Here is a 41,731-nt window from a genome sequence, read left to right on the forward strand (position 1 = left end):
CTGACCGAAGCGCAGAAGAGGATCAGCAAGGCTCGAGCCGAGGCCGAGGCCGTGCTCCAGAAGGCCGACGCGGACCACGGCCAGCAGGCCTCCGAGTTCATGGCCCGCGAGCTGGTTCTCCTCGGGTCACGCCCGATGGTCACGACTGGTGGCCACGCCCCCGCCCAGCTGGGTGGTCACACCGTGGTCACACAGGTCACGCCGGAAATCGCGCCCGTGACCCCCCGCGGCGTGACCGCCCCCGAAACGGGGCTCGGAGAGGACGACGAGCTGGTCCCGGCCGAGGGCGCGATGACCCTCCAGGAACTCGCCGAGGCGGCTCACATCGAACTGCCTCAGCCGGGCGTGACCCTTTCCGACGAACAGCTCGACGTCGTCCTGCGCTGGCTCCGGTACGCCATGGAGCCGCCCCGCTCCTACCGGCAGGCGCAGGAGGCCTTCCGGAAGGCCGGCTACAAGGCCCGCGAGGAGCGCGTCCGCCGGATCTGGGGAGCCATCGAAACCCTCGAAGCCGAAGTCGCGATCCCGTAGCGGCTCCTCCGGCACCACCTGTGAGGCCCAGCGGCCCGCCCGCTGCTGGACCTCGCGGCGACTGCCGGAAGTGCCAGACGGAGTCGACAGCAGAGCGCAGGTCATTGAGCAGGTGAGTGAACCGGGGAGCGGAACCGCCGCAGACCCGGCAAGCAGACCCGGCAGACCGCCTGGGCTAACAGAGGCACAGCCTGACCGTCCAAGGAGGAAGCAGCGTGAACCACGACCATGAACGCGACTACATCGACCAGCGGTTCACCACCCTGACCGCAGGCGCGGGGTGGGAGCAGCCCGCGCCCACCCCCTACGGCCCGCCCGCCAAGGCCCCCATGACGGGGCAGGCCAAGGCCCTGATCGCGATGGCCGGGCTGGTCATCGTCGGGGGGAGCGCGGTCGGCGTCGCTGCCTTCAGCGCGTCGTCCGGGCAGGCCGAGGTGCGGGCGCAGGAACTTGCGCTGCAGGCCCAGCAGCTCGAGGTGGAGAGGGCCAAGGTGAACGCCCCGGACGCGAAAGCGGAGGAGCGGCGCATGGTCGGTTTCCAGGCGTGCATCGAGAAGGCCGGGATGGCCAAGGACGTCTGCGCGCAGGCGTTCCCGGCACCCGGCGGAGCGAGCCTCAACGGTCCCATCGGCGCCGTCAACGCATCCTCCGCTTCGAACATCAACCAGGGCGGCGGGTCCAGCATCACCAGCGCCCTCGTCATCGCGGGGATCGCGGCCGCCGGGATCACCTACATGGTCCGCAGGGCCAACAAGGGCGGTAACCCCGCGTAGTTTCCTTCCTTCCCTCCCTCCTCCCCGAAAGGCCCGTTCCTGTTTCCGCAGGGGTCTTGAACGGGCCTTTCGTCAAGGAGGGAGGGAAGGAAGGAAGTCACCGAAAGTGAGGAAAGTGCAGTGACGACACCCCCCGCACCGCCTCCGATGCCCACCCAGCCGCCCACGGTCGGGGCCCCGTCCTCCGTACCGGCCCCGACTCCGACGCCGCCCCCCGTCTCTGGGCCGGCCGTACCGACCGGGGGCGGGCTGCTCGCTCCGGTTACGCTCGCGCGCCCCACCCGGGACGCCTCCGGAGGGTCCGCCGCCTACGCCTCGCAGGGCGACAGCGCAGACGCGGACGGCAAGCCCGGCAAGGGCTCGAAGAACACGGCCAGCCCCGGTATGTGGAAGGGGATCGCCGCCTACATTGCGAACCGGCCGCAGCAGCAGATCAAGGTGCAGCACACGATCAGCGAGATCCGCGGGTCGTCCACCGACCGCAAGGTCAACCACGGGATCACGGAGAAGAAGGGCGCCACCTCCGATAGCAAGTCGAACCGCTCGGCGACCACCGCCCACGCCAGCAAGAGCGACAAGTCCGCCAAGGACCACAACACTCGCGACGCCAAGACCTCGGCGGCCAGCACCAAGGCCGACAAGAACAGCAACACCCGGGACGCGAAGACGTCGGACACCCGCAGCTCGGCGGACAAGAACAGCCGCGACGCGAAGACGGCAGACACCCGCACCAAGGCGGACAAGAACAGCAACACCCGGGACGCGAAGACGTCGGACACGCGCAGCTCGGCGGACAAGAGCAGCCGGGACGCGAAGACGGCCTCGGACCACAAGGACCACAACACCCACCAGCAGGCGGGCAAGACGTCGTCGGACACGCAGGACCGCACAGCCCGCGACGACAAGACCATCCGCAAGACGGACACCGGGCCTCAGCCGCCGGAGAGCAAGCCCACCGCCACGCAGCCGCCGCCGAAGGCACCAACCCCCGGCTCGGCCACGGCGCCCACGCCGGCCACGGCTGGGGACAAGCCGACGGCGGTGAAGCCGGGCCCCGCCGCCAACCAGCCGGAGCCCCAGCCCAGGCCCGGACCGGCTGCGCCGACTGGCCCCACCCCGACCGGCAAGCAGGGCAAGGCCAAGCTCCGCAAAGGCCCGTACACCGCGCAGCCCGCCCGCGAGGAAGGCTTCAAGGCCGGGGCGCAGCAGGCCGCCGTCGAAGCGGACACGGCCGCGTGGAAGGACGGCTACGCGGACGGTGAGCAGGCCATCCGCGACAAGGCCGCCCGCGACAAGCAGCAGATGGACGCCGCCCGCGACCGCACCCGAGGAGTTCCCGTGCCCGCCAAGCCCACCGCTCCGCCAGCCCCGCCGACACCCCCCGTCCCCACGTCCGCGTCGGGGGTGGCGCCCCTCGGGGCGACGGTGTCCGGTGACACCGTCCAGCTGTCCAACGGCAGCACGAAGACCCGCGGGGAGATCCGCACCCTGCGCTCCTTCACCCGGTTCCTGGACGGCAAACAGCAGCAGACCCACCAGATCACCGACCAGTGCAAGCAGGCCAAGGAGGTTTCCGCGGCCCGAGTCCAACAGATTCAGACCCTGGTCGAGCGGTGCCAGGACCCGAAGATCAAGGGCGGCAAGCACCTGATCGCCGCTCTCCAGAAGCTCCACGAGGCCACCGAGCTGCAGGCCCGCGAGGCCGAGAAGATGCACGGCAACGCGCAGCGGGGCATTGAAGCGCTGCGCACCCTCAACCACAACGCGAAGGCCCGCCACGGCGGCGTCTACAAGGCGGTTGCCGACTCTCCCGAAACCAGCCCCGCCGAACGCGCCTTCTACGCCCGATAGGGAGACACGCCCATGGCAGACACCACCTACCGCCAGCTGCGCGCGGACGTACAGCAGTTGGCCCGCTCGGTCGCCACCGACGGCGAGACGATCCGGCGGATCGGCCAGCGCGCCGACCAGAACGCCCAGGCCGTGGCCCGCGTCGCCGACGGCCTCGCGAACCTCGAAGTCGACACCCACACGACCGGCGAAGCCAAGGACACGGCGCGGGTCATGCGCGGTCTGTCCCAGGCAGCCATCGCCGCCGCGTCCGCCGCCGACAACGTGGCCGGCGCCGCCCGCGCCGCCGACGCCCAGGCACGGAAGTCCCATGAGGGTATCGACGAGCAGGTCGGCGCGATGACCGTCCCCATGGCCAAGGCCGTTTTCTACGAGCAGGAGTAGTCCCCCATGTCCGAGATCACCGTGACCCGCCGCCCCCACGTCGCCGACCAGGTCCCCGCGCTCGTCTCGGTGATAGCCCCGCCCGCGCTCGGCGCTCTGACCCCGCTTCTCGAACCGGGGCTCGCGGCCCTCACCGCCGCCGCCACGGTGTGCGGGAGCGCGGCGTTCGCCGCGCACTACGTGGGCCGGATCCCCGCGAACATCGTCAACGCCACGGGGATCCCGGACGTCCTGGCCACCCAGCGCTCCACCCTGCTGGGCTCCAGCCTCCTGACGTCCATGGCCGTCGTACCGGGGGCGTTCCTCGGCCCCGCCTACGCGGACGCCCTCATGGCTGGCTTCCTTGACCCCGCCACGGTGTCCGGCCTCGTCTCCGCCGCCTGGTGGTCGATGTGGGCTGGCCTCACCTGGAAGCTCCGTCCGGCCCTGGCCGCCCGCAAGGTCCGCGTCCCGGCCCCCACGCCGGGCGCGGGCCCGTCAGCCCCCTCGGGACCCGGCGGCCTGTACAAGATCTGGGCAGATCACATCTCGTGCGAGGGCGGCGAACACCCCGGCCAGCACCTCGTGGGTGTGACCGACGCCGGCGACCTGTGGGAGGGCATCATCGAAGCCCCCCAGGGCAAGGCCGTCAGCGTGTCCGCCGAGTCCGTCGGCTCGGCCTACCGGGTCCCCGCCGCGTCCGTCTCCTTCGCCCCCGGCCACCACCCCGGCGAGCAGTACGTGACCGTGCGCCGGACTCCGCCGGCGGAGCTGGACCCGACCACCATGGAAGGGATGTGGGCCCGCCTGGTCCGGCCGAAGGTCATGCCCGGCACCCACCTGAAAGACGCCCAGGTCGACCCCGCGACCGGCGGATGGGTCGCGTGGGTCGTCGCCGACGACGACGTCCCCGCCCTCCCCGTCCCCGACCGCAAGCTCCTCGCCGGCGCGCTGCGTTCCTCCATGACGCTCGTCGACTACCAGCCCCACGCGTCCGACCCGCGCAGGGGAAAGATTCGGATCATGGACAAGAACCCGCTCGAGGAGGGGGTCCCCTTCCCCGGGCCGCAGGCCCTGGTCCCCTCCGCCGCCGGGTACATCTCCATCGGCCGCGGAATCTCCGGACGCGTCGCCCGGCTCCAGCTCTTCGACCCGAGGCTCGGCGCGCAGCACATCTTCATCGCCGGCGTCACCGGATCCGGCAAGGGCGGCGTCGTCCAGATCATCGCGCTCGCCGCGCACCTCGCGGGGATGGCGATCATCTACGCCGACCCGAAGGGCTCCAGCAACCCCAACGTCGAGACCATGGCCGCGTACTCGGCCACCGGCACCGACGCAATCAAGGCCCTGCGCGTCTCCTACGCGCTTCTCCAGCACCGGGTGTCGGAGTCGCAGCGCCTCGGCCGGAAGAACTTCAAGGCCACCGGAGGCTGCCCCTGGGTCATGACCATCGTGGACGAAACCCACATGATCACCGACTCCTCCACCCCGGAGGGCAAGGAGGCCGTCTTCATCCTGGACAAGATCGCGGCCCTCGGCCGATCCCTCGGCATGACGCTGCTGATCGTCAATCAAGCCGTGAACGCGGACAAATTGGGGGGCAGCACGGCCCTACGCACCAACGTGATCCAGGGCGGCGCGATGGTCATGCTCCGCACCGACTCTGCCCAGTCCAACCTCATCACCGTGGACGGCTTCGAGGGCATCGACCCCGGAGCGATCCCCGCCGCCTGGTCCACCGAGGACGAACCCCTCGTCTGGTCCGACGACATCCCCATCAACGACCCCGCCCGCACCTTCGGACTCGGATACGTCGGCTCACCCGGCGAACCCGTCCAGATGATGCGGACCTGGATCCTGGAATCTGCGGCCCCCCATATCCGCCACGACCTCATCACCTGGCCGAAGGACTGGCCGGGATGGGACGACCGGCACGACATTGCCGAGACATCCCTCATGCCCGGGGACGACGAAGGTTCCGCGGGCGATGGCCCGAGTTGGGCCGGCGGCGGGTACGCGCCCCCGCCCGGCGGGGGATTCACCAAGGCGCCGGCGGACCCCAGCGCGGATGCCGCGGTCCTGGCCTGTCTGGACGAGGCGGAGGGCCTGGAAGTTTCCAAGGACGAGATCCGCACCCTCACCGGACTCAACGAGAAGACCCTCTCCAACGTCCTGACCGCCCTGGTCAAGACGGGCGGCATCGAACGCGTCAAGCCCGGCATCTACCGCAAGACCCCGTAGAAGGGAGTCAGGAACCGTGACCAGAATCCTCGCGCGTCCCACGCACCGCACGGGACTCTCCGACCCGCACCCCCGAGCCGTACTGGACCTGATCGGGCAGGTCGAAGAGGTGTACGCCACCGGTCCGACCGGCTACCGGGACCCCAGCGTTCGCCACACCCTGCGCACCGCCCGCGAGCTGATCATGCGCTACGGCTGGACCCGCGGAACTCTCTGTGACCGGCACGGCCTGTGCCTCCTCGGATCGGTCCAGGCCGCCGCCCTTGCCTACGACCCGGCCCTGTGGGCGAGGGAGGTACGGGCCGCCGAACTTCAGCTCATGACCGCGCTCAACACCCGAGACCCCCACGACCTGCCCCGCTTCAACAACGCCCAGACCTGGGCCGGTCCGGTGCTCGACCTCCTGATCCGCGCCGCACGCTGAACCAGCAGGGCCCCGGCAACCCATGGGCGCACGGGGCCCGGCTGCGCTTACATGAGGCCATGGACTCGACCGACTTTCAGGCGCCTTGCAACTGCGGCGCCTTGGGCGACCACCCGCGCAACGTGAACTGCGACCACCTCCCGATCGTCGAGATCGAAGTGACGGGCCGTCGCTCGGCGTGCCTCCAGGCGATGGGGATCCTGCGCGCCAGCTACTACGTGGAGATCGAGCACGAGTGGCAAGACCCCGAGACCGAGCGCTGGGTGTTCAAGCTCAGCGCCGTCGAGAACCTGTGGAAGACCACCCCGCCGTACCCGGAGGACAAGGCCGTCTAGCCGCCCAGCGGACCGCCGGCTCCGGGTCATCACCCGACAAGATCAGGAGCCCAACAGATGCCCGCAACCGTGTTCGCCGCCGTCTTCATCGCTCTCTACATCGCCCACAGCGTCGGGGACCACTGGGTCCAGACCTCCTGCCAGGCCGCCACCAAGGGGCAGCCCGGTTGGACCGGCCGGGCCGCATGCGCCCGCCACGTGATGACCCTGACCCTCACCAAGGCCGCCGTCCTCGCCCCCCTCGTGCTGCTCCTGGACATGCCCATCACCGCAGCCGGACTTGCGCTTGGGCTCGGCCTGGATGCCGCCTCGCACTACTGGGCCGACCGGCGGACCACGCTCGCCCGACTCGCCCGAACCTGCGGACTGGCCGAGTTCTACAGCCTCGGCACCTCCAGCCACCCGGCCCACCCCGTCACCGCCGACGGCGGGTACGCACCCACGCTCGGGACCGGGGCCTATGCCCTCGACCAGAGCTGGCACGTCCTGTGGCTCGGGATCGCCTCGCTCGCCATCGCTGCCCTGTAGATCGTGGCCATGGCGTCCGCGCCCACGGCGAGAACCTCCAGGCCCTGCCCCAGGCAGGGCCTGGAGCCGCCCAAGAGAGGAACGCCTCTACCCCTCGACGGCCACGCGAACGACCGGGGCCGGCTCCGTCGGCACGGCGCGGGCGACCCACCGGGAACCGCCGACCTGGGCAGGCGGCTGTGAGACCTCGACCTTCACTCCCAGTTCCGCGAGCCGGGCCAGCAAGGCCAGCCCCTCGGCGCAGGCCTCCGCCGAATCCGCGAGCACACCGAAGCGAAAGGACACCGGACCAGTCTGCCCGCAAGACGCGTCACAAAAGGCGCACTTGACACATGAGCAGGACCGAAGTCATGATCTGCTGTAGTAGACTAATCGCGTGCTCAGGCCGTCCCCCGGGATGGCCTTTCGTCGTTTCAGGGGGTGCGCGTGAACGCTCCTCAGCTGGTCACCGCCGCCGACGCGGCCGTCTACACCGGCCGATCCGTGGGCACCATCTGGCGCTGGGCCTCCGAAGGCCGCATCCACCGGTACGGACACGGCAAGGCCGTCCGCTACGACCTGCGCGAACTGCCCCGCAAGACGGTGGACTCGCGGACCGGCGAGACCGCCCTCGGCGACCCGCCCCCGCTGCCCGAAGGCGCCCGCGCCGCCTGACCGAGAGGGGCCTCGCTGTGGCGGACCTCGTCCTCAACATCGCCCTCGGGCGCCTCGCCCACTACGCTTCACTGCCCGCGGCGAACGACGCGCTCATCGCCGTCCCCCTCGAAACGAGCGGCCTCGTCGCGGACAGCACTATGCGGGACTACGACACCCTCGCAGCCCTCCTCGCCGGGGCCTCCAACGAGCAGGCCAGCATGGGCCGCAAGACCCTCGCATCGGTCACCGTGACGGTCGACGACGCCGACGAACGTGTCGAGATCGACGCGGCCGACATCGTGTGGACGGCGGCCGCCGGTAACCCGGTCAGCGCCATCGTCGTCTGCTACGACCCCGACACCACCGGCGGCACGGACGCCGACCTCGTCCCCCTCGGGAAGTTCGACTTCGTCGTCACCCCCGACGGCAGCGACATCACGGCGACTATCACCGACCTGTTCCGCGTCTCCTCCGGAGCCTGACCGTGCCCGGCCTGGACGAACTCGCCGACGGCTTCAACGACGGCACCCTCGACACCGCCGTCCGCTGGTCAGGAAGCTGCGGGGACCCCGACGAGACCGCCGGCCGCGCCCGAGTCCCGTGCACCACCGGGTTCGCCGGCCTGAAGTCCGCGAGCACCTACACGCTCACCGGCAACGGCGCCGCGCTACGGCTGTACGCCCCGACCCCCGACACCGCGACCACGTCCGCGGCCTCGGTCCTCGTCCTCAGCAGCGTCGGAGGCACCGACGCCGGCTTCATCGTTGACCCCGCGCAGAACGCCGTCGGCGTCTACCTCCGAGAGGGCTACGCGGACGGCGCCGCCGTCTTCCTCACCTACTCCGCCACCGACCACGCCTGGCTCCGGATCCGCGAGGACGCCGGCACCCTGCACTGGGAGACCAGCCCGGACGGCACGACCTGGACGACCCGCAGGACCGCCGCGACGCCCGCGTGGGCGGCGGACCCCGACCTCGCCTTCCTCGTCGAGGGACACCGCGACGCGGGAGCCGCCGACTTCATCGAGGTCGACTACTTCAACGTCCCGCCCGGCCAGACCCTGGCCCTCGGCACCGCCACGGTCACCGAGACCGCGCAGGCCCTCGGCCGGGCCAAGACGAAGGCCCTCGCCGCCGCCGCAGAAGCGGACACCGCCCAGGCCCTGACCGCGACCATCACCCGCCTGGACGTCACGCTCACCCTCAGCGCGCCCCGTACAGACTGGGAGGTCAGCGCACCATGGTGATCCCCGCCGGCACCCGGGAGTACCTCAGCGTCGCCGTGACCGCCCTGCCCGCTGGCACCGTCCTTACCGGCACGGTCGCCCCGCTTCGCCTTCCTCGCCGACAGCAACCGCGCCAACCCCGGCGCCGACGACTGGCTCACCGGCGAATGGGACGGCGCGACAACGGCCCGCATCCTCGTCGGCCCCGGCGGCGGCGCCGTCGCGCTCACCCGCGGCGACTGGCACGTCTGGATCAACATCGACCCGCCGTCCGTGGAGGCCGTCGTCAGGCGCGCGGGCACGCTCACCGTCACCTGAGACCGCGCGCCCCGGACCTCGCGGAGGTGGCAGCCGTGGCCAGCAACCCCCGCAACGGGCGGCGCTACCGGACCCTGTGCGCCGCGCAGCGAGCCCTCGCGCTCCCGTGCTGGATCTGCGGCCACGACATCCGGTACGACATCACCGGGCCGGAAGCCGGACGCGCCCGCTGGGCGTTCACCCTCGACCACCTCGTGCCGCTCTCCAAGGGGGGCGACCTCCTCGACCCGGCCAACGCCCGCTCCGCCCACCGGCGGTGCAACAGCGCGCGGGGGAACCGGCTCACCGTCCGCGTCCAAGGCACGTCACGAAGGTGGTGAGGCGCCTTGCTGTACGTCGTGACGGGCCCGCCCGCCGCGGGCAAGAGCTCGTGGATCGACGCCCACGCGGGCCGCAACGACATCGTCATCGACCTCGACCGGATCACCCTCGCACTGTCCGGGCCCGGGTCACCCAGCTGGAACCAGGACCCGATCCTGCGCAAAGTCGCCCTCCGGGCGCGCTTCGCCGCGATCGACGAGGGGGTCAAGCACCGCGACCAGGTCGACGTCTACCTGATCCACACCATGCCCTCCGCCAAGGCAGCCGCACGCTACAAGCGCCTCGCCGCCCGCATCGTGATCGTCGACCCCGGACAGGCGATCGTCATGCAGCGCGTGCGCGACATGCGGGACACCGGCATGGAGGCAGTCGCCGCCCGCTGGTACCGCCACCGCCGCCGAGCCGTCGGCGTGCCGGCACGCGTCCAGGCCTCGCGTTCTTGGTGACGTCCCAGACCCCCCTCCCTGCCCCACCCCCTGGCAGGGTCCACCCCCACACGCTCACCTCACTCATTGATCAACTTCAACGATTCGGAGCGTGAGCGACAGGGCACCCCCGGCCAGGGTGGGGGGCCCATGGCCCGCGAGGAATCGGAGGCGCCGGGCGACCCAAACCGCACTTGTCGCCCTGATTTTTGCGCGGCCGATTTGAAAGCCACTAATCACCCGGAACCTCGAACTCGGTAAATAGCGACTCTCCGTAGTCGATCACCCTCTGTGACATCGAGCGGCGGTGATCATGAGCGAGGTCGAGGCGGCCACCCGCGCAGAGATCACCGAACTCGGCGTCGCCGAAATAGCGCCCGGCCTCGCCGAGCTGGCGATCACCCTGGCCCGCCACCTCGACGAGACCGGCACCCCGACCAGCGCGGCCGTCGTCGGCCGCGAACTCAGAGCCACCCTCGACAAGCTGCGCCTCGTCGCGCCCGGCAAGGCGGAGGGGGATGGGCTCGATGACCTCGCTGCTCGACGTGCCCAACGGCGCGGCGCCTAGGCCGGTGCTCACTGGCAGTCAGCGGCCCCGGCTCTACGCGGCCCCGCCGTTCGTGTCCTCCTCGGGCCAGGAGGCCGCCGAGCTCGCCGCGATGGCGGGCCTCCAGCTCGACCCGTGGCAGAGGTACGTCCTCGACCAAGGCCTCGGCGAGCGGGCTGACGGCAGCTGGTCCGCGTTCGAGGTGGCGGTGAACGTCCCCCGCCAGAACGGCAAGGGCGGCGTCATCGAGGCCCGGGAACTGGCCGGGCTCTTCCTGCTGGGTGAGCAGCTGATCCTTCACAGCGCCCACGAGTTCAAGACCGCGATCGAGGCGTTCCGGCGGGTCACGGCCCTCGTCACGAACTGCGACACCCTGCGCAAGCGCGTCGCCCGGGTACGGCGGACGACCGGCGAGGAGTCCATCGAGCTCATCACCGGCCAGCGGCTCCGGTTCCTCGCCCGCTCGGGCGGCTCCGGCCGCGGCTTCTCCGGCGACTGCAACATCCTCGACGAAGCCATGATCCTCGGCGACGAGGCGGTGGGCGCGCTGATGCCCACCATGTCGGCCCGCCCCAACCCGCAGATCTGGTACCTCGGCTCCGCCGGGATCGGCGGGCCCTCGGTCCAGCTGGCCCGCCTGCGCGAGCGCGCGCTGGGAGCCATGGCGGGCGAACCCGACCCCTCCCTCGCGTACTTCGAGTGGTCGGTAGAGACGCACCTCGCGGAATGCCCCGCGGACTGCACCGCACACGACGACGCCGGGAACCCGGCGGCCTGGGCCCGAGCCAACCCGGCGATGGGATACCGGATCTCGGAGGAGCACGTGGAGCGCGAACGGCTGTCGATGTCCTCCCAGGTCTTCGCCCGCGAGCGCCTGGGCGCCGGCGACTATCCCTCCGACAAGGCGGAGACGTGGTCGGTCATCGGGCAGGACGCCTGGCGGGCCCTGACCGACGGCGAGTCGAAGCCCTCGGACCCCGTCGCCTTCTCGATCGACATGACCCCGGAGCGGTCCCACGCCGCGATCTGCGTGGCCGGCGCGTCGGGCAGCGCGGTGCACGTCGAGGTCGTCGACCACCGACCCGGCACCGGCTGGATCGTCGAACGTGCCGTTGACCTGCAAGAACGCTGGAACCCGTGCGCCTGGGTCGTGGACGGGGGAGGCCCGGCCGGAGCGCTTATCCCCGACCTGGAGCGGGCCGGGCTGAAGGTGACCGTCCCCAGGGTCCGCGAAGTCGCCCAGGCCTGCGGCCAGTTCTACGACGCCGTCACCGAGCAGACCCTCGTGCACCTCGACCAGGCGCCGCTCGCCGCCGCCCTGGCGGGCGCCCGGAAGCGCGACCTGGGCGAGGCCTGGGCCTGGGCCCGCCGCGGTGTCTCCGTCGACATCAGTCCGCTGGTCGCCGCGACCTTGGCGGCGTGGGGGCTGCGGACTCGGGTGGACGAGGAAGAGGAGCCGGAGCCGTGGGTCGCATATCTGTAAGCCGTGCCGCTCGGGCCCGCGCCGGAACGGCCGCCGGAGGCGCCCTGGTCGCCGTTGGCGCCGGGCTCGGCCTCGGCCTCGCGGTCGGCCTGGCCGTCGCGGGCGTCCTGCTCGTCGCCTACAACCTGCTCCTCGCCGACGTCGACCCGCCCCAGGGCAGCGGAAGGGGCCGGACGTGACCAATCTGTGGCGAGCGGCACGCAGCCGCCCCCAGGCCTCCGCCGAGCGGCAGATCAGCAGCCTCGAGGACTACATCAACTCGTTCCAGTTCGGAGGGAGCACCTACTACCCGTCTGGTGTCCAGCAGACGATGCCCGGCCAGGCCGCCGAGCCCGTTCCGTCCGACTTCCGGGGCTACGCGATCCGTGCGGCCACCAACGGCGTCCTCGCCGCCTGCCTGTCCGTCCGGCAAGACGTCTTCTCCTCCACCCGCTTCCAGTGGCAGCGGCTGAACAATGGCCGCCCGAGCGAGATGTTCGGGACCTCCGACCTGCAGCTGCTGGAGACGCCCTGGGTGGGCGGCACAACCCAGGATCTCCTCACCCGGGTCATCCAGGACGCGGACCTGGCCGGCAACAGCTACTGGGCCCGCGACGCGGACGAGCTGGTACGGATGCGCCCCGACTGGGTGCAGATCATCCTCGAACGCCGGACCGTGCGCGGGGGGACGCTGGGCTGGCGCCGACTCGGCTATCTCTACTGCGAGGGGGGTCCCGGCAGCGGTGCCGACCCGGTCCCCTTCCTCCCGGACGAGGTCGCCCACTTCGCGCCCCGGCCCGACCCTCTGGCCACCTACCGGGGGATGTCCTGGCTGACCCCGGTCATCCGGGAGACCACCAGCGACGGCCTCATGTCGGCGCACAAACAGCGCTTCTTCGAGAACGCGGCCACCCCGAACCTCGTCGTCCGCCTGGACCGCGAGGTCAGCCCCGAGGCGTTCGAGAAGTTCAAGGCCAGGATGGACACGGGCCACCGCGGCGCCGAGAACGCCTACAAGACGCTGTACCTGGGCGGCGGTGCTGACGTCACCGTGGTCGGCAACAGCTTCGCTCAGATGGACTTCAGCCGCGTCCAGGGCGCGGGGGAGACCCGCATCGCGGCCGCCGCCGGCGTACCGCCCGTCATCGTCGGCCTGTCCGAGGGCCTGGCGGCCGCCACTTACTCCAACTACAGCCAGGCCCGCCGCCGGTTCGCCGACGGCACGATCCACCCCCTGTGGGCCAACGCGGCCGGCTCCTTCTCCCACCTGGTCCGCCCGCCCGGCAGCGGCGGAAGCGGTGCCATCCGGCTCTGGTACGACCCCCGCGACGTCCCCTTCCTCCGGGAGGACCGCAAAGACGCGGCCGACATCACCTGGCGAAGGGCGCAGACCATCCGCGCCCTGGCCGACGCCGGGTTCACCCCCGCCTCCGCTGTGGCCGCCGTCGACTCCGAGGACTTCAGCCTCCTCGTCCACACCGGCTACTTCTCCGTCCAGCTCCAACCGCCGGGCTCCAACCTGCCGACGCCCCCGCCGGCGCCACCGACTGACGAGGAGGGCCCATGACGGGCACCGTGCACGCCGTCGCGCGCGACCTGACCCGGTCGGCGCCGTTCCGCTTCCGGGCGGCCGCCGAGCCCGACGACGGAGATGGACGAACCCTGTCCGGGTACGCCGCCGTCTTCGGCCGGGACACCGAGATCGACTCCTGGGAGGGCACCTTCACGGAGACGATCCGCAAGGGCGCCTTCCGCAAGACGATCCGCGAGAGCACCCCGGTCATGCAGTTCGACCACGGCCACCACCCGCTGATCGGCTCCATCCCCATCGGGGCGATCGAGGATCTCCGCGAGGACGACGAAGGCCTGTACGTACAGGCTCGCCTCTCGGAAAACTGGCTGATCGAGCCGGTACGGGAGGCCATCGCCAACCAGACCGTCACCGGCATGAGCTTCCGGTTCGAAGTCGTCCGGGACGAATGGCGGGACGCCGCGGGCAAGCTGGTCAAGCCCGAGGAGCTCATGGACCTCCTCTGGATGCCCGGAGACCGCGGCCCGCTCCGGCGCGAACTCGTCGAGCTGAAGTGCCGCGAACTCGGCCCGGTCGTCTTCCCGGCCTACGCCGGCACCTCGGTGTCCGTGCGCGCCCGGGGAATGGCCGACGAACTGGCCCGCAGCGGCGACATGACCCGGCAGATCCGCCAGTCCCTCGCCCGCGACGCCGCAGCGCCGACCGTGCCCGACGACCCGGACCTGCGCCGCGAGGTCGCCACCTCCCTCCTGTTCGGCCGCCCCGGAGACATCACCCGCGGGGAGCACCTCGTCGTCGACCTCAGCCCCGCGACCGACCCGGAGAAGCTCGCGGACACCGTCCGCGACACCCTCCGCCGCGTCCGCCAGAACGCCGCGCCGCCCACTCCAGGGCACCCGGCACACCAGACCACCACCCAAGGCGCGCCGCTCGAACGCGAGCACCCGCCTGCCCCCGGCACCTCTGACGCGCCGCCCTCCGATGGGCACCCGTCGACACCCGACACCACCAGGTCAGCACTCCTCCGAGAGCAGATCCGCGAGATCGCGGGACTCATGGCGGACAAGCTGGCGCCCATCGCAGAGGACAACTGATCATGGAGCTTTCCCACTCCCAGGCGGTGATCCGCCTCAAGGACATCCAGGCCGAACTCGAACGGCTCGGCGAGCAGCCCGAACTCACCTCCGCCGACGAGCAGGTCTTCGACGAGCTCACCCGCGAGTTCGCCGAGGTCGACGACCACCGCCGCCAGCTGGAGCGCAAGGCCGCCCTCGAGCGCGTCCGCTCGGCCACCACGGCCACCGAGCGCCGCCCGGCCGCCACCCGCATCGAGGGCGGCACCCCGACCTCGGCACGCGACGGCTACGACCTCGACCCGATCCTGCACCCCGACTCCGTCGAGGAGCAGCGCTTCCGCAACCCCTGGGACCTGTCCGAGGTCCGCACCTTCGGCCAGACCAAGGCCCAGGTCGCCCGCGAGCTGCGCGCCCGCTCCCTGTCGGCGATCGAGCGGATGAGCGGCGCCGACGACCGGGTACGCCAGGCCGCCTCCGTCATCATCGAGCGGTGGGACGACGGCGACTCCCGCCTCGCCAAGCTGTGCCTCGCCACCAGCTCCCCGGAGTACATGCGGGCCTGGTCCAAGTGCGCGTCCGGCAAGGGCCACATGATCACCCCCGAGGAGCAGCGCGCCCTCGAGCGGGCCATGAGCCTCACCGACAACGCGGGCGGCTACCTGGTGCCCTTCCAGCTGGACCCGACGGTGATCATCACCGCGAACGGATCCACCAACCCGCTGCGCGAGGCGGCCCGCAAGGTCGTCGCGACCGGCGACGTCTGGAACGGCGTCTCCTCGGGCGCTGTGTCCTGGAGCTGGGACGCCGAAGCCGCCGAGGTCTCCGACGACTCGACCACCTGGGCGCAGCCCACCGTGCCGGTCCACAAGGCCTCGGGGTTCGTGCCGATCTCGATCGAGGCGCTGGAGGACGAGGCCAACGTCACCCAGGAGGTCGCGCGCCTGCTCGCCTTCGGCAAGGACACCCTCGAATCCGCCGCCTTCATCACCGGCTCCGGCTCGGGTCAGCCCACCGGCCTGGTCACCGCCCTGGCCGGCGGCAGCAGCGAGGTCGCGCCCACCACGGTGGAGACGTTCGCGGCGGCCGACGTCTACAAGCTCGACAACGCCCTCCCGGCGCGCTACCGGGCCAACGCCTCCTGGGTCGCGAACCGGGCGGTCTACAACCTCATCCGTCAGTTCGACACCTCCGGTGGATCCCAGATGTGGGAGCGCATCGGTGCCGACGTCCCGCCGATGCTGGTGGGCCGCCCGGCTCTGGAGGCGGAGGACATGGACGGCACGTTCAGCGCCGCGGCCACCGCGAACAACTACCTCCTCGCCTACGGCGACCTGTCGGCCTTCGTGATCGCCGACAGGGTCGGGATGACCGTCGAGTTCATCCCGCACCTCTTCGCCACCGGCAACAACCGGCCCTCCGGCCAGCGCGGTTGGTTCGCGTACTACCGCGTCGGCTCCGATGTGGTGAACGATTCTGCGGTTCGCCTGCTCAATGTTGCCACTACGGCCTAGCTCGTTATGGCAACGCCCATGCCTTGAGGAAGCTAACTTCAAGGCATGGGACGCAAGGGCAACGAACCGTGCTCCATCGACGGTTGTGACAAGCGAGAGCTCGCCCGGCGGATGTGCTCCATGCACTACACCCGCTGGCAGAAGACTGGCTCTCCGGGGGAGGCGGAGTATCGACGGGCTCCGAACGGAACGAACGGCGAATGCTCAGTGGATGGCTGCGAGGCGGCGGCGCATGCGCGCACGTACTGCCCAGCCCACTGGAATCGCTGGAGACTGTACGGGGACCCTCTGGGCTCGGCTCCGCCCCGACCGCAAAAGACCCTCGACGAGGTTCGGCAACGCCTGCTCCGTGGAGACTTCAGCGGGGGGACGGAGGACCCCCGGGGCTATCGGTACCACACCCTGCGTAGGGGCCAGCGGTACGCGGAGCACCGGCTCGTAATGGAAGCGCACCTCGGCCGTGAGCTGGACAAAGAAGAGAACGTGCACCACAAGAACGGAGTCCGCTCCGACAACCGGATCGAGAACCTGGAGCTCTGGACTCGGTCACAGCCATCGGGGCAGAGGGTCACGGACAAGGTGGCGTGGGCTCGTGAGCTTCTCGCCAGATATGCGGATCTGCCGCCCGAAGCGGCGTAACCAGAAGAGCAATTCGAAGGGCCGGGGGGTGTCCCCCGGCCCTTCGTGCTGGAGAGAAGGAGTCATGACGATCAAGCGCAGCAAGGCCTCGTTCGCCGTCTCGGTGAATGGTGTGCCCCGCGTGGTCCCGGCCGGGCAGCTGGTGGACGCCTCGGACCCGGTCATCAAGGGCCGCGAGACGCTCTTCGAGGACGCCGAGGCATACGTCTACGACCGGACCCCACAGGTCGAGCGGGCCACGGCCGAGCCCGGCGAACGGCGGTCCCTGACCGGCCGGAAGACGGCCGCGAGGAAGGCGGCCACCTCCAAGCCCGCGCCGACTGAGAAGCCGCAGGAGAGCGCGGAGACGCAGGCCGAAGGCGAGCCGCAGGGGGCCGCCGAGACCGAGGAGGCGCAGTCATGAGGCGGAGCCTCTTCAACACGCTGGTCGCGCGGTCCACGATCGCCCCGGCGCTCCACGCTGCCACGGTGACCGGCACGACGGTGGACCTGCTGCTCCACGGTGACGCGGCCCGTTCGGCGATGGTCGTCGTCAATGCCGGCGTCGTCACTGACGGCACCCACACCATCCAGGTCCAGGACTCGCCGAACGGCACCGACTGGACGGCCGTCGCGGACGAGTTCCTCCAGGGCACCGAGCCCGCGATCACCTCGGCGAACGACGACCGCGTCCACGAGATCGGCTACACCGGGCAGCAGCGGTACCTCCGGGTCGTCTCGACGGTCACGGGCACCCCCTCCACGGGAGGCCTCTACGCGGTCGACGTGCTGCTCGGCTGGCCGCGGCGCATGCCTCCGACCAGGTCGTGAGGGGGTGAGCGATGCCGTTCGACCTCGGTGACACCGTCCGCCTGCGGGCCGAATGCCGGAACCCGGGCGGCACGCTCACCAACGCGGCCACCGTCGCCCTCACCGTCACCCTGCCGGACGGCACGACCGCCACGCCGAGCGTGACGAACCCGCCGGGCAGCGATGGCGAGTACCAAGTCGACTACCCAACCACCCAGGCAGGACGGCACGGAGCCCGCTGGGTCTTCGGTACCCCGGCCGCCGCGTACACCGACATGTTCGACGTGCGCGCCGCCGTACCGCCGCTGATCCTCAGCCTGGCCGACGGCCGCCGCCACCTGCAGATCCCGGCCGGCGACACGTCCGCGGACGAGCAGCTGCGCGAGTGGCTGGAGTCCGTCACCGAGCTCGTCGAGGGGCTCTGCGGGCCGTGCGTCCGCCGGACCGTCGTCGAGGACCACACCATCGGACGCGGGGGCGCCGCCGGGGTTGCCCTGCGCCGTACTCCCGTTCTTTCCGTCACCTCGGCCGCCGTGGTGCAGACCGGGGGAGAGTCCTACGCGGCCGTCAGCCTGGACGTCGACAGCAACGGCGTCCTCCGCCGTCTGGACGGCGGGCGGCTCTACGGGCCGCTCCTGCGCGTCACCTACGTCGCAGGCCGGACGATCGTGCCGGCGAACCTGTCCTCCGCGGCGCGCATCATCCTGCAGCACCTCTGGCGGACCCAGTACGGGGCGTCGCGCGCGCTGTCCGGCCTCGGCGGCGGCGAGGACTTCGCGGTCACCGAGCCGATCGCTGGATTCGGGTACGCGATCCCGAACCGGGCGCTGCAGCTGATGGAGCCGCACCGGCTCCCGCCGGGGGTGGCGTGATGGCCACCTCCGCCGTGCCCGCCGCAGTCGATGCCCTGCTCGCGATCCTGCAGGCCGCGCCCGGCCTCACCGGGGTACGGATCGTGGACGGCCCGCCCACCAACAACCTCACCGCCTCGGACTGCCTGTTCGTCGGCTACCAGCCCGGCGCCGACAGTGTCGTGAGCATCGCCCAGGACTTCAACGCTGCGGGCGCCCGGACCCGCGACGAGAACTTCGACGTCTCCGGCTACATCGAGACCCGGGCCGGCGGCAGCGACATGGGCGCCCGGCGCCGCCGGTGCTTCGAGATCGCGGGAGAGCTGGAGAACGCCCTGCGCGCGACACCGGCCGCCCCCCAGGCGCCGACCCTGAACGGCGCCGTCCTGTGGGCTCACCTGACCACGGGCGACCTCTTCCAGATCCAGTCGGACGGCGTGCTGGCCGGCCTCGCCTTCACGGTCCGCTGTCGGGCCCGCATCTGAACACAAGGAGCAGCACATGGCCAAGGTCCGCTTCATCGGGCCCTCCACCGTTACGGTCCCCGAGCTTGGCCGCACCGTCGAGCCGGACGAGGTCGTCGAGGTGCCGGACGCCCGCTATGACGGCTACGTCTGCCAGCCCGTGAACTGGGAGCCCGTCGAGGAACCCAAGACCGCCCCGGCGAAGGCCGCGGCCAAGACCGTGAAGGGTGACGACTGATGGCGATCGGATCCGGCCTCGGCGGCCAGCTCGGCATCGTCGCCGAGTCCACCTACGGCACCTTCGTGGCGCCCACGCGCTTCCTCGAGTTCACGAAGGAGAGCCTGGTCCTCAAGAAGACGACGGCCCAGTCCGCCGGCGTGGCGGCCGGGCGCCTCATGGCGCTGTCGGCGCGGCGCGTCCTCACCCAGAAGGAGGTGTCGGGGTCTGTCGACCTGGAGGTCACCAACACCGGGATGGGCCTCCTGCTGCAGGCCCTGATGGGCACCACGGTCTCCCCGGTCCAGCAGGCCGCGACGATCGCCTATCTGCAGACGCACACCCTGGCCGACAGCTTCGGGAAGTTCCTGACGATCCAGAAGGGCGTGCCGCTGACGACCGGCACGGTCACCGACAAGTCGTTCACCGGCTGCAAGGTCACTTCGGCGGAGTTCTCGTGCGAGGTCGGCGGCATGCTTATGTCGTCGTGGGAGATCGACGGCCGGGACTGCTCGGAGGCCCAGACGCTCGCGTCCGCGTCCTACCCGTTGCGGAACCCGTTCCACTTCGGGCAGCTGGCCATCCGGGCGGGGACGTTCGCCTCGGAGACGGCGCTCGACGGCGTGCGGAAGTTCAGCGTCAAGATCGAGCGGCCGATGGCGACCGATCGTTTCTACGCGGGGGCCTCCGGGCTGAAGGCGCAGCCGATTTCGAATGACCTGGTCAAGGTGACGGGAACGGTCGAGACCGACTACGTCGCCACCACCCTCGACGACCTGCACACCTCGGACGCGGCGACGTCGCTGGTCATCGAGTTCATCGGCCCGAACATCGCCAGCACCTACTTCGAGACCTTCAGGATCGTCCTCCCCGCCATCAAGATCGACGAGGCGCCGCCGACCATCGACGGCTTCGAGGTCATCAAGCCGTCGTACCAGTTCACCGCCCTCTTCGACGGCACGAACCCGGTGGCCATCGAGTACATGTCGACCGACACCGCGGTGTGACGTGACCGGCGACATCCGGATCCTCAACACGGGCGCTCTGCTGGAACTCTCCCGGCGGATGCGGGCGATCAACGAGGAAGCGGTCCGGTCCTCCATGCACCGGCGTATCCGCCGGGCCGCCGAACCCCTGCGCAACGACCTGCAGCGCACCGTCCGCTCCCTGCCCATCCGCAGTACGGGCGCCGCGGGCAGAGGCGGCCCCTCACCGACGACCCGCCCCCTGCGCGCGACCATCGCGGCGGCCATCCGCCTGTCCGTGCGCACCACGGGCAACCCCGGCGCGCGGGTCTGGATCGACCGGGCCGCGCTCCCGCCGGATCTCCGGGGGATGCCCAAGGTCATGAACACCGGCCGGATCCGTCACCCCGTGTACGGCAACCGCCGCAGGTGGGCGACCCAGACCACGACGCCTCTGTGGTGGGAGCAGACCATCCGCCGCCACCGGCCCCGCATGGAGCGCGAGGTCGAGCGGATCCTCGGCGACATCCGCCGACGCATCGACTAGACAGGACCGGACATTGATCATCGTGTACCGCCCCGATGACGACGGGGAAGAGCAGCACTTCGACATGCGGTCCGTCCGCACCTCGGAGGCGCAGATCGTCGAGCGCACCACCGACATGAAGTGGGGCGAGATCAAACTCGGCGTCCGCGACGATGAGCCGACCGCCCTGCGCGGAATCGTCTGGGTGCTCATGAAGCGGGGGCAGCCCTCGCTCCGCTGGAGCGAGTTCGACCCGCCGGTCGACTCCCTCACCTCCCGGTTCGACGCCCGCGAGGTGGCCTCCTACGCCGCCGAGATCGTCAAGCTGCCCGAGGGCCAGCGCGCGCAGGCGGTCGCGGAACTCAAGGCCTACGCCCTCGACGAGGCCCTCGTCGAGGGCGCCCTGAAGGACGCCGCGGAGCCCCCAAAAGAGACCGTGGAGACCTCGGCCGCCTCCGGCTGAGGTACATCGGGCTCTTCGCCCACCTGCTCCACCTCGGCCCCCGGGACATCGACGACCTGACCGTCGAAGAGTTCGAAGTCCTCTGCGACTGGATCGACGACCACCTCTCCCAGGCGAAGGCGGTGGCGGCCGATGGCTGAGCGGATGGCCTTCATCCTCGACGGGAACGACCAGCTCTCTCCCGTCTTCCGCCGCATCGGCGAGTCCGCCGACCACTTCCACCGGCGCATCAACGACGCCGTCGAGGCCAGCGGCGGCGAGCTGCGGGCGTTCACCCGCGGCGCCGGCGGCCAGCTCCAGGAGCTGGGCGGGAACCTCACCTCGGCGGGCCAGGCCGCTGAGGCGCTGGGGCAGCAGGCGAGCGCCGCCGCTCCGGAGGTCGGCGCGATCGGCGCCGCGGCGGACGACGCCAACGAGAGCGTCGCCCAGTTCACCCGCGACTCCAACGGGAGGATCCGCGACCTGCGCGGCCGCTTCGTGACGGCGGCGGCCGCCGCCGAACAGCTCGCGCAGGCGTCGGCGCAGGCGAGCCCCGAGGTCCGGGACGTCGGCACCGCGGCCTCCTCATCGAGCGAGAGCACCTCGCGCCTCGGCGGGAACGCGCGCCGGACAGCGCCGCGACTGGCCGAGCTGGGATCCGCCGCTGGCGACGCCGCCGTCGCGGTCGGCAGCAAGGGCGGCGGCCTGGGCGGGGCCATGGGGGTCGTCGCCGCCATCGCGGGCCTGTCCCTGCTCCCCGCGCTCGGCGCGCTCGTGCCCATGCTCGTGGGCGGCGCGGCAGCGGCCGGCACCCTCAAGCTCGGCTTCTCCGGGATCCCCGAGGCCATGGAGGCGGCGGGGAAGGGGAAGAAGGAGTACGCCGCCGCGCTCAAGGGTCTGACCCCCGAGGCGCGGGCCTTCACCAAGGAACTCGTCTCCACCAAGCGTGAGTTCGCGGGGCTCGGAGACCGGATCCAGAAGGTGATGCTGCCGGGCTTCACCACCGCCGTGAAGGAAGCCGGCCCCTTGGTCGACATCCTGGGCGACTCCATGGTCCGGATGGGCAAGGGGTTCGGTGACGCGGCGGCCGGAGCCGGCCGGCTGATGAAGGACAGCGGGTTCAAGAAGGACTTCTCCACCGTCCTTCAGCTGGGAAACGTCTTCGTCCGTGACCTGACGGGCGGGCTCGGCGGTCTGGCGCGCGGCTTCCTCCAGTTCGGCGCCGCCAGCGGCCCCACCCTGAAGTCGCTTTCCAGCGGGATCTCCGACCTGCTGGGCAAGGGCCTGCCCGGCATGTTCCAGGGGCTGGAGCGCGGGATCGGGGGATCCTCGAAGTTCCTCGACGGCCTCTTCGGGATGATCAACCAGATCCTTCCGGCGATCGGCCGCCTTTCGGGCGAAGTCGCCCGCACCTTCGGCCCGTTCCTCGGCGAACAGATGACGCTCTTCGGGAAAGTCGCGACGAACGCGCTGGACGCCCTGGCCATCGGCGCCCGGCTGCTCAAGCCGGTCTTCGACGACCTGACCTTCGGGCTCAAGGCGCTCATGATCGTCGGCGGCATCATGGCCGACAGCTTCAAGGCCGCCGGCCGGGCCATCGTCAACGCCTTCCTCCCCTCCCTGGCCGGGGTCAAGGACGCCCAAGGACCACTGCAGCGACTGCACCGCTGGGTCGAGGAGAACAAGATCCAGTTCATGGAGCTGGGCCGCCAGGGCGCCAACGCCATGATCACGATCACCGAAGGCGCGCTCAACATGCTGCCCGAGGTCATCCGGGGCTTCCGCTACCTGGCCATGATCACCCTCGGGGTCCTGGACGGAATCCTCGGCGGCGCCATCGCCGCGTTCGGCTGGATCCCCGGCCTCGGCCCCAAACTGCAGAACGCCGGCCGCGACTTCGACCAGTTCAAGCAGACGTTCGTCGCCGGCCTCCAGGTCGCGGAGAACCAGACCCGGGCCTTCTCCAACTCGGTCCTCCCGCGCCTGCGGGAGAACCGCCTCCAGATGAACATCTCCAGCTGGCAGGCCCAGATCGCCCAGGCCAACCGCGACCTCAAGACGGTGCCCCCGGAGAAGCGCGCCGCGATCCTCGCGAACAAGGCCGACCTCGAACGGAAGGTCGCCGGGGCCAAGTCCGACCTCAAGTCCATCAGGGACGAGACCGTCTACATCAACGTCATCCGCAAGCTCGCCACGGTCGCGCCCATCTTCGGCTACCTCCCCGGCTTCGCCACGGGCGGCCTGATCCGGGGCCCCGGAACCAGCACCTCGGACAGCGTGCCCCGCATGCTCTCCGACGGCGAGTACGTAGTGCGCGCGGCCGCCGTAGACCGGGTCGGCATCGGCTTCCTCGACGCCCTCAACGAAGGACGTCCGGGAGCGCCCGCCCTCGGCCGCAGCGTCGGAGCCCTGGCCGCGGCGCCCCGCCCCGCAGCCGCCTCCGGCATGCAGGTCAACGTCACCGTCAACGGAGCCCTCGACCCCCTGTCGACGGCGCAGCAGATCCGGAAAATCCTCCGGGAACTCCAGCGGAACTACGGCCTGGCCGAGGGGGTGATCATGGCGTGAGCGGCATGAGGATGGTGCTCCGCGTCGCCTTCGGATTCGCGCCCACCGCCCTCTCCGTCGACTGGACCGACATCACCTCCTACGTCGACCTGAGCGCCGGGATCCGGATCACGCGCGGCGCCTCGGACGAGCTGTCGCAGACCCAGCCCAGCACCATGAGCCTCGCCCTCGACAACCTGGACGGGCGGTTCTCGGCCGGGCTGGCCACCTCCCCCTACTACCCGTTCGTCCGGCCCAACTGCCCGATCCAGTACGGCATCGTCACGGCCGAGAAGAATCTGATCCGGATCCCCAGCTTCGAGACCGACCCCGACACCGTCTGGCTCCCGTCCTCGGCCGGCCTCACCGCTTGGGGCCAGGACGCCACCCGCGCGCACTCCGGCTCCTGGTCGAACCTCGTGGAGTGGGTCGCCTCCGGCACCGGGGGAGGGCTGCAGCAGACTGTCCACGGGCTGGAGATCGGCAAGACGTACACGCTCTCCGGCTACGTCTGGGTCCCCACCGGGGACCCGTCCGTGCGCTGGCGCCTGGTCGGCGGCTCCGCCGGCACGGCCTCGGCCACCACCAACGCCTGGGAACGGATCTCCCTCAGCTTCACCGCGACCTCCGGGACCCACATCGTCGAGCTGACCACCTCCGTGACCTCCCCGGTCCTCGGCGACAAGGTCTGGCTCGACGACGTCCAAGTCGAAGAGGGCGCCTCCGCCACCACGTTCGACAGCGCCGGGGCCGAGGTCCACTGGCGCTTCTACGGAACCGTCAACGACTGGGGGTCCTCCTGGAGGGGTCTGCAGTCGGAGGTGTCGCTCACCGCCACCGACCTCTTCAAGTACCTGGCCCGCCTGCCCCAGCTCAGCTCGCTCCTCACCGAGGAGATCCAGCTCGCCGACCCCACGATCTACTACCCGCTGACCGAGCCGTCGACCTCCGCATCCGCCGGCGACCTGGCCGGCGACGGTGCCGGATCCCTCGTCCCCGTCCAGGTCGGCTCGGGCGGGACCCTCACCTTCGGCGAGCAGCAGGGCCCCGCAGCGACGGCACAGACCGCCCTCAAGCTCGCACCGGCGGGCGCCGCCAACGGTCTGCGGCTGGACGCCGACATGGGCGCCACCGCCGAGACCGAGACCACCAACGACTACATCACCTTCGAATGCTGGTTCCAGACCACCGTGGCCAGCCGCCGCCTCCTCGCCTTCCGCAGCCAGACCTCACAGCATCAGCTGGTCTTCACCCTCAACGGCTCCGGCTACCTCACGATCGAGCACACCAACGTCGGCGGCACCCGGACCGCCACGGTGGTCACCGCGGTCAACCTCGCCAACGGGGCCTGGCACCACTTCGTCTACGACGAGCTCACCCAGGTGGTCTACATCGACGGCGGCGCCCCGATCGCGGTCAGCATCACCCTCATGATCGCCCTGCGCTACTGCGCCATCGGCGGCTTCCCGGACCAGCTCTGGGACGGGTCCGTCGCCCACGCCGCGATGTATACCGGCAACTTCCCGCCCGTCCTGCTCGCCGCGCACTATGCCGCGGGCAGCACCGGCTTCGCGGGCGAGGGCTCCGAGTACCGGATCCTGCGGCTCGCCGGGTACGCCGGGATCGCGGCCGTCGACCCCATCGGCACCTTCTCGCCCGTGGCCTCCCAAGGCGAGGGCGGCTCCAGCGCCCTGGAGATGATGCGCGTCGTCGAGAGCACCGAGGGCGGCCGGCTCGCTAGCCACCGCGACGGCCACGCCGTCCTGTTCCAGAGCCGCACGGTCCGCTACAACGCCCCGGTCTCCGTCACCCTGCAGTACGCCGACCTGGAGACCGACGACGTCAGCGTGCCCGTGGACGACCAGAAGCTCGTCAACCAGCTCAAGGCCTCAAGGCCCGGCGGCGCGACTCAGCGCGTCGTCGCCCAAGCCTCCGTCACCGCCTTCGGCCCGTACCCGAAGGACGTCACGATCCTCAAGACCTCGGACGCCGAGGTCATCGACGCCGCCTGGTGGTCCGTATCCCGCTACGCCGTACCGCAGCCCGAGCTCAGGGAGGTACCGGTCCGGGCGTACAGCATGCCGCTGGCCACCTACCGGACGCTCCTCGACGCGGACATCAGCAGCGTGATCGAGATGACCGACATGCCCGACGAGGCGGAGGCGCCCACCATCTCGGCGACGGTCGAGGGCTACGCCGAGCAGATCGGCCAGGAGTCCCACCTGATCACCTTTCACACGTCCCGGACCAACACCGACGCCGTCTGGGTGCTCAACGACACGACGAACTCCGTCCTCGGCTCCACCACCCGGCTCGCCTACTAGGAGGTGCCGTGAAGCAGATCCCCGTCCTGCGGGCCGAACTCTTCTACCTCCCGCCGCCGGGCAAGAAGCCGGACGCCTGGGCCGGTGTGCCGCCCGCCGAGCTGGTGTGGCGCTGGTACGAACACAAGGCCCAGCGCCGCGTCCGGCCCCCGGAAGGGATGCTCCTCGGGCAGAGCATCCACGCGCGCATCAACCACGGCCGCTGGGTGGCCGACTGCGTGTGCGGCAGCGCCCAGGTCGTCACCCCGGCCGACCCGCGGTTCGCCTGCCCGGAGTGCGGCTACGGCTGGGCCAGGGTGCTCTTCCCGCCGAAGCCGGCCGCCGCGGAGGCCGAGGTGGCGGACCGCGCTCCGCACGAGCGGAACTGGTGGGCGGACGACGACCCTTCCTGGGACCGCCCCGCCAAGCACGAGCGGGCTGCGGAGAAGGCGCCCCGCCCGATCCCCGGCGATCCCCGGCCGCAGCCCGCGCCGGTGGAGGAGCAGCTTCCCGGGAGGCGTGACTGATGGCCGTTGTCACTCCCCGGACCTGGGTCGTTGGCGAAGTCGTCACCGCGGCCTACATGAACGCCGAGATCCGCGACCAGTTCACCCCGCTCGTCGGGCTGTTCGCCTGCACCCAGGTGGTCAATTCCTCCTTCTCCCTCGGCAGCCACGCATCGAACTACACGGCGCTCAGCTACAGCGCCATCAGCAGCTCGAACAACACCTCGATGTGGAACATCTCGAACCCGACTCGCCTCGTCGCCCCACGCGCCGGGACGTACATCGTGCACGGCGGCATCTCTTGGCCGTCGGGACTCAGCACGAACGACGCGCGCGCGGAATGGCGGCTCAACGGCTCCGGCTCCGCCACGGCCACCGCCCGCGTGACGACCCAGGTGGAGTCGTCCGGCAACTGCCAAGCCGTCGCATCGGGAGTCCTGATCTTCACGGCGGCCAGCCAGTACGCCGAGGTCCACGCCAACCAGAACTCCGGCGGCTCCCTCAGCCTCAACGTGACCATGGGCATGACCTGCGTCTCCCAGGCCACCAGCTGACCCCGGCCCCTCAGCCCTGACCCTCCAGCCCCGGGCCCGTCAGCCCGGGGCTTCCCCATGCCCTGGAGCACACATGGATCTCGTCCGCAGATCGGCATACGGCCTGCCCGCCGCGTCTCCCGCCGCCTACATCGCCAGCACCGAGGGCACGAAGGTGCACTACCTCGGCAGCGAATACTCCAGCCGCCGACACGACCTGTGCGACGACTACGTCCGCGCGATCCGCGCCTCCCACCTCGCGAACACCGAGGAGGGCTACGTCGACATCGCCTACAACGCGGTCGTCTGCGAGCACGGGAGCATCTACGAGGGCCGGGGCCCGAACCACCGCAGCGGTGCGAACGGGACCGCGGTGCTCAACACCCGGCACTACTCGGTGTGCGCCCTCGTGGCGAAGGCCGGCGGCGGCCTGGACACCCCGACGGACGCCCAGCTCCACGGCCTCCGTGACGCCATCGAGTGGTTCCGCGCCGAAGGCGAGGCGGGCGACTACATCGGCGGCCACCGCGACGGATACGCCACCACCTGCCCCGGCGACCCGCTGTACGACTGGGTCCGCCGCGGCGCCCCCCGACCCGGCGCCACCCCGCCGCAGACCCAGCGGATCGTGGACCTGTCCCGCCTCATCTCCGCCGCCTCCGTCGACCCGCCCAAGGCAGGGACCCCCGTCAGCTACGCGGGCGTCCGGACCGTCGAGGACGCCCTCGTGGCCGAAGGCCTCCTCGCCGCCAGCCTCGCCGACGGCCACTTCGGCACCGCCACCATCCGCGCGTACAAGGCTTGGCAGCTCCGGCTCGGCTTCACCGGCAGCGACGCGGACGGCATCCCCGGCATGAAGTCCCTCACGAGCCTCGGCCGGAAGCGCGGCTTCACCGCCGTTGCCTGACCTCACAGAAAAGGATCACCATGCGCATCTTCGGACGCGAGCCCGCGCTCGTCATCGCGACCTTCAGCGCCGCGCTCAGCCTGCTCGTGACGTTCAACTTCGGCCTCACCGGTGAACAGGCCGGCGCCATCGTCGCGGCCATTTCCGCCATCCTCGCAGCGGTCACGGCGGTCTACACCCGGCCCATCGCCCCGGCCGCGTTCACCGGCCTCGTGGCCACCACCGTCGCGCTCCTTGCCGCCTACGGCTTCACCGTTGGTCCCGAGACTGTCGGCGCGTGGAACGCGGTCGTGCTCGCGGTGCTCGGCTTCGTCACCCGAGGCCAGGTCTCCCCGAGGCCCGCGCGGGAGCGGGCGGCACTCTCGGAGGTGTAGTCGTGTGCCGAGTGCTGCGCCGGGCGAGCCGGATGCTCGGCCGGCGCGGTGCGTTCCTCACGAGCTTCGGCACTCTGTGGACGCTGTACGGATTTGGGCAGCTCGTCGAGCCAATGCCCACCCGGCAGGGGATACGTCTTCTGCTGTATCTCATGCCCCTGAGCGCCTGGGCATGTTGCTGGATCGTCGCGGGCCTTGTGGCAGTGGCCGCCGCCTGGCTGCCCGAAGGCCGCGACTGGCTGGCTTTCCCCGCCCTCCTCTTGATGGTCGTCCCGTGGATGTGCAGCTACGTCGTCAGCTGGTGGCCACTGGACGACAACCCGAAGAGGTGGGTAACAGCACTGATCTGGGCAGTGGCAGCGGTGCCGGTGATCGTGGTCGCCGGCTGGCGCGAGCCCCCACGGCCCAAGAGAGTTGAGGCGGCTGATGAGCGCTGAATTGTGGACCGCCGTATCGGGCGGGGTCGTCGGGGTCGCCTCGGCGGTCGCCACCTTCTGGGGCGGACGCGCGGCGCGCAGGACGCGGAGAGACCACCGGCGGGACGACTTCAAGGCCATCACGGAGCGGATGGACAAGGAGTTCGACCGGCGCGACGAGCGGATCGACGAGCTGGAGGCGAAGACCGAGCTGCAGGAGCAGAGGCTCGAGGGCGCGAGCGTCGCCATCATCTACCTGATCGGCCGCGTGCGTGGGCTCACCGGATACATCCGGTCGGTCGGCATGGAGCCGCCCGCGGCTGACCCCGTGCCCGATCCGGCCAAGCAGTTCATCCACGACTTCGACCTGTGACCGCAGAAAGGCGAAGCCCCCCACCGCTTCCGCGGTGGGGGGCTTCGCTGTGTCCTCTTCGTCCTGTTACCGGGAGGCCCTGCGCGAGGCAGGTCGCCGGGGCGCGCCAAGCGTGGGGAGCCGCTTGGTGTCGAGCGGTCGCAGGACCGTTCCGATCCGGCCCTCGATCCTGCGCACGAGGTCTTCCTCGGTGTCCGCTGCCAGCGGGACCAGCATCAGGCGGGTCCACCGAGCGGCGCGTCCGCGCAGTACGTGCTCTTGGACGCGGTCACCGACCGACCCCTCGCGGATCGCGCTCCCGGTGTAGCGGATGACGTTCTCGAAGTCGGCGGCGATGTAGACGCCCGTCGAGAACTCGTTCCAAGCCCCACCCTCAGTGATCTGCAGGACCGTCGAGGCGGCCGGGACGCGCCGCAGCAGCGCGGAGCCAGCGAGATCGCACGCGGTGCCGTAGTTCTCCGGGGTGAGCGTGTACGCGGAGCGCTTCATCGGGCGTCACCGCTTTCGTCCAGGTCGGCCCGCATCCGGTCGGCTCGCCGGCGTGCGCCTCGCCACTCCGAGACGAGGTCAGTGATCTCGACGAGCGTGTCCCGCACGTCGGAGTTGTTGAACCCCAACGTGTCCACCAGCGCCACGCCATCCTCGCCAGTCACCTTGCCGACCGCCTGGGCCGCGTCGTGCAGGTCGTCCAGGCGTTCACCGAACTCCTTGAGCGCCGCCGCGAATCGGTCCTCGGGGGTGAGGCGCGTGATGCCTTCCCCGTCGGACAGGTCGGCGACTTCGCGCAGCCGATCAGGGCTGAGGATCTCGGCGTCCGCGATGCGCTTGTCCTGCGGCATGGTGCCCTTGGCCAGCTCCTGCGGGTCCCGGCCAGCCCGGCCGTCCAGAACGATCTGGCACAGCTGGCGCAGGCCGACGTCGCTCTTGGCCATCTGCCGCATGATCTGCTGGGGCTCGATGTTGCTGCCGCGGGGGCCGAACTCGGAACGGATCAGCAGCTGGGTGCGGCCCCCGACCAGGTGGTAGCTGGCAAGCGTCGCGAGTTCGGCGGTGGCAGGACCGGCAGCGTCACCGGCCTGTACGAGTTCGCGACGCGCCTCGGCCAGCAGGTCGAGCGGCTCGCCGAAAGTCAGCTCGACGCCGCGCAGTACCGACCAGCGCCAGGCCCGGTCGAGCGACGAGCGAAGGGCGGTGAGCCGCTTGTCCGCAGGGAAGCGCCGCAGGGCGACCTCGGCGGCCAGCTGGGTGCGCTCCTCCAGCCTGGGCTTCGCGCCGGTGAGGTCGACGATCGCCTCGTTGACCGCACGGGCCTGGCGCTTGTTCTGGTGAGGGTTGAGGGCCCCGCAGGCCAGGACGGCGACCTGGTCGGGGAGAAGGCCGTGCTCGCGGTCCGAACCGTCGAGGACGTCGCGGACCCCTTCCGCGGTCATCCCGCTGGGGACGGGGAGCAGACCGCGCTCGTAGAGGTTGTCCACCGCGGCGTTCGCCTTGGCGTTCAGCGTCGTCGCGGTGGAGAAGTTCATGGGGGGCGCCATGTGCAGGTGCGCCACGAACCGCCGGCGAGCCCGGTCGAACCCGCGCGGGGCCGAGAAGCCGATGATCACCCGGGCGTTGGGCATGATCGAGCAGCGGACCGCTCGAGCCTGCTCGTCCGAGACCATGTCGCTGCCGGCCCACTCCACAAGGTCTCGGAGCAGGTTGGTCGCGCGGCGGCTTCCGGGACGCAGGTTCCACGCGACGTCCTTGAACGTGATGCCGAGGCCCTTGTGGCTGGCCACGGTACGGCCGAACCCATCCGTGGACTCCAGCCTGGTCACGGCGCCCAGGTCCGTGATCACCCGGACGGCGCTCAGCCATCCCGGCGTTTCGATACCGCGGTCGAGGATGGATTCGACGTGCGGGTTGTTCTCCTCCATGTCGGTGATCCGCGGAGCCATCGCGTCGATCAGCTTGTCGGCGGAGTCCATCTCGAAGGTGAGCAGCGCCTGCTCCCCGACAGCCCCGAATCGAGGCATGCCGATCGTGCCGCGAGCGTGCGCGTCCTCGAACCGGATGTTGTCCGGCGACGGCAGAACTCGCCAGGTCACGACGTCGAATTCGATGTACGTGAACTCCTCGGAGCCGAAGCGCTGCACCTTCGGCGAGCGCAGGGCCTGGCGAAGCTGCTGCTGGTCGGCAGCGGCAGCTGTCAGTGTCTCGGCCAGCTCCTGGCTCAGCCCGGCCGCGATGCCGGCGGCGACGCTCTTGTCGATCACCGCCTGCGAGGCGGGCGGACGAAGGCGTTCACCGATGCGTCGGTGATCAACGACGTCCGACTCGGAGTTGAAGGAATGCTGCGGCTCGACGGCCGGCGTGGGTACGTGGGACACGGGAGTCTTCCTCAATCTCTCGACCTGTTCAGAGGGCGAGGGCTGGGACCTGACTCGGCACCGTTCCCCCACCTGCCCTCCCGGCCGGGTGGCCGTCCAGGGTTGTGGCGCACCGCCCGACTCGCTGCTCTTTCAGGACATCCGCCGGAGTGACGGATGGAGCCTTGGCTCGACCGGGCCACCGTGATGGCAACGGCCGTGCTGAGCAGATGAACTGACGATGATGTAACTAGCCGCGAAGGGTAGCACCAGATGCGCCATGTCGAACAGGAATGCCGTTAGGGTCAGTTCAGTCAACCGGGATTGGGGGCGGACCGCTTTCGAGGGGCGCATCGCCGGTCCGGACGGACGTCGCTTCCGGTGATCCTTTGCGGCTCCGGGGCTGCGCGCAAAGGAGTGGCCCCGCCGCGAGCGACGGGGCCGGTGTTGCAGGATGCGGGAGAAGATCCCTAGGCCGTTGGACGGGGGATCCGTCTGGTGGCCGTTCTGTTTTCTGGGGCTACCGGGAGTGGCTGGTCCTCCACTCGCGGAGCCAGTCGAAGCCCTCGGTGGCCGCAGCCTCCGAGCACCCGCCGACGACGGCCATGAGGACGAGGCCGGCGACCCAGATCAAGAACTTGCGGGCCTTCGCCCGGGGGCGCGCATCCGGCTTTTTGTTCGCCGGCTCCTGCTGCTGGTGGTCGACGGTGGCGTCGGTCGGCGTCTCGGCCGGCTCGGGGCTCAGCTCGACGGTGTCGTTGGCGGCGACGCTCTTGTCGGGCTCCACCTGCGAGGCGGGCGGACACGGGCGCGCACCGCTGAGCTGGTGATCAGCGATGTCGGACTCGGCGGCGAGGGGGAGCGGCGGCTCGACGGCCGGCGTGGGTACGTGGGACACGGGAGTCTTTCCTTGGTCTCTCGACCTGCTGACCGCTTTGGTCAGCAGAGGGCGAGGGTCCAGGGCCTGACTCGGCACCGTTCCCTCCACCTGCCCTCCCGGCCGGGTGGCCGTCCAGGGTTATGGCGCACACCGTCCAACTCGCTGCTCTTTCAGGACATCCGCCGGAGTGACGGATGGGGCCTTGGCTCGACCGGGCCACCGTGATGGCAACGGCCGTGCTGAGCAGACGAACTGACGATGATGCGACTAGCCGAGGAGCGTAGCACCAGTTGCGGCATGTCGAACACCGGTGTCGTTAGGGCCAGTTCCGTCGGCCTCGATCGAGGGTGACCCGCTTCGGATGAGCCAGGTTACCGGATCGATGGGTTCCGCTTTCGGTGATCCTGAGTGCCCTCGGATAGCTGTTCAACAACCGATCGTTACTGGTGCTTCGCCTTGTTCTTGCCGTCCCGCCAGATGACGACCTCCTTCAGGGCTGTCTCCAGGGCGGGCTGGTGAAGGCCATCGTCTGCTACCTGATGGCGGTTGGGTTCGTACTTGGGAGGTGAGTCCAAGTCGAAGTCCATGAAGCTGAAGTCGAACACCCGGGGATCCACTTCCATGACGTCCTCCACTGGTGACTCGGTGTCAGTGGCGACGGGCTCTGGCTGGCGGGGCTCACGGATCAATCCGAGGTTCCGAAGTGCGTTACAGGAGTCCTCGTAGGAGTCACGCTTTAGCCGGAATAGACCCTCCCGCCTCTTTGCGTACAGGTAGACCCCCGACTCCGAATGCTGTGCCGGGAACGCCTGGCTCAGCAGTTGCAAGATGAGCCAGGTGGCGACCTCGGCAGGCGTGAGCACCTGGACCCAGCCCTGCAGGAAGAAGTCACTGGGGATCGAGAACACTCCGCGGGCCGCGGGTTCCGGCACGACATAGTCAGCCGGAGTGAGGAGCTTGCCGCGGCCGCTCTCCGGCATCAGCGAGAAGGCTTCGTAGTCCCGGGTGCCGTTCTTCTTGCGTGGCACCTGGACTAGGGCCTGGCCCTCACCACCGACAGTCTCAAGAGCCCGTAGCGCCCCTTGCACCTGTCGCACCCGACTGGACTGTCCGTCCCGCTCCTGGAGGACGTTCTCTCGCAGGTAGACGCCCCCCTTCTGGCTGCTGTAGGCGGAGTCCACAGCTACGAAGTCGGACCAGCCGAGATGACCGGTGAGCTTCCGGCTCGACGTCCACGCTTCACCAGGCTTGAGGCGGCAGTGCGCCTCGAAGACGGAGAGCAGATAGAACCGCAGCGCGATGCCGCGAGGCGCCAACAACTGGGTCAGCGGCGGGGCCAGGTCCTTCGGGCCGGAGAGGAGTAGCCGGGAGCGCAGGTACACGCGCTCAGGCTTGTTCCCACCTTGCCAGACAGTCTTCATGGCTTCGTTCACCGGACCGACCTGGCCCGAGTCCTGCAACTGCTTCAAGCGGCGGAAGCGGCGGTCCAGAGCAGGTATCCCCTTGGGCATGCGTCCCCCATAACGACTTTGGCCCCAACGTTTTGATCCGCATATGAGCCTCATCCATATCTATCTATGTATCAATATATGGATCGCTTATATGCGGATCAAAACGTTGAGAGACTCCCGCTGACAGCCCCTCAGAGGCCCACAGACTCTAAGTGCCGCCCCAACAAGGTGTGAAGGGGCGAAGCGGCCCACCGGTCGCAGGATACGCGAACGGCCCCGGCGGTACCCGGGGCCGCGATAAAGCACTCAGATGGGAACTAGAGCCGTGGCTAATGTACGACGAAACTCCACCGGAAACACCAACGCGCCGGAGCCGCTGCCCCAGCGCTGGGGCCTGATCCTGACCGCTTCCGCCCTCGCGGGATGGGTCGCCTTCCTGGCCGGCGGTCCGCTGGCAGCCTTCGGTATCGCCCTTGTAGTGGTAGGCACGTTGCACACCATCCTGGCGTAGCGAGCAGGCCCCGCCCGTAGCCGTTGGGCGGGGCCTTTGTCCCGGGACTGACCGGCCCCCCATCTTCCTTGATCGACAACGTCGATCGCCGAGGGTCGCGTCCATCAATCGATCGGTTCCTGAACAGGTGTCGCCGGGTCGCGTTCCGTGCGTGCCGACACCCGTCTTGCTGTCCAAGAAGGGTGTCCAACAATCTGGAGTGTTCAACAACGTTGAACCTCCCTTTTCTGTACGCTAGTTGGCATGACGACCGCCACCCAGTGGGCTGCCGAAGGTGATGACGTCCTCGCCTCGTTCCCCGCCAACCTGACCGGAGTCCTCCTCGGCTACGCCCGGGTCTCCACCAAGGGCCAGCTCCTCGATCGGCAGATCGCTCTCCTGACCGATTGCGGCTGCGCCAAGATCTTCGCCGACAAGAAGTCCGGGAAGAACGCCGAGCGCGAGGAACTCTGGAACGCCCTGGAGTACGCGCGCCCCGGGGACACCATCGTCGTGCCGTCCCTCGACCGGCTCGGGCGCTCCATCCAGGATCTGATCTCGATCGTCGCCGGCCTGCGCAAGCGCGGCATCGGCTTCCGCTCCCTGCACGAAGCGCTCGACACCACGACCCCCGGCGGGCGCCTGGTGTTCCACGTCTTCGCCGCCCTCGCCGAGTTCATCCGAGAGCTCATCGTCCAGGGAACGCATGAAGGCCTGGCCGCTGCACGAGCCCGCGGCGAGCGTATCGGCCGACCTCCGGCCATGACCGAAGAGCAGATCCTGCACGCGCGCTCCATGCTCGCCAACCCGGAGGCGTCGATCAGCTCCATTGCCAAGCTCCTCGGCATCAGCAGGACGACGCTCTACAAGTACGTGCCCGAGCTGAAGGCCGGCCACCGCCCGGCGATCGGAGCCCAGCCCGGCGACGGACACGCGTTGGAGGCGTGACCGGCGGAGACCTCGGGGCGCGCGCTGCACGCCGGTTCGATCCCCGACCGCCGGACCGGGGGTACCAGGTGGCGCTACCGTCGAGACCCCGACGATCGCAGGAGGCGCTGATGCCGCGCACTGTCCAACGCCCGATCCTGGCGCAGCCGGACGCCCGAGCCCTTCTGGCAGCGACGCGGGTGGATCCCCTGCTGCACGCCGCCGTGTCGGTGATGCTGATGGCAGGCCTCCGCCCGACCGAGGCGGCCAGGCTGACCGTCGCCGACTACGCCCCCGGCGATGAGCCGCGCCTGCGTGTGGTGGGCGGCCGCCACATCCAGATCGCCCGCTCGGCCGCCGTCGCCATGGACGCCTACCTGGCCAGCCAGGAAGCCGAGCCGGGTGAACCGCTGCTGCTCGGGCTGCAGGAGAACCTGCCCCAGCTGGTCCGGCGGGCTGCCGAACAGGTGGGCGTCCAGGCGGGCGTCCACTCCCTCCGTAGGGCGGCCATCGCCGCAGCCCTGGAGGACAATCCGCCGCACAGTCACATCGAGGCGTACTTCGGCATCAACAAGGCCCTTGACCGGAAGGCCTTGACCCCGCTGCCCGAGGGCTACGACGCAGGGATGGCAGCCACCCTCGAGGCCGCGTTCGGTTTCTGACCTCCTGCCGCGTGCAGCCGGGAGGAGGGGCGGCAGCCGCGCCGTCAAGGCAAGCGCGTAACCCGACCGCGCTGTAGCGGCGCGCAGGGGATCCGTCTCCACAACGACTGGCGCCTGGTGGACTGTCCGGCCTGCCGGGGCCGCCTGAGCGTCCCGGTGTGCCCCCGACGTCAGGATGGGGGGAGTTCCTTGAACGTGTGCGTGCGGTGCCAGAGGTAATACGGCTCGCGCTGAGGGCTCCACCATGCGACTGTGCGGTCGGCCAACCGTTCCTGGATGTGCGCGGCAATCTCGGGGATGTCTGCCGCGAGGGGACTGACGCGGATGGCGCCACCTTCCGCGATCGTGATGTATCCGTGCTCGTAGAGGGCGTCGCAGCCGAAGGTACAGGCGAGCATGGCGATGTTGGCCAGGTCCCGCTTCTCGTCGTCCGTGCACATCGCTCTCTTCTTGATGTGCGCCCCTATCAGAAACGTGCCGGGCAGCTCGCGGCCGCAGAGCGCGCACTGCCCGGTCAGGCCGGGCAGCAGGCGCCGCTTGAGGGCGGCCTGCTCACCTCGCTGGGCCCGGGTGGCCTTGCGTTCCAGTTCGCCGTCGTAGTCGGCGATGGCCTTGTCGTCTCGTTGAGGGTCGTCCTGCTGCGGGGCCGCCGGCGCAGGGTCGAGGGTCAGGTACGTCTGGAGGGTGTCGCTCTCGTCCTCGCCCAGGACGGTGATGCCCATGATGTTGCGGTCCGGGTTCCAGCTGAGGAGACTGCGGATTTCATCCATGGGGATGTCGAAGCCTCGGGTGCCGGACAGGGCGTACATGTACTCCCAGGTCTGGCCGTTGCCGTTCTTCTCCCACAGTTCTTCGGCCAGCTCACGGCTGCGCCACATGAGAGCGATGGTGCCGCCGAGGTAGAGCTTCTTGTCGCCGGTGAAGAACACCCAATCGCCCGCGGTCATCTTCTTGACGTGGGCTACGTTGACGTCCCTCTTGCCGGGGACGACGCCCCACATCTGCGCCTGACCGGAGGGAAACAGCTGCTTGAGCTGGTCAAGGACGTCGGGCTCGAGGAGATGTGCGTACTGCTCAAAGTTGACTGGGCTGGCGATGGTGTCGTCGTAGTGCTTCTTGACGACCTTCTGTGACCGGCTCGCCGGCTGCATCACGATGCGCATGGCTGTTCAACCCCCCAGTTGTGTGTACTTGTCGGCCCTGCCGCGGGCCCGATCGGCAGGATACTTGCGGCCGTTGATAGCGATCTTTTCAAGCAACGCCTGCTCCAAGTCGATCTCGAGGACGTCGGCCATCCTCAGCAGGTAGGCGAAGACGTCGGCCATCTCCTCCCGTACCCGGTTCGCCTTCGGCGGATCACTCATCACCGTGGCGGACTCCTCGGGGGTCAGCCACTGGAAGATCTCAAGTAGTTCACCGGTCTCGCCGGCCAAGGCCATGGCCAGGTTCTTGGCGGTGTGGAACCGTTCCCATTCCCGCTCGGCAGCGAAGTCCGCCAAGTCCTGCTGCAGCGATCGGATCGTCATGATCAAGGAGTACCAGAACCCGCCGACAGTCGTCCCCGGACAGCCCTACGGGGTTCCCGACAGACGAAACGATTGTCAGACCCTGGTGGCATCGTCCACGACGGCGCAGACGAGAACTCTCGCTTAGCTCGACGAGGAGAAGGCATGGGGCAGGCGACTTCCAAGGACCGCAACTGTGTTGCCTGTGGCAACGCCTTCAGGGGGACACATCTGCGGTGCGCCCCGTGCCAGACAACTGATCGGGTCTGTTCTGACTGCAGGAAGACGTTCAGGGGGCGAGGGCTCAAGTGCGACCGCTGCCGGAGGACCCAACGGATCTGCACTGGCTGCAAGAGGTCGTTCCTCGGGACGGCGATGCGTTGTCCTAGTTGCTGGAGTACCAGGCGGACGTGTGTCGAGTGCGGTACCGGCTTCAAGGGGACGAGTGAGCGGTGTCAGCCGTGCCGGGCAAGCGAGCGGACTTGCGTGGACTGCGAGCGGCCGTTCCGCGGGCTGACGTCCCGCTGCCTCGGGTGCTTGGCTGCGCATCGGACATGTTGTGATTGCGGTCGCTCATTTCGCGGGCGTGACCGGCAATGCGGTATTTGTCGTTGGAATGCGCTACCTCGGGAAGTTCGTGCTGCTCGCCTGCGGAAGGCCCAGAACCGACGCCGGGCTCTGAAGGCGGGGGCTCAGGTGGCCGGCCCGGTTCCGGCGCAGGTCTATCGAGAGATCCTTGCCTCCGGGCCATGTGTGTACTGCGGGTCTGCGGCAGAGCATGTCGATCACGTCCGCCCCCTAAGCCAGGGCGGCTGGGAGCACGAGTCGAATCTGGTTCCGGCGTGTGAAGCATGCAACCTGAGCAAGCGGGAGAAGCTGCTCGACCGGTGGGTCCCGGAGCGAGTGCTCCACGGCGTGCTCGCCTCCGTCAAGGTGGCGATCGAGTACGCGCGGGTCACGGGTGCCGAGCTGGAGATGTGAGTGTGCCCGCTCACTCCGTGAGCGGGCACGATTGGGCAGCTCAGTCTCCCTGACTCCATTGCAGGAGCTGCCTCTTGATGGCGCTGTGCATCCAGAGCTGATGTGGTTTGGCGTCAGATTTACGGATGGCGTCCAGCAGTTCCCGCTCAGGTCGGGCCGTGAGCTTGTCTTCGATGATCGTGAGGAGCACGGCCCACTGCTGCCGGGGGATCTCCTGCTGGAGCTTGCTGGAGATCACTGAGTCCGTAAAAGAGCGAAGGGCGATGGATGCCTGTTCTGGGTCGAACTTGCCGATCAGGTCCCTGTAGATCGGGTCGGCGGCGAGTGCGATGCCGTGTCCGTTGGTGAGAAAGACATCGACGATGTTCAGGACGTACTTCTGGGTGAGCGCCTTCGGGACGACGCCGAGCTGGCCGACAAGGTCGCTGAGCCGGCGCGCGACGGGACGCTCGTTGTAGAAGTTGTTCCACTCGTTGTGGACCTGGACGAGCTCCTCCAGGGCCTGGTTGACCTCGACCTCCCGTTCCTCTTCGGGGAGATAGGTCGTCCCGTCCACGAGGTCGATGAGCTGGCGTGCGAGCACGGCCTGCTCGTGGTCGCCGGAGGCGTTGAAGTTGCCGAGCCGGAAGCCGAAGTTGTGGCGAGCGTCTTCAGAGACATGTTCCCAGAGCTTTGGCCAAAGGCGCCGGATGTTGTCCAGGGTCTCGGGGGTGCTGCTGGTCGTGGTGTAGGTGCTGAAGAGCCCGGAGGCGAGTGTGATGGCTTCAGCCTGCGAAAGGTTCTTCAGGAAGACGGCCGTGTCCCGGATGCCGTTGTCGTCCATCTTCTTGGACTTCACGTTGATCAGGAGCTTCTTGACCGCGGCGACGACGACGTTGTCGGGAAGGAGGATGGCCTGGCGGATGCAGGTGTTGAGCCAGTTGGCCAGCTGGAGGCCGTCAAGCTCGACCTGGTTGGGGTGGGCGGCGCTGGCATAGTTGCGCATGTAGCGGATGTGGTCGAGTTCCCGGAACCCCACCTCGTTGATCAGCCCGATCTCACGCGCTCCGTTGAGCAGCTTCGAGTCGTCGAGCTTGACCAGGTCCTCGGCGGTCTTCAGCTCCTTTCGCCTCGCGTCGGACTTCTCAGCCACGGAGTAGAAGTACTCGAGGTCGTAGTTCACCACGCGCTTGCGCAGCTCGGTGACTGTCTCGTCCCAGAGGTAGTTCAAAGAAGCGTCGAAGAGCCCGATGCCGCCTGCGGCGATCATCTTGGAGATGTAGGTCGCCCGGCCTCGCTGTGCATCGTCGAGCTTGACGAGCGCAAGGCCGGCCGTATCCATGAAGATCTGGCGCTGCTCCAGGTCGACCAGGATGCCGGCGGTCGGCAGACCGGCCTTCTCGATGGTCTGCAACATGAGCGTCTCGAAGGACTGCAGGCCGATGCGGGCGGCCTCACGCGGGTCGACGACGACACCGTCGGTGGACTGATGCAGGTCGAGTGCCTGCTCGGGCTCTGTCATCCCAGCAGGCTAGAGGAGGTGAGGACTTAACCTCTTGTGTTTTCAATGACGGGGTTGTCCGGGGGAAAGGACATGGCCCCACGCCCCTGGCCCTCGCCCGAGTGAGAGGGGGCGAGGGCGTCAGCTTGAGGTAGGTCTCCTGGTCTAGCTGGCCCCCATCGGGGTCCACACCACCTTCGCGCGGCTTTCCTGACCGGCGGTGTAGGTCACCCGAACCTTGGACCTGGAAGGGATCAGGATGGCCTCGTGGCTCGTGGGGGTGACGGTGCGGGTGTCTTCCCGGCCAGTGGAATCGGTGATGGTGACGGTGACTGTCGCGGCCTGGTCGGATTGCGGGAGGAGCTCGATGTTCAGCGTGCCGTCATGAGCGACGGTCTCGTTGTGGGTTGTCGATTCTGATGAGTCGATCCAGGTGCTCGGCTTGCCTAGGACGCTCGCTTGGCCTTTGACTCGGAAATCGGACATGGGCCCTCCAGCGGGTTGGTGTTGGTGTGGCTACGGGGCGGGCTCGTACTCGACGGTGGTGTTGGGGCATGCCTCTGCGAGCTGGGTCAGGGCGGCCAGTTCGTCGGCATCGACGGTGAGGCCCCAGCGCTTCTTGTCGCCGGTCCACTCTGAGGCGTAGCGGCAGGTGACCTCGGGGTTCGGGAGCCATTCCGCGGGGTCCTTGTCGGCCTTGCTGCGGTTAGAGCCGGCCGTTACGGCGACGAGGGAGGTGTCGGCGTCGAGATCGTTGGCGTAGGCCTCACGCCTCTCCGCAGTCCACTGCGATGCCCCCGAGTCCCATGCCTCGGCGAGCGGGACCATGTGGTCGACATCCAGGGCGCCGGCAGAAGTGACCCACTTCGCGTCGTAGTAGGACCACCAGCGGCCGCCGGACAGCTTGCAGCCGGGGAGGATTTCCGGCGCGTTGACTGCCTCGGCGAGGAGTACCTCCATCCTGGTGTTGCAGCCGTCGTCGAGCTTTCCGGCGTTCCAGTGCTTGAAGCTGGTGCGTTGGTAGCCGTCGCGGCTCTCGGCGGCCAGAGGCAGGCTGGCCACCGCCTCGGACAGGGATACGGCCTCGGCGGCGTGTGCCGGTGCGGTCATGGTCAGGGGCAGGACGGTGAGTGCGGCGGCTGTCGCGGCGCGCAGAAGAGTCTTGATCACGACGCGAGTTGTAGCGGTCCGGGATCGCCCGGCCAGGACGACGGCCGGACCGCTCACCCGAGCGGGTGGGCAAGTTCACCGCAGAAACGATCAAGCGTTGCGAGTGGCGGCAGCCCGCGAGGAAGGGTCAGCGCCGTCATGAGCGTGCAGCCGTTGTGCATGTAGCGGTGTACCTGGCTGCGCAACTTTCCACGCCTACGCCGACACGCCCGGCCTAGCGACTGGGCCCACCCTGCCGGGTCCCGTGACTGCGATTCGTCGAAGGTGAAGCGGTCGATCAGACCCTGCGGCTCGTCGACGTGCACATGACCCCCGCCTCCCCCGCCACGGAGGTCGCGGGGGAGGCGGGAACCAAACACGGCCAGCGGTTAGCTGATAGAAATATTCGGGCGTGCGTTCGAATCAACAGGAGTCAACTGCCGGGTACGTCCTGACGATTGGTGACGGATTCGCGCCCGAAGTGAACTCTGCGTGTGCATATAGCTGCTAACTGTCTGTTGAAAATTGCATATGCCAGGCAGGATGGGAGGTCAGCCTGGTTGGCGAAAATCGGGCCCTGAAGTGCGGCGCCATGGCGCGAGGTCCCGGAGCGGGGCGCGGGCGATCTGGACGATGCTGTCCGCCGGCCGCCGCCTCAGCGTGACCGCCGGGCTGCTCGATCGCCCGTGCTGAACGTCCCCTGGTTCCGAGTGCCCCGAGGGCGCCTCTCCGGGACCCGGGGGAATCGGTCGACCGAAAGGTAGGCCAGCATGCGGCTCGTGGGGGGCCGCTTGCACACAGACGCGTCGGAAGACGGGATGGATGGCCCCTGGTCGGCTTCCGACGCACCGCGGCCCCCCTCGCTCAGGCGAGGGGGGCCGTGCTTTTGTGGGCCTGACCTGCACGTT

At 69.5% G+C, this 41,731-nt stretch carries 50 protein-coding genes (1 of these 50 only partly in view); 40 read left to right on the forward strand and 10 right to left on the reverse strand.

Going from position 1 to position 41,731, the window contains the following annotated elements; translation table 11 throughout:
• The 8 genes from AVW11_RS03915 to AVW11_RS03950 form a co-directional block, all read left to right on the forward strand.
• Positions 1 to 531, forward strand: partial view of an ATP synthase subunit B family protein gene (locus tag AVW11_RS03915; protein ID WP_076043221.1) — the 3' end only. 570 nt of this gene lie to the left of the window's left edge; 531 of the gene's 1,101 nt are visible here — the last part of the coding sequence; the start codon falls outside the window, past its left edge; it ends in the stop codon at positions 529 to 531.
• Between the two features lie 215 nt (positions 532 to 746).
• The gene (locus AVW11_RS03920) at positions 747 to 1,304 is read left to right on the forward strand and encodes a hypothetical protein (protein ID WP_076043222.1); all 558 of its coding nucleotides are present in this window, start codon (positions 747 to 749) and stop codon (positions 1,302 to 1,304) included.
• 120 nt (positions 1,305 to 1,424) lie between these two features.
• Positions 1,425 to 3,155: a hypothetical protein gene (locus AVW11_RS38905; RefSeq protein WP_143568800.1), complete on the forward strand. Its 1,731-nt coding sequence runs from the start codon at positions 1,425 to 1,427 to the stop codon at positions 3,153 to 3,155.
• Between the two features lie 12 nt (positions 3,156 to 3,167).
• Positions 3,168 to 3,539, forward strand: coding sequence for a hypothetical protein (locus AVW11_RS03930; protein WP_076043224.1), 372 nt, complete (start codon positions 3,168 to 3,170; stop codon positions 3,537 to 3,539).
• Between the two features lie 6 nt (positions 3,540 to 3,545).
• Positions 3,546 to 5,759 (forward strand): type IV secretory system conjugative DNA transfer family protein, encoded by a 2,214-nt coding sequence (locus tag AVW11_RS03935; protein ID WP_076043225.1) that lies wholly within the window; start codon positions 3,546 to 3,548, stop codon positions 5,757 to 5,759.
• 16 nt (positions 5,760 to 5,775) lie between these two features.
• Entirely contained in the window at positions 5,776 to 6,183 is a 408-nt protein-coding gene (locus AVW11_RS03940) for a DUF6197 family protein (RefSeq protein ID WP_076043226.1), read from the forward strand.
• Between the two features lie 59 nt (positions 6,184 to 6,242).
• Positions 6,243 to 6,518 carry a hypothetical protein gene (locus tag AVW11_RS03945; protein ID WP_076043227.1) on the forward strand — a complete coding sequence of 92 codons (276 nt, stop codon included), beginning with the start codon at positions 6,243 to 6,245 and terminating at the stop codon, positions 6,516 to 6,518.
• Between the two features lie 57 nt (positions 6,519 to 6,575).
• Positions 6,576 to 7,046 (forward strand): transcriptional regulator, encoded by a 471-nt coding sequence (locus AVW11_RS03950; protein ID WP_076043228.1) that lies wholly within the window; start codon positions 6,576 to 6,578, stop codon positions 7,044 to 7,046.
• An 87-nt stretch (positions 7,047 to 7,133) separates the two neighbouring features.
• On the opposite strand, the gene AVW11_RS36345 is transcribed toward AVW11_RS03950, so the two are convergent.
• Positions 7,134 to 7,331: a hypothetical protein gene (locus AVW11_RS36345; RefSeq protein ID WP_143568801.1), complete on the reverse strand. Its 198-nt coding sequence runs from the start codon at positions 7,329 to 7,331 to the stop codon at positions 7,134 to 7,136.
• A 141-nt stretch (positions 7,332 to 7,472) separates the two neighbouring features.
• Between AVW11_RS36345 and AVW11_RS03960 the strand changes: the two genes are divergently transcribed.
• The 28 genes from AVW11_RS03960 (at position 7,473) to AVW11_RS04095 (ending at position 28,950) form a co-directional block, all read left to right on the forward strand.
• Positions 7,473 to 7,700, forward strand: coding sequence for a helix-turn-helix domain-containing protein (locus AVW11_RS03960; RefSeq protein WP_076043230.1), 228 nt, complete (start codon positions 7,473 to 7,475; stop codon positions 7,698 to 7,700).
• Positions 7,701 to 7,717: 17 nt separating this feature from the next.
• Positions 7,718 to 8,164, forward strand: coding sequence for a hypothetical protein (locus AVW11_RS03965; protein WP_076043231.1), 447 nt, complete (start codon positions 7,718 to 7,720; stop codon positions 8,162 to 8,164).
• A gap of 2 nt (positions 8,165 to 8,166) precedes the next feature.
• A complete protein-coding gene (locus AVW11_RS03970) occupies positions 8,167 to 8,928 on the forward strand; it encodes a hypothetical protein (protein WP_076043232.1) in 762 nt (253 codons plus the stop codon).
• A 332-nt stretch (positions 8,929 to 9,260) separates the two neighbouring features.
• Complete coding sequence (locus AVW11_RS03975) at positions 9,261 to 9,545, forward strand: HNH endonuclease (RefSeq protein WP_076043233.1); 285 nt, start codon at positions 9,261 to 9,263, stop codon at positions 9,543 to 9,545.
• Between the two features lie 6 nt (positions 9,546 to 9,551).
• Positions 9,552 to 9,992, forward strand: a complete 441-nt coding sequence (locus tag AVW11_RS03980) for an AAA family ATPase (RefSeq protein ID WP_076043234.1) — start codon at positions 9,552 to 9,554, stop codon at positions 9,990 to 9,992.
• Between the two features lie 292 nt (positions 9,993 to 10,284).
• Positions 10,285 to 10,539 carry a hypothetical protein gene (locus AVW11_RS03985; RefSeq protein WP_079250504.1) on the forward strand — a complete coding sequence of 85 codons (255 nt, stop codon included), beginning with the start codon at positions 10,285 to 10,287 and terminating at the stop codon, positions 10,537 to 10,539.
• A complete protein-coding gene (locus AVW11_RS03990; protein ID WP_240528122.1) occupies positions 10,490 to 12,001 on the forward strand; it encodes a terminase in 1,512 nt (503 codons plus the stop codon). The genes AVW11_RS03985 and AVW11_RS03990 overlap by 50 nt, the downstream gene beginning before the upstream one ends.
• Entirely contained in the window at positions 11,983 to 12,180 is a 198-nt protein-coding gene (locus AVW11_RS03995; RefSeq protein WP_076043236.1) for a hypothetical protein, read from the forward strand. Before AVW11_RS03990 ends, AVW11_RS03995 begins: the two co-directional genes overlap by 19 nt.
• Positions 12,177 to 13,547, forward strand: a complete 1,371-nt coding sequence (locus AVW11_RS04000) for a phage portal protein (RefSeq protein WP_076043237.1) — start codon at positions 12,177 to 12,179, stop codon at positions 13,545 to 13,547. Before AVW11_RS03995 ends, AVW11_RS04000 begins: the two co-directional genes overlap by 4 nt.
• Positions 13,544 to 14,605 carry an HK97 family phage prohead protease gene (locus tag AVW11_RS04005; RefSeq protein WP_076043238.1) on the forward strand — a complete coding sequence of 354 codons (1,062 nt, stop codon included), beginning with the start codon at positions 13,544 to 13,546 and terminating at the stop codon, positions 14,603 to 14,605. The genes AVW11_RS04000 and AVW11_RS04005 overlap by 4 nt, the downstream gene beginning before the upstream one ends.
• A gap of 2 nt (positions 14,606 to 14,607) precedes the next feature.
• Positions 14,608 to 16,098, forward strand: coding sequence for a phage major capsid protein (locus tag AVW11_RS04010; RefSeq protein WP_076043239.1), 1,491 nt, complete (start codon positions 14,608 to 14,610; stop codon positions 16,096 to 16,098).
• Positions 16,099 to 16,218: 120 nt separating this feature from the next.
• Entirely contained in the window at positions 16,219 to 16,737 is a 519-nt protein-coding gene (locus AVW11_RS39180) for an HNH endonuclease signature motif containing protein (protein WP_079250505.1), read from the forward strand.
• Between the two features lie 64 nt (positions 16,738 to 16,801).
• On the forward strand, positions 16,802 to 17,140 hold the full coding sequence (locus tag AVW11_RS04020; RefSeq protein WP_076043241.1) for a hypothetical protein: 339 nt from the start codon (positions 16,802 to 16,804) through the stop codon (positions 17,138 to 17,140).
• Positions 17,137 to 17,547 (forward strand): hypothetical protein, encoded by a 411-nt coding sequence (locus tag AVW11_RS04025; RefSeq protein WP_076043242.1) that lies wholly within the window; start codon positions 17,137 to 17,139, stop codon positions 17,545 to 17,547. The genes AVW11_RS04020 and AVW11_RS04025 overlap by 4 nt, the downstream gene beginning before the upstream one ends.
• Positions 17,548 to 17,558: 11 nt before the next feature.
• A complete protein-coding gene (locus AVW11_RS04030; protein ID WP_076043243.1) occupies positions 17,559 to 18,398 on the forward strand; it encodes a hypothetical protein in 840 nt (279 codons plus the stop codon).
• The gene (locus AVW11_RS04035) at positions 18,398 to 18,862 is read left to right on the forward strand and encodes a hypothetical protein (RefSeq protein ID WP_076043244.1); all 465 of its coding nucleotides are present in this window, start codon (positions 18,398 to 18,400) and stop codon (positions 18,860 to 18,862) included. Before AVW11_RS04030 ends, AVW11_RS04035 begins: the two co-directional genes overlap by 1 nt.
• Before the next feature lie 16 nt (positions 18,863 to 18,878).
• The gene (locus tag AVW11_RS04040) at positions 18,879 to 19,079 is read left to right on the forward strand and encodes a hypothetical protein (protein WP_076043245.1); all 201 of its coding nucleotides are present in this window, start codon (positions 18,879 to 18,881) and stop codon (positions 19,077 to 19,079) included.
• Positions 19,079 to 20,065: a phage tail tube protein gene (locus AVW11_RS04045; protein ID WP_076043246.1), complete on the forward strand. Its 987-nt coding sequence runs from the start codon at positions 19,079 to 19,081 to the stop codon at positions 20,063 to 20,065. Before AVW11_RS04040 ends, AVW11_RS04045 begins: the two co-directional genes overlap by 1 nt.
• A 1-nt stretch (position 20,066) precedes the next feature.
• Positions 20,067 to 20,570 carry a hypothetical protein gene (locus AVW11_RS04050; protein WP_107423230.1) on the forward strand — a complete coding sequence of 168 codons (504 nt, stop codon included), beginning with the start codon at positions 20,067 to 20,069 and terminating at the stop codon, positions 20,568 to 20,570.
• A 22-nt stretch (positions 20,571 to 20,592) separates the two neighbouring features.
• Positions 20,593 to 21,012, forward strand: a complete 420-nt coding sequence (locus AVW11_RS04055; protein WP_143568802.1) for a hypothetical protein — start codon at positions 20,593 to 20,595, stop codon at positions 21,010 to 21,012.
• A gap of 132 nt (positions 21,013 to 21,144) precedes the next feature.
• Positions 21,145 to 23,559, forward strand: coding sequence for a hypothetical protein (locus AVW11_RS04060; RefSeq protein WP_143568803.1), 2,415 nt, complete (start codon positions 21,145 to 21,147; stop codon positions 23,557 to 23,559).
• A 5-nt stretch (positions 23,560 to 23,564) separates the two neighbouring features.
• Positions 23,565 to 25,862, forward strand: coding sequence for a LamG-like jellyroll fold domain-containing protein (locus tag AVW11_RS04065; protein ID WP_338058851.1), 2,298 nt, complete (start codon positions 23,565 to 23,567; stop codon positions 25,860 to 25,862).
• An 8-nt stretch (positions 25,863 to 25,870) separates the two neighbouring features.
• Positions 25,871 to 26,368 carry a hypothetical protein gene (locus AVW11_RS04070; RefSeq protein ID WP_076043249.1) on the forward strand — a complete coding sequence of 166 codons (498 nt, stop codon included), beginning with the start codon at positions 25,871 to 25,873 and terminating at the stop codon, positions 26,366 to 26,368.
• Positions 26,368 to 26,901, forward strand: coding sequence for a hypothetical protein (locus tag AVW11_RS04075; protein ID WP_076043250.1), 534 nt, complete (start codon positions 26,368 to 26,370; stop codon positions 26,899 to 26,901). Before AVW11_RS04070 ends, AVW11_RS04075 begins: the two co-directional genes overlap by 1 nt.
• 73 nt (positions 26,902 to 26,974) lie before the next feature.
• A complete protein-coding gene (locus AVW11_RS04080; RefSeq protein ID WP_076043251.1) occupies positions 26,975 to 27,787 on the forward strand; it encodes an N-acetylmuramoyl-L-alanine amidase in 813 nt (270 codons plus the stop codon).
• 20 nt (positions 27,788 to 27,807) lie between these two features.
• Positions 27,808 to 28,161: a hypothetical protein gene (locus AVW11_RS04085; protein WP_076043252.1), complete on the forward strand. Its 354-nt coding sequence runs from the start codon at positions 27,808 to 27,810 to the stop codon at positions 28,159 to 28,161.
• Between the two features lie 2 nt (positions 28,162 to 28,163).
• Complete coding sequence (locus tag AVW11_RS04090) at positions 28,164 to 28,598, forward strand: hypothetical protein (protein WP_076043253.1); 435 nt, start codon at positions 28,164 to 28,166, stop codon at positions 28,596 to 28,598.
• Positions 28,588 to 28,950, forward strand: a complete 363-nt coding sequence (locus AVW11_RS04095; RefSeq protein ID WP_143568804.1) for a hypothetical protein — start codon at positions 28,588 to 28,590, stop codon at positions 28,948 to 28,950. Before AVW11_RS04090 ends, AVW11_RS04095 begins: the two co-directional genes overlap by 11 nt.
• A 66-nt stretch (positions 28,951 to 29,016) precedes the next feature.
• Here the strand turns inward: AVW11_RS04095 and AVW11_RS04100 are convergent, their stop codons facing one another.
• The 4 genes from AVW11_RS04100 to AVW11_RS04115 all read right to left on the reverse strand — a co-directional run bounded on the left by AVW11_RS04100 (position 29,017) and on the right by AVW11_RS04115 (position 33,689).
• Positions 29,017 to 29,439: a hypothetical protein gene (locus tag AVW11_RS04100; protein ID WP_076043255.1), complete on the reverse strand. Its 423-nt coding sequence runs from the start codon at positions 29,437 to 29,439 to the stop codon at positions 29,017 to 29,019.
• Positions 29,436 to 31,319 (reverse strand): hypothetical protein, encoded by a 1,884-nt coding sequence (locus AVW11_RS04105; protein WP_076043256.1) that lies wholly within the window; start codon positions 31,317 to 31,319, stop codon positions 29,436 to 29,438. Before AVW11_RS04105 ends, AVW11_RS04100 begins: the two co-directional genes overlap by 4 nt.
• Before the next feature lie 499 nt (positions 31,320 to 31,818).
• Positions 31,819 to 32,196 (reverse strand): hypothetical protein, encoded by a 378-nt coding sequence (locus tag AVW11_RS04110; RefSeq protein ID WP_076043257.1) that lies wholly within the window; start codon positions 32,194 to 32,196, stop codon positions 31,819 to 31,821.
• Between the two features lie 422 nt (positions 32,197 to 32,618).
• Positions 32,619 to 33,689, reverse strand: coding sequence for a hypothetical protein (locus tag AVW11_RS04115; RefSeq protein WP_076043258.1), 1,071 nt, complete (start codon positions 33,687 to 33,689; stop codon positions 32,619 to 32,621).
• 265 nt (positions 33,690 to 33,954) lie between these two features.
• Between AVW11_RS04115 and AVW11_RS37060 the strand changes: the two genes are divergently transcribed.
• From AVW11_RS37060 to AVW11_RS04125, 3 genes are all read left to right on the forward strand, one after another.
• Entirely contained in the window at positions 33,955 to 34,140 is a 186-nt protein-coding gene (locus AVW11_RS37060) for a hypothetical protein (RefSeq protein ID WP_143568805.1), read from the forward strand.
• Positions 34,141 to 34,383: 243 nt separating this feature from the next.
• Complete coding sequence (locus tag AVW11_RS04120; protein ID WP_076043259.1) at positions 34,384 to 35,067, forward strand: recombinase family protein; 684 nt, start codon at positions 34,384 to 34,386, stop codon at positions 35,065 to 35,067.
• Between the two features lie 110 nt (positions 35,068 to 35,177).
• The gene (locus tag AVW11_RS04125) at positions 35,178 to 35,708 is read left to right on the forward strand and encodes a site-specific integrase (RefSeq protein WP_076043260.1); all 531 of its coding nucleotides are present in this window, start codon (positions 35,178 to 35,180) and stop codon (positions 35,706 to 35,708) included.
• A 170-nt stretch (positions 35,709 to 35,878) separates the two neighbouring features.
• Here AVW11_RS04125 and AVW11_RS04130 read toward each other — a convergent pair whose 3' ends face one another.
• Positions 35,879 to 36,871, reverse strand: coding sequence for a hypothetical protein (locus AVW11_RS04130; RefSeq protein ID WP_076043261.1), 993 nt, complete (start codon positions 36,869 to 36,871; stop codon positions 35,879 to 35,881).
• Positions 36,872 to 36,877: 6 nt separating this feature from the next.
• A complete protein-coding gene (locus AVW11_RS04135) occupies positions 36,878 to 37,234 on the reverse strand; it encodes a nucleotide pyrophosphohydrolase (RefSeq protein ID WP_076043262.1) in 357 nt (118 codons plus the stop codon).
• A gap of 354 nt (positions 37,235 to 37,588) precedes the next feature.
• Here AVW11_RS04135 and AVW11_RS39185 point away from each other — a divergent pair, with 354 nt between their 5' ends.
• Positions 37,589 to 38,194 carry an HNH endonuclease gene (locus tag AVW11_RS39185; protein WP_079250500.1) on the forward strand — a complete coding sequence of 202 codons (606 nt, stop codon included), beginning with the start codon at positions 37,589 to 37,591 and terminating at the stop codon, positions 38,192 to 38,194.
• A 40-nt stretch (positions 38,195 to 38,234) separates the two neighbouring features.
• Here AVW11_RS39185 and AVW11_RS04145 read toward each other — a convergent pair whose 3' ends face one another.
• From AVW11_RS04145 to AVW11_RS04155, 3 genes are all read right to left on the reverse strand, one after another.
• Positions 38,235 to 39,695, reverse strand: a complete 1,461-nt coding sequence (locus AVW11_RS04145; RefSeq protein WP_206281875.1) for a hypothetical protein — start codon at positions 39,693 to 39,695, stop codon at positions 38,235 to 38,237.
• 144 nt (positions 39,696 to 39,839) lie between these two features.
• Complete coding sequence (locus tag AVW11_RS04150; protein WP_076043264.1) at positions 39,840 to 40,160, reverse strand: hypothetical protein; 321 nt, start codon at positions 40,158 to 40,160, stop codon at positions 39,840 to 39,842.
• 30 nt (positions 40,161 to 40,190) lie between these two features.
• Positions 40,191 to 40,844 (reverse strand): HNH endonuclease family protein, encoded by a 654-nt coding sequence (locus AVW11_RS04155; protein ID WP_076043265.1) that lies wholly within the window; start codon positions 40,842 to 40,844, stop codon positions 40,191 to 40,193.
• Between the last annotated feature and the right edge of the window lie 887 nt (positions 40,845 to 41,731).

It is taken from the genome of Streptomyces amritsarensis, assembly GCF_001953875.1.
In the GTDB taxonomy this organism is placed as follows: Bacteria; Actinomycetota; Actinomycetes; order Streptomycetales; family Streptomycetaceae; genus Streptomyces; species Streptomyces amritsarensis.

What these genes read in the sequence shown, in the direction of transcription:
- AVW11_RS03930 (WP_076043224.1), top strand. Translation starts at nt 3,168, where the DNA reads ATGGCAGACACCACCTACCGCCAGCTGCGCGCGGACGTACAGCAGTTG.
- AVW11_RS03935 (WP_076043225.1), top strand. Translation starts at nt 3,546, where the DNA reads ATGTCCGAGATCACCGTGACCCGCCGCCCCCACGTCGCCGACCAGGTC.
- AVW11_RS03945 (WP_076043227.1), top strand. Translation starts at nt 6,243, where the DNA reads ATGGACTCGACCGACTTTCAGGCGCCTTGCAACTGCGGCGCCTTGGGC.
- AVW11_RS03950 (WP_076043228.1), top strand. Translation starts at nt 6,576, where the DNA reads ATGCCCGCAACCGTGTTCGCCGCCGTCTTCATCGCTCTCTACATCGCC.
- AVW11_RS03985 (WP_079250504.1), top strand. Translation starts at nt 10,285, where the DNA reads ATGAGCGAGGTCGAGGCGGCCACCCGCGCAGAGATCACCGAACTCGGC.
- AVW11_RS03990 (WP_240528122.1), top strand. Translation starts at nt 10,490, where the DNA reads ATGGGCTCGATGACCTCGCTGCTCGACGTGCCCAACGGCGCGGCGCCT.
- AVW11_RS04005 (WP_076043238.1), top strand. Translation starts at nt 13,544, where the DNA reads ATGACGGGCACCGTGCACGCCGTCGCGCGCGACCTGACCCGGTCGGCG.
- AVW11_RS04010 (WP_076043239.1), top strand. Translation starts at nt 14,608, where the DNA reads ATGGAGCTTTCCCACTCCCAGGCGGTGATCCGCCTCAAGGACATCCAG.
- AVW11_RS39180 (WP_079250505.1), top strand. Translation starts at nt 16,219, where the DNA reads ATGCACTACACCCGCTGGCAGAAGACTGGCTCTCCGGGGGAGGCGGAG.
- AVW11_RS04020 (WP_076043241.1), top strand. Translation starts at nt 16,802, where the DNA reads ATGACGATCAAGCGCAGCAAGGCCTCGTTCGCCGTCTCGGTGAATGGT.
- AVW11_RS04025 (WP_076043242.1), top strand. Translation starts at nt 17,137, where the DNA reads ATGAGGCGGAGCCTCTTCAACACGCTGGTCGCGCGGTCCACGATCGCC.
- AVW11_RS04030 (WP_076043243.1), top strand. Translation starts at nt 17,559, where the DNA reads ATGCCGTTCGACCTCGGTGACACCGTCCGCCTGCGGGCCGAATGCCGG.
- AVW11_RS04035 (WP_076043244.1), top strand. Translation starts at nt 18,398, where the DNA reads ATGGCCACCTCCGCCGTGCCCGCCGCAGTCGATGCCCTGCTCGCGATC.
- AVW11_RS04040 (WP_076043245.1), top strand. Translation starts at nt 18,879, where the DNA reads ATGGCCAAGGTCCGCTTCATCGGGCCCTCCACCGTTACGGTCCCCGAG.
- AVW11_RS04045 (WP_076043246.1), top strand. Translation starts at nt 19,079, where the DNA reads ATGGCGATCGGATCCGGCCTCGGCGGCCAGCTCGGCATCGTCGCCGAG.
- AVW11_RS04060 (WP_143568803.1), top strand. Translation starts at nt 21,145, where the DNA reads ATGGCTGAGCGGATGGCCTTCATCCTCGACGGGAACGACCAGCTCTCT.
- AVW11_RS04065 (WP_338058851.1), top strand. Translation starts at nt 23,565, where the DNA reads ATGAGGATGGTGCTCCGCGTCGCCTTCGGATTCGCGCCCACCGCCCTC.
- AVW11_RS04075 (WP_076043250.1), top strand. Translation starts at nt 26,368, where the DNA reads ATGGCCGTTGTCACTCCCCGGACCTGGGTCGTTGGCGAAGTCGTCACC.
- AVW11_RS04080 (WP_076043251.1), top strand. Translation starts at nt 26,975, where the DNA reads ATGGATCTCGTCCGCAGATCGGCATACGGCCTGCCCGCCGCGTCTCCC.
- AVW11_RS04085 (WP_076043252.1), top strand. Translation starts at nt 27,808, where the DNA reads ATGCGCATCTTCGGACGCGAGCCCGCGCTCGTCATCGCGACCTTCAGC.
- AVW11_RS04095 (WP_143568804.1), top strand. Translation starts at nt 28,588, where the DNA reads ATGAGCGCTGAATTGTGGACCGCCGTATCGGGCGGGGTCGTCGGGGTC.
- AVW11_RS04100 (WP_076043255.1), bottom strand. Translation starts at nt 29,439, where the DNA reads ATGAAGCGCTCCGCGTACACGCTCACCCCGGAGAACTACGGCACCGCG.
- AVW11_RS04115 (WP_076043258.1), bottom strand. Translation starts at nt 33,689, where the DNA reads ATGCCCAAGGGGATACCTGCTCTGGACCGCCGCTTCCGCCGCTTGAAG.
- AVW11_RS04120 (WP_076043259.1), top strand. Translation starts at nt 34,384, where the DNA reads ATGACGACCGCCACCCAGTGGGCTGCCGAAGGTGATGACGTCCTCGCC.
- AVW11_RS04125 (WP_076043260.1), top strand. Translation starts at nt 35,178, where the DNA reads ATGCCGCGCACTGTCCAACGCCCGATCCTGGCGCAGCCGGACGCCCGA.
- AVW11_RS04130 (WP_076043261.1), bottom strand. Translation starts at nt 36,871, where the DNA reads ATGCGCATCGTGATGCAGCCGGCGAGCCGGTCACAGAAGGTCGTCAAG.
- AVW11_RS04135 (WP_076043262.1), bottom strand. Translation starts at nt 37,234, where the DNA reads ATGACGATCCGATCGCTGCAGCAGGACTTGGCGGACTTCGCTGCCGAG.
- AVW11_RS39185 (WP_079250500.1), top strand. Translation starts at nt 37,589, where the DNA reads ATGCGTTGTCCTAGTTGCTGGAGTACCAGGCGGACGTGTGTCGAGTGC.
- AVW11_RS04145 (WP_206281875.1), bottom strand. Translation starts at nt 39,695, where the DNA reads ATGACAGAGCCCGAGCAGGCACTCGACCTGCATCAGTCCACCGACGGT.
- AVW11_RS04150 (WP_076043264.1), bottom strand. Translation starts at nt 40,160, where the DNA reads ATGTCCGATTTCCGAGTCAAAGGCCAAGCGAGCGTCCTAGGCAAGCCG.